Raw genomic sequence first — 57,671 nt, forward strand, 5'->3', positions numbered from 1 at the left:
TGCAGAAAGTACATCTAAAGATGATTTCATTGAATCTGGACTTGCATTATAACAATCATTTATTATAGTAAGCCCTTGTTTTTTTATAACTTGTAATCTCATTGAAGTAGCTTCTAAATTTTCAAGTCCTTTAAGCATTTGTTTAAAAGAAACACCTAAACATTCTGCGACTTCAATTGCAAGCATTGTATTTAATACATTATGCTTACCTGCCATTGGTAGATTAAATACAGCTTCTTCACCAAAAGCATGAGCTAAAAACTCTGTTTCTTCTTCTCTTAATATAATATTAGATGCGTAAACATCATATTCATGATTATAACCAATTTTTTCAACTTTAAATACATTTGATGAAATATTTTGCAATAACTTATCTTCACCATTAACAATTAATACATTTTCTTTATTAAAGAAAGTAGAAATTTCCATTTTAGCCTTTAAAATATTTTCTTGTGTTTTTAAGTTTTCTATATGGGATAATCCAATATTAGTTATAACCCCAAGGTCTGGCCTTGCAACACTTGCAAGCAATTCTATTTCTCCTAAAGAGCTCATTCCCATTTCTAATACAGCCACATCATAATCGGATGTTAACTCTAATATCATAAGTGGTAATCCTATATCATTGTTAAAGTTTCCTTTAGTTTTAAAAACTTTATATTTATCGCTTAAAAGAGCTGCTATTAAATCTTTAGTTGATGTTTTACCTGTTGAACCAGTAACCCCAACAACTTTAAGACCTAATTTTTCTCTATAGAATTTAGCTAATTTTAATAGTGCTTCTCTTGTATTTTTTACCTTAATTACAGTTCCCTTACCTTTTACATCTTGCTCATCGAATTTAACTTCATCTATTATAGCAACAGATGCTCCACTTTCTAAAGCTTTTATTGCAAAATCATTTCCATTAAAATTAGCTCCCTTAATTGCTAAAAACACATTATCTTTTTCTACTTTTCTTGTATCAATACACAGCTTATTAAAATTAGCCACTTCTTTTTGTACTATAACTTCTCCATCTATTGCATTTAGCATTTCCTTAAAAGTCATCTCCATAATAATCACTCTACCTTCATCTTTAAATATTATTTTTTCATTACTAAGTATACTTCTTTTAATTATAGACACAATTCTAGCTCAATATTCTAAAAATAAAAGATTAATACTTTATTTACACATAAATTTAGCATGTGTATTTACCACATGCTAAAAAGTAAAATTCTTAATCTCCATATTCTGAACTTAATGTTAGCTTTACAGTAGTACCCTGTGAAATTAGTTCTCCGCTAGGAATATTTTGACTTATTACTACTCCATCACCTTGAAGTGTATATTTTATTCCTAAACTATCTAATAGTTCTATAGCTGATTCCTTTGAGTAACCTCTTACATCTGGCATAACAACATCCTTATTATATGTTGTATTTTGATCTGTGTAAAGATTTATCGTAGATCCTTCCTTGACAGTGTATCCTGGATAAGGTTGCATATTGGTTATTGTTTCTCCATCACCTTCTACAGTACACTCTAAATTGTATTCTTTTAAAGCTTTTTTAGCATCTGATACTGATAATCCACGTAACTCTGGAATGACTATATCTTTTAAAATTATATTCTCATCTTGTGAAAATTCACTATCTAAATAGTTGAAAATATCTTCTAATAATACCTTTCCTAGTGGAGCAGTAACTACACCTGCATAATAAGCACCATTACTTGGTTCATCTATACTTAAAAAAACAGTTATTTGTGGATTTTCAACAGTTGCAAACCCTGCCATAGATGATATATACTTGCCTGATTCATAAGATCCAGTTAAAGGATTTACCTTTTGTGCAGTACCTGTTTTAGCTCCAATATGATATCCTTCTAAATAAACTTTATTAGACCCACCTTGATTTACTGTTCTTTCTAAATAATCTCTTAAAGTAGCAGCTGTTTCTTTTGATATTACATTTTCTGTAGTTTTTGGTTCAAAATCTTCATCAACTATCATATTACCCTTGCTATCTACATGACTAATAGATTTCATAACATGAGGTTGAATTAATGTTCCACCATTAACTATAGCATTATATGCTGCCATATATTGAACAGCATTAACTGTATTTGTTTGACCAAAAGATATTGTTGCAAGGTCTGCATCATTCATATTTTCAGCAGATTTTATTATACCTCTTGCTTCTCCCGGCAAATCAACTCCAGAAACTTGCCCAAATCCAAACTTCTTAATATATTCAACAAGCTTTTCAGCCCCTATTTTTTCTCCTAATTTCATAAAACCAACGTTACATGAGTTTTGAAGAATTTCAGGTAATATTTGACTTCCATGACCTGATCTTTTCCAACAATGGATAGTGTGGGGTCCAACTTGTAAACTCCCCCCACAATTAAAAGTATCAGCTTCAGAAACTAAGCCTTCTTCAATAGCTGTTGACATAGTAACTACCTTAAAAATTGATCCTGGCTCAAATGTATCATTAACCAAGCTATTTCTCCACATTTTTTGAAGCTTTTCAGCATCTGTTCCACCTATAAAATCTTCATATCCTGAAAATGGATTATTAGGATCAAAATCCGGTTCATTAACCATAGCTAATATTTCTCCATTTTGCGGATTCATTATAAGTATAGAAACTCTCTTTGCTTTATTATCAACAAGTCCCTTTTCAGCTACCTTTTCAGCTATAGCTTGTAAATTTTTATCTATAGTTAATGTTACATCTTTACCATCAATAGGTGCAGTAAAATTTGATATTGTATAATCTAACGCTTCACTATTTCTATCTAGTTCAGTTATTCTTAAACCTGGAACTCCTGAAAGATATTCATTATACTGAAGTTCTACTCCTGTTAACCCTTGTCCATCACTATTGGTACTTCCAAGAACATGAGATAAAAATTGTCCTTCTGGGTAATATCTTTGAGTATCCGGTGATACTATAACCCCCTGAATACTTAATTCCTTAACTTTATCTGCTAAGCCCTTTTCTATTCTTCTTACTAAAGTCGCTGAACCAGCATCATTACCATTTGCAAGCTTAGTTTCTAGTTTATCCTTAACGGTAGCTGTATCCATATCTACAGCTTCTGCAATTAATGGTGCAATATCATCAGTAGTCTTTTCATTTTTCTTCAAATATTGCCTAATAGAATTTAAATCAAAGTCTATTCTGTAAACATTAGCTGAAACAGCTAACTCATTACCATTTCTATCTAAAATTCTACCTCTTCTTGCATCTATCCTAACTTCGCTTGTCCATTGATCTTCAGCTCTACTAGAATAGTCATCTCTTTTAACAATCATAATATAGGATAACCTAATAATTAACAAGGCAAACACAGCAGTAATAAACCATAGAGCTAATACCATTCTTTTACGCATGACCGCCCTATCTTTAAACCCTTTCTTATTCATATTAAATTCCTCCAAGGAACATTTAATTAATGAATAACAAAAGTTTAAAATACTACTGCTACGATATACCTTGTGTCTACACTTCTATAAATTATCCATTAATTAAATGCCGCTATAATTTTTTGTAGTAAACCACTTTTCTTGCTTTCCTCATTATTTAAATGTGAAAAGTATTCTTTTGACATATCAATACTTATAGTACTTTCAGAACTTGGATAAACCATTCCTAATTCATTTTCTGCAGTGCTTTTTATTTTATCAAAAGATGCAAATTTTAACATATCTACATTAATTGCTGCATTCACATCTTCCTCTTCCTTCATATTACCTTCTAAAATTAATAATTGTTTTTGAAGATCGTGTATTTTTCCATCTAAATATAAAGTTGTCGCTCCTAATGCAAACATAATGGCACCAATTGTTAAGCCACTAACTAAAAAACTTTTTCTTTTTTGATAAGCCTTTTTTTCTCGCTCTTTTCTTTGTATCTCTCTTTTTTTATCTAGTTCCTTAACTTTTCTCTCTGGTGCTAAAGCTGTATTTCCTCTTATATAATCATATTCCCTAACTCCCATTTTATTCACATCCCTGCCAATTTTCATAATATTTATATGTTTATATCTTTTCTACTACTCTTAATTTTGCACTTCTACTTCTTGGATTTATTTCAACCTCTTCCTTTGAAGGGTCTATTGCTTTTCTTGTTATAACTTTTACTTTTGCTTTTTCTCCACAAACACAAATTGGAAATTCTTTTGGACATCTACAAGATACAGCTAAATCTCTAAATTTATTTTTTACTATTCTATCTTCTAGAGAGTGAAAAGTTATTATAGCCATTCTTCCACCTTTATTTAGCTTGTTAACACCGTCTTCTATAGCCTTATTTAAAATTGAAAGCTCACTATTTACTTCAATTCTAATAGCTTGGAAAGTTCTTTTCGCTGGATGAGGTCCTTCTCTTCTCGCCTTTGCTGGAATTGCATCTTTTATTATTTCAACTAGCTCTAATGTAGTTTCTATATTTTTTTCACTTCTTCTAGTTACAATAAAATTAGCTATTCTTTTAGCAAATTTCTCTTCACCATAATCTCTTATGATCCTATATAATTCTTCTTCACTATATTCGTTAACAACTTCATATGCAGAAAAATTATTTTCTCTATTCATTCTCATATCTAAAGGTGCATCCTTCATGTAACTAAAGCCTCTTTCTCCTTCATCTAATTGATAGGAAGAAACCCCCAAATCCATTAGAATCCCATCTACCTTTTCAATTTCAAGCGCTTCTAAGATTGCCCCTATATTATGAAAATTGTTATGTACAAAAGTAACATTTGAATAATTCTGTAACCTTTTGCCCGCTGCTCTTAATGCATCTTTATCTTGATCTATACCTATAAGCCTTCCTTCAGTTGATAATCTTTTGAGAATCTCAGAAGAATGACCTGCTCCTCCTAATGTACCATCAACATAAATACCATTTTCTTTAATATTAAGTGCTTCTAAACATTCATTCAGTAAAACTGATACGTGATTAAACTCCATTTTTTTAACTCCTTATATTCCTAAATCGCCCATTTTTTCAGCAATTGAATTAAAATCTACATTTAATTCATTATACTCTTGCCATTTTTCCTTACTCCATATCTCTACTCTGGTTAAGGCGCCTATACTTACTATATCCTTTTCTATGCCTGCATATTCTTTTAGGTTTAATGGAATTAATCCTCTTCCTTGTTTATCCATTTCCACTTCACAAGCACCTGAAAAGAAAAATCTTACAAATGCCCTTGCATCTTTATTAGTGAGTGGTAACTTCTTAAGTTTTTCCTCAAGTATTTTCCATTCATTTTCCGGGTAAGCGTAAAGACATCCATCAAGTCCCTTAGTAATAAAAAACTTATTTCCTAGTTCATCTCTTAATTTTGCTGGTACAATAATTCTATTTTTACTATCCAAACTATGTGAATACTCTCCAATAAACATTTTGCACCTCCCATTAAGTCATACTAACCCACTTTTAACCACTTTACACCACTATATATATATTCTATAAAAATATTCGCTTTCCTTCAAGATATATTTACTTAAAATAGTATTTTTTTCTTTTTATAAATACTGATAAACCAACCTTTTAATTATTCTTTAATTAAAGTAATTCTACCTCATTTTTATTTCCTTTTTCTGGAATAGTGTGGCGATATTAGTCTTTTTTTCCTTTTATTTGTTGTATATTTTTTTATAAAAATAGGAACTGTTTTTACAGTTCCTTTTCTCTATTTATTATACGTTAAATCTGAAGTTTACTACATCTCCATCTTTCATTACGTATTCTTTTCCTTCAAGTCTATATAACCCTTTTTCTTTAGCAGCTGCTTCTGAACCACATTCAACCAAAGCATCATAAGAAACAACTTCTGCTCTAATGAATCCTCTTTCAATATCAGAGTGAATTTTACCTGCTGCAGCTGGAGCTTTTGTTCCTTCTTTAATTGTCCAAGCTCTAACTTCTTGAACACCTGCTGTTAAATAACTTATTAATCCTAATAATTTATAAGATTCTCTTATTAACTTATCTAATCCTGATTCTTCTATTCCGTATTCTTCTAGCATTTCAGCCTTTTCTTCTTCATCTAATCCAGATAATTCTTCTTCAAGCTTAGCACATACAACAACTACTCCTGAATTTTCATTTTCTGCATATTCCTTAACCATTTTTACATATTTATTATCTAAGTTTCCAGCCATCATATCATCTTCTGATATATTACAAGAATATAATACTGGTTTAGAAGTAATCATGAATAATGACTTAACGAAAACTTCTTCGTCTTCATTTAATTCTAAAGTTCTTATTGGCTTATTAGCTTCTAAATGAGCTTTAACTTTTTCCATTATTTCATATTCTGCTTTAGCTTTTTTATCGCCTGATCTAGCAAGTTTTACTCCCTTTTCCATTCTTCTTTCTAAAACTTCTAAATCTGCAAATATAAGTTCTAAGTTTATAGTTTCTATATCTCTAATTGGATCTACTGAACCTTCAACGTGAACTACATTTTCATCTTCGAAACATCTAACAGCATGTACTATAGCTTCTACCTCTCTTATGTGTGATAAGAATTTATTTCCTAAACCTTCACCTTTTGAAGCTCCTTTAACTAATCCAGCTATATCATAGAATTCTACAGCAGTATATATTTTTCTCTTTGTACCATACATTTTTTCTAATACGTCTAATCTCTTATCTGGTACACTAACAACACCTACGTTTGGTTCTATTGTACAGAATGGGTAGTTTGCTGATTCTGCTCCAGCCTTTGTTATAGCATTAAATAATGTACTTTTCCCTACGTTTGGTAGTCCTACAATCCCTAATCTCATCTATATAACATTCCTTTCATCCGTTACTAATACTTATAAGATTATACTCTAGAACTAATTTAATTTCAACGATAAAATATTCTTTTATTCTCCATACTTTTCAAATTTGCTTGGAAATATTTAAAGATAATTCTTTATAATCCTTGTATATTATTTTATTCATACTAAACTTTACATTCTAATTGACAATCACAAGGTTCTCTCTCTATATGTTTGTTGCTATATTCCTCTGCTTCAACGCACCCCATTGCCTTATAAAAGGCTTGACTCTCTACTGATGAATGTGCCGATATATATAATTTCTTTGGCCCATTTTTTTGCTAATCTAAAAAGTTCTTTCCCAACACCATTTCCTCTCATATCTACTGAAACATGTATACTAGACAAATCTAAGTACTCTTTATTCCCTCCAAACACACCTGCTTCAACAGATACAAACCCCTTTAAAATTCCATCTAAAAAAGCCCCCATTACCATTCCACCTGTTTCCACTGTATTTTTTAAGCATGATGATAATATCTTATACTCATCAATTCCCCACTCTTCTGTAAACTCAATATCTTTTATAACCCATTGCCCTTCAATCTTTCTCCAACATTTTGTTACCTTTTGATATCTTTTAAAGTTTGAAAACAATTCTGCTTTTATTTTATCAGCCTCAATATTTATAAACTCCATATCTATCACCTTAATTTATAAACTTTTTAAATTTACCACTTTTCCTTAATCATTCTAAATTCTCTATATACTTTTTCTTCTATTTTGTATTCAAATGAATTAACTTTTACAAATCCAAAACCTTCATATAGTTTAATAGCTATTTCATTATCTGTTTCTACACTTGTATATATTTTTTCATTAGGAAACTTATTGTGAAAAAACTCCAAAAACTTTCTTAGCGCTATAGTTCCATAGCCCTTATTTTGATGATTAATATCTATCATAAATCTTGAAAATGACCATCCCTCTAATTCTTCATCATAATCATATAGTAAAAATCCCACCATTTCATCACCATCATATATCCCTAATGGATATAAACCTTCTTCATAGGCAGACTGTACCAACGAAAAAGCATTACTAGCTACATAATCTTTCTGATGTTCCCCCACCGCCAGCCTGCAACATGTATTATAATTTGTTTTATCTATTTCTCTAAAGTTTATATTCATTTTTATTCTAACCCCCTATTTTATTAATTCCACTGCCCTGGAAATCTTAATTTATACATAAAAGGAAACTTCTTATTATACTCTTCTACCTCTTCTTGTGGTAAATTTTCAAAAACCTTTGATTCATAAAACTTTCCTTTTATATCTTTCATACTACCTTTATATAGTTCATAGCCCATAAACGCATCAAAGTTTTTACCATCTGCAGTTGTAATATTAAAATTATCACAAGTTTTAAATCCCATCCTCGGGTAATAATCTGGCTCACCAAATATTACAACCCCTTTATACCCTTGATTTTTAGCAATTTCTATAGTTTCATTTAAAAGAATTTCGCCTACTCCACATCTTTGCCATTCCGGCTTAACACAAAGTGGTCCAAAAGTAATAATATCCTGTATATTTTCTCCATCTTTTATCTGAGATTTTGAATACATTATACATCCTATTATCTCTCCATCTTTTACTGCTATCCTACTTAGCTCTGGAAGATAATCTTTATCTTCACGTAGTTTATGGACAAGATAATGCTCACAACATCCTACACCATGTCTATTCCAAAAAGCCCTTTGAGTTGTTAATTCAACATCATAATAATCTCCTGCTTTTTCTTTTCTTATAACTAAATCTTCTCTTTTTAACTTTTTATGTTTCTTTGGAAACCAACCAAACTCAAGTCTAACTTCTTTTCTTTCTAAATCATTATTTTTATAACAACATGAATCAAATCCTATTAAAGTAAAACCTTCATGCTGATAAAAGTCTATTGCGTTAACATTAGAAGATTGTGTTTCCAATATAATAGCACGACGACCTTCTAATAATGTTTGTTCCTTTGCTACTTCTATTAATTCATGACCTATACCTTTTTTCTGATAATCTTCAGCTACCCAAAGTTCAGTAATTCTTAAACGATTAGACCATACTTCCACGTTAGTTTCAATGGCTGCAACTAGATTGTCATTATCTAAAACACCCCAAACATAAGCATTTTCCCAATGTTCCTCATATAATTTATCTTGAAAATCCCATTCTTCTGGCGTATGAGTTACAGCTTCTACAAAATCTTTCTTTTCTACATTAACACTAAACCCATTTTCTTTTTTATCCACAACAACATCATAGTATTGTTTTGTTGTATATTTTATTGGAATAATATGCCCCTTCCATTTTTCTTTAGCTAAATGTACTATTTCATATTCCATCCTTAATCTTCTCCTTTATAATCTACGTTCGCAAACATCGCAACATTAGTTTCTGAAATTCTAAACCCATTATTTTTATAAAAACTAACACAAGGATAATCGCTTTCTGTATTTAAAGCTAAATAAGAAATTTTAATTTTTTCCTTTTTTAACTCACTTCTTATAAATTCCATCATTTTACTACCAATACCTTTTCTATGGTATAAAGGATTTACACTAAATTCATCAATCCATAATTCCTTAAAATCTATATAAGTCATAATTCTTCCACAAGCCATTGCTGCTACCACATCTCCATCATAAATAACATATCCTCTTGATACTCTTGAAGACATAATTTCATCAATCCTTGTAAAAGCTTGTTCAAAAGTCCACTCTTCATTCCAAGGTTCTTCTTTAAATGCCTCTATAAGCTCATATGCACAACTTTCAAAATCTTTTTCTTCCATTAATTTATATTCTAACTTCATTTTCTCTACACGCTCCAAATAATTATATTATCTTATATATCCAACCATATTCTTAGCTTCTAATTTCTTAAGCTTGAATGATTGATAAAATTTATTATCTACAACATCTTCTATATCAGTAATTACCATAAACATTCTTACATTTAAATATTTCTCCATAATACTTTTAAACAAAATTGTTCCTATACCACACTTTTGATACTCTAGGGCTACTATTAAATCTTGAACCATTAAAATATGTTCTCCATCACCAACACATCTTATAAATCCAACTAGTTTTTCTTCATCAAAAGCCCCTAATATATACAGCGAATTATCAAATGCCCTTATTAATTTAGCATCATCTTTTAAATAAGCATTCCATGATTCATTTTTATAAATAATTTTTACCTCTTCTATTTTCGCTGAATCAAACTCTCTATAATTAATCAACTCCCTTTCCCCCCGTACCTAAACTTATAATCTACAATTATTATTAAAATTCATTTCTTAATGATATAATTTCTGTGCAAATTTCATCAATACTTTTTTCTCCACTTACAATATGAAGATTACTTTTTTCATTGTCAAAGATTCCATATTTACGTTCTAACATTGTAGCTACAGGTTGTGGGATCTTTCCACCCATTCTTTTACTAAAACACACCTTTGATAATCCCAATATCATCTGTTACTAGAATACGAATACAATTTTCTGGTAACTTTGCCTCTTGTTTATCAAATCTTAAATAATCCTTCCCATTATATACTGTAGCAATTTATCTCCTACTCCACATCTTCCTAAATCAATAAATCCGCTTATCCTATTCTTATCAATAAAGATATTAGGCAAACAGTAATCACCATGAGATAAAACATAACTTTCACTTAGCTTATTATCTTTTAGCCAGTTTAAGAGTTCCCGAGGAGATTTAAATCCATTTTCAATATAAGACTCCTCTTCTACATTCTCCATAGAACAAAGATTATTTGAAATACGTTCTTGTGCAAGTTTTAATTTATTATCTATTGAACTATCACAAGGACAATTATATATGTCTACTTTCCAAAGCATTTTTAAGCCCTCAACTAATACATCTACTAATAACTCTGTTTTTTTAATAATGGTTCACAAGACATACTTCCAGCTATTTTACTCATGATCAAATAACTCTTATTATCTATTTTCTCTGCATTTATTACCTTCGGAACAGGAATTTTATCTGCAAGCCAGTACATCATTTTAACTTCAGTATGTGATTCTTTACACTCTTTTTCTATTTTAAGGACCATATCCTCAAAACAAATCACCTCTGAATCTGACATACCAACAGTATCAACACTAAAAGATTTATTTACAATTATCTTCTTAATTTCTACTGGCATTTTCATAAACCTTTCCCCTCACATTTGTTTTTTATATTTCTCTTCTAAATTTCATACTATTCTTTTTATAACTTAATCAAATGTCTATTTACCTTAGTCAATAAACTCGGATAGTTTTTCTAGCCATCCTTAATTGAATACAATTTAACTTAACCATTTTCTACTTAACTAACTATTAACTAAAGTTCAAACTTATCATTAATAATTTTTGCTACCTCATTAGGTTCAAGATTAGTATTATCAATTTTTATATACTTTTCTTTTTTTATTTCATCATCATAAGAATTCAATCTATATTTTTCTTATAATGCTTTAAATAACTGCTCAGAATGATTTAAATCCTTTTACTTGGTTTATTCAAAAGTCTATTTCTTTCCTCTGGCATATTACTAAGCAAATCTGAAACTATATCTATTGTCATATGATTATGAAATAGTTTTAGACCTGTTAATTTACTTAATTCTTGTCCTACCGTCATTTTCCCAACGGCATGTGGACCAAATATTATAACTAGTTTCATATTCTCACCCTCTTTCCTAACTTCTATAACGCTATAACTTTATTGTCCTAACATCAATAAATAACCATTATAATTCCTTCATAATTTAAATTATTTATTTTAGATAAAAAGATAAGAATATCATTTTCTAGTAATAATTCTTATCTTTTCACCATAAACCTATAAATTCTTAATCAGTTTACTCCCTTAAGTTCTATCTGATTAAATTTCCAAATAATTAAATTATTCCAGCTAAATTCAACTTTTTTACCTCCTAAGCTCCCTCACTCAAGAAATTATATTGTGCCATATAAAGCTCATAATAGCTTCCCTTATTCTTTAGAAGCTCTTCATGATTTCCTGCCTCTTCAATTTCACCATCATTTATAACCATAATCTTGTCACAATCTCTAATAGTAGAAAGTCTATGAGCAACTACAAATGAAGTTCTTCCATGAAGAATTTTCTCTATTCCTTCTTGAACTAACTTTTCTGTTTGAGTATCAATATTAGAAGTTGCTTCATCTAGAATTAGTATTCTTGGATTTGCAAGAAGTGCTCTTGCAAAAGATATAAGTTGCCTTTGCCCTAAAGAAAGTCTCGATCCTCTTTCATTAACTTCAGTATCATATCCCTTTTCTAATTCCATTATAAAATTATGAGCATTTACAGCTTTAGCTGCATTAATAACCTCTTCATCAGTAGCATCAAGTCTTCCATATCTGATATTTTCCATAATTGAATCTGAAAATAAAAATGTATCCTGAAGCATAATTCCCATTTGACTTCTTAAACTCTCTAAATCAACATTTTTAATATCTTTACCATCAACTAAAATCTTACCTTCAGTTGGATCGTAAAATCTACTTAATAATGAAACTATTGTGCTCTTACCAGCACCTGTAGCACCTACTAAAGCAATCTTCTCTCCCTTTGAAACCTTAAAACTTACATTTTTCAATACTTCATTTTCATCATCATAAGAAAAAGTAACATTTTTAAATTCCACACTTCCTTGAATTTTTCCAATTGGTTTTGCATTTAAAGAGTTTTTTATAATAGGCTCTATATCTAATATATCAAAAATTCTATCTGCAGCAGAAAAATTTGTAATTAGATTATTATAAAAGCTTGAAAGGTTCATAATAGGCCTCCAGAACATACCAACATACATTGAAAATGCTATTAAAGTTCCTATTTCTATTTCTCCATTTTTTATTAACAAATATCCTACTGCAAAAACTACAAGTGTTCCTACACCCCAAGATAATTCTACCAATGGCCAAAAGCAATCATTTAATCTTACAGCTTTTACAAAAGAATCACTTAACTCTCCTACCATATTTTTAAAATTCTTTTCTGTTCCTTTTTCTTTAGCAAACCCTTGTACAACTTTTATCCCTGAAAAATCTTCATGAGTAAATCCATTTAAATTTGAACGCTTATTTCTATAAGTTTCCCATCTTCTTCTTGAATAAATCTCTATCCAAAACATTGCAAAGCCTAATAAAGGTAACAATATTATTGATGCTAAAGCTAATTTAACATTAAGCATAAACATTATTATTGCAACACAAATTAAATTAATTATTTGTGGAATAAATGACTGTATCGCTTGAGAAAACAAATTTTTTAATGCATTAACATCACCAACAACCCTTGCAAGTATTTTCCCTACTGGTCTGCTATCAAAAAAATCAAAGGATAAATACTGAATATGACTATATAGCTCATGTCTTATATTTACTAAGATATTATTAGTTATGCTAGTTATTACTTTCCATCTTATTTTTGACAATCCCCAAGCTATTAAATTTAATGATACTAATGAAACTCCTATTAGTATTAATCCATTAACATTTTTATTACCTATATAATCATCTATAGCCATTTTTAATAATAATGGATTTACTATTTCACATACCATTACAAATATCATCAATAAAACTACTAAAAATGATTTAACTTTATATGGCTTAAGGTACGTTAATAACTTCAGTGTTATCTCGCTTTTGCTACGTCTCACAATTTCTTCATCTTTATTTATATTGTTTTGCATATTATATAACCTCCTCTTCTAAAAGATTAAAATCCTTAAACTGTTCACAATAAATATCATAGTAAGAACCTTTTAATTTTAATAGTTCTTCATGAGTTCCCTTTTCTTTTATTTCACCATTTTCTAAATAAACTATTAAGTCTGCATTTTTAACTGCTGAAATCCTATGTGCAACTATAAAGGTTGTACTTTGCTTTTCCATCTGTGATAAATTTCTTAATAGCGCTTGCTCTGTTTCCATATCTAAAGCCGAAGTTGAATCATCTAAAATCAAAATTGAAGAATTTCTTATTAATGCTCTAGAAATAGATATTCTTTGTTTTTGACCTCCTGAAAGCCCTATTCCTCTTTCTCCTATTTCAGTATCAAATCCTTCATCTAAAGCTTCTATAAAGTCTAAAGAACATGCTAATTTAGAATATTTTTTTGCTTCATCTATATCTGAATTTTCATTACTAAACTTTATATTGTTTAATATAGAATCAGAAAATAAGAAAGTATCTTGTGGCACAATTGCCATACTGCTTCTTAAAACTTCTAAATCATAGTTTTTAACTTCAATATTATCAACTTTTATACAACCTTCTTTTACATCGTAATATCTCCCTATAAGGTTTAATAAAGTTGATTTCCCTGAACCTGTAGTCCCCATAATAGCTACAGTACTTCCTGCTTTAATATCTAAATTAATATTTTTCAATACTAATTCATCATTATAACTAAAGCTAACATTTTCAAATTTAATATCACCTTTAATATTTGTATCATTTAGAGAACCACTTTCTATCTCAGGTTCCCTTTCAATAATTGCAAATATTTTTTTAGCAGAAGCTAAATTTCTTGAAATTAAATCTGTAAGTTCTCCTAGCATTCTCATTGGCCATATAAGATTCCATATATACCCACTAAAAGCTACTAAAACTCCAATTGACATTTCTTCATTCATAACTAAATATCCACCTAAAACTATCATTATAACTAATGAAATATTCGTTAAGAACTCTATTTTTGGAAAATAATTACCTATTACTTTTGCCTGATTCATATTTAAATCATAATAAGATCTATTTAATTTAAAAAATCTGCTTATTTCATATTTTTCTCTTGAAAAAGCTTTAACTAGTCTAATTCCCGCTATATCCTCTTGAGCTGTAGTATTTATTTCTGCTGTCTTATCACTTATTTCTCCATAACATTTACCAAACTTCTTTTCAAGCTGTACTGCAATAAATCCTATTGGAATCATAACAATAAAACATGCTAAAGCCAATTTCCAATTTAAGTAAAATAAAATTATTGTTGATATAACAAAATAAATTATATTTTCAACGAAAAGCCTTAGTCCAAAACCTATAGTCTGCCATATATTTTCTGCATCCTCTCCAATCCTTGACATTAACTCTCCAGTATTCATTTCATCAAAATACTTAAATTCTAATTTTTGAATATGAGTAAAAAGATCATTTTTAATATCTTGGTGAACCCATGTACTCAATAAATCATATTTAAATTCTTTATTATAACCAAATATTGCTTTAATTACCGAAATTACTAATATAGCCCCTAGAACCAAAAGTATGCTTTTTTCATTCCCTGCAATAATTCCATCATCTATAAATATTTGTTGCATATATGGAATTAATAAATCAACCCCAATAACGATTAGCATAGATATAGTTCCAAAAATCAATGTTCCCTTATACTTTAATACGTACTTAAATACTTTAGTCATTATTGACTCCCCCTTTAGTTTTAAATTTAATGGTCATCCATCTTTGAAATCTCCATTTTCCATAACCTCTCCTCCTTTATAACAAAAAAAGCCATGGCTATACCACGGCTTTTTATTATCATAATATGATAGAATATACTTTTTATAAAAATATACAAAAAGGCCATGGTTAATAACCACGACCTCTATTTACTAAATAGATTTTTTATTAATTTTTATACTAACCATTTTTAGTTATATAAAAACATAGAGATAGGGTTATTTTGAGTTATTTTATTTTCTTTATAATTTCTAAATTTAATATTTAACATATTCCTACCTCCTAAATAATTTATTCTTTTACAAGTATATTCCTATTTTTACCACATGTCAATATTTTCTTTTTTATTTTTTCCATTATTTTTATAACTATACCTCTTTTTCCCACGTGTATTATCTCGTCATATACAAAACATACTAATATAACTTATGAAAGGGAGGATTTAGAATGAGAAAAAATAAGTTATTTATTTTCATGCTAGCTTTAATTTTATCAATAAGCTGCTTATCTACAATTGCTTTTAGCCATTCTAATTCACTGTCATCAGACGACACTGAACTAAATTGGTATTTTGTAAATAGAGGTAAAGATACATTGCCGGAATGTCCTAAAGAGGCTACAGAGCTTTTATCTAAATATGATGCTTACTATTTAGGTGATACTAACGAAAAGGTTATTTATTTAACTTTTGATGAAGGATATGAAAATGGTTATACACCTAAGATATTGGATGTTTTGAAAGAAGAAAATGTTCCTGCAGCCTTCTTTGTTGTTAAGCCATATATAACTCAAAACCCTGAAATTATTAAAAGAATGGCTGATGAAGGTCACTTAGTATGCAATCACTCTAATCATCATCCATCAATGGCAAGTATTACAGACCCTGAAAAATTCAAAGCAGAATTTACTGATGTAGAAACTGCTTATAAAGAAATCGTTGGTAGTGACATGCCAAAATTCTTTAGACCTCCTATGGGAAAATATTCAGTTAATTCTTTAAAGAAAACTAAGGATCTTGGTTATAAAACTATCTTTTGGAGTTTTGCTTATAAAGATTGGATTATTGACAATCAACCTAGTGAAGAAGAAGCAATTAAAAAAATTACTAACGGTGTGCATCCTGGATGTATAATGCTTATACATGCTGTTTCTAAAACAAATACTGCTGTTCTAAAAACAGTAATTGAGCAAATTAAAGCTGATGGTTATGAGTTTAAATCACTTAATGAACTTCCTGACTATCAATAATATATTTAATGTATAATTAACCTAAGTATTTCAACAAAAAAGTCATAATAAATAAGAATTAAACTTATTTATTATGACTTTTAATTTTATATTCCAAAAGCTTTTACTATTTCTGTTTTTTTACTTAGGGATTCTGCTATTATTTTTCTGCATTCATTAGGTATATTTTCATATCCTTCTTTATTTCCTAAAGAATTATAATTTACAAATACATTTACTACTGCACTTTCTATTGCACTATGTAAAAGTATTGCAGATACAATTGCATCTGAAGTTAAGTTTTTATTTCCATACTCAACTGCAAACTCTATATTTTCATAAAATCCTAAAGCAGTTTTTGCTAAGTTTAATGGTGCTTCCATAGCTTCTATTGTTTTTTCTCTTATTGTTTTACTTCTATAAGACTTTTCTTCTTCTGTTTCCTTAGGTAACTTAAAACAATCCATTAAAGCCGTAAATGTATTTCTATCCTTTTCCATAAAAAACATACTTTTATTTATGAAGTTTTCACATTCATTCTTTAAATTTCTCATCTTTTCTTTTTTGTAACCATCTAATTTCTCAAAAACTTTTTTATCAACTGTAAATGAATATACCATCGAATTTAAAGCACCTGCAAGAGCTGAAACTAAAGCTGCCGTACTACCACCACCTGGAGATGGCAAGTCTGTTTTTAACTCATATAAAAATTTATCAATTGAATATTCTTTAAAATTCATAATTATCCCCCTTATTTAAGTACTTCTTCATAAGTACTAATTATCTTATTTATTATTACTTTTGCACTAAACTTATCAGTACAATACCTTCTTATTTCACTTGGATTATACTTATTAATATTTGTTTTAATACAATTCATAGCTTCACTTAATTGTTCTATATTATCTTTTTCAACAAGTATTCCAACATTTTCATTTACTATATCTTCAGCTCCACCATTAAAAGCTCCAATAACAGGCTTTCCACTTGCTAAAGCTTCTATATAAACTACCCCAAACGTCTCATATCTAGATGGTAATACAAATGTATCACACTTATTCATCCATTCAGCAACTTCTTCTCTAGCTAATGCACCTATAAACATTACTTGATTTTCTACACCCTCATTTTTACTTGTTTCCTTTAGCCATTCCTTCTGACTTCCATCTCCACCAATGACTAATCTTACTTTTTTATCTCTAAACTCTTTTGCAAAAGCTTTAATTAAAGTATCAAAGCCTTTTTCACCCTCTAAAAAGGCAATGCTAAAGAATGTAAATTCATTGGTTTCCTTATTAATATTTCTTATATCAAACAAAGATAAATCAACTAAATTTCCTATAACCTTTATATCTTTTCTTCCACTTAACTCTTCTATTTCTTTTTTCAATCCATTTCCAACTGCTATTATCTTATCTGCACTTTTGTATGAGTCAACTATTCTTTTATAATAACTCTCTCTAACATATGCACCTCTTTTTACAGAAGAATGTTCAGTAATAACTAACGGAATATTATACTTTTTAGCAACATAAGCTGCACTAATTCCACCCCACAATGATGACTGTGCATGTATAATATCTACCTTTCCTTCTTTCTCAACAACTTCCTTATATAGTTTTTCCATTCTTTTATCAAAAATATTAAACATTAAAGGATGCTTAGGTATAAAGTTATAATTCTTATATCTATAAGTTCTTAATCCTTTTTCAACTTTGAAAGATAATCCGCTTTTTTCTTTAACTTTTCCCATTAATGTCAATGGCCAAATCTCATTATATGCAACAGTAACCTTTACTCCACTTTCTTGAAGCTTAGTTGCTTGTTCTCTAAAGAAACTACCATGTACCTTATTTCTATCATTATCATACCAAGAAGGTATAAACATTATATGCATAATAATTACCCCTTTAAAATATCATTAAGCTTTTTAGAAATATATTGCCACTTATATTCTTCAATAGGACCATAGTTCTCATTGCTATTTAAAATATTAACCATTTTTTCAATTCCATCTTCTATTTCTTTATAATTATTATTTACTACTATACATTTTTTCTTATCTAAAACAACATCTTTTATAGGATCATTTTCATCTCCAAGGATTACAAATATAAGTCCATTAGCTCCAAAATAATCATAAATTTTAGCTGGTATTTGTTTTGAGTTTTTATTACCAAACAGAAGTAAAACTTCACTACTCAACATATAACCTAAAGCTTCATCGTATGGAATTCTAGATGATACAGTTATATTATCAACATTCATCAGTTGATTTTTTATTTCTTCATCATCTATATTTCCAAAGAATAAAACATTTAACTTATTGAATAATTCTATATCTCTGCCTTTTATATTATTTAACGCTTCCATAAAAGGTCTTACATCTCTAAGCTTTGCAAAAATTTCTCCTGCGTAAACAAAATTAATTTTATTCTTTAAAATTTTAGTTGGATTAGCCTTAAGCTTTATTTCTTCATATTGTTTTTCATCATATCCTCTTGTTACTACAAAAGTTTTTTCCACAGGAATTTTATAACTATTTATATAATCATCTCTGTTAGCTTTCGTTACAAAAATAAATCTATCACTAAGCTCTACAATTTTCTTTTCATAATTACCTTCAAATCTCCTTCTAGCTGCACTAATATGCTCTCTAGTAGAATCTTTAAGCCATGGATCACTCCAATATGTTACCCATGGAATATCCTTAAATTCTTCTTTAATTTTTAATGCACAAATATGGCTTGATGGTGGTTCATGCATTGAAAATATAACATCAAATTTTTCCTTCTTAGTTAGTTCTATTCCATATTTTGCTGCTCTCCTTGCCCAATTAAAGTACATATCAGGAATAGCAACTAAAGATTTTCCTTTTTTTAAAATAGTTTTAACTACACTCTTTTTATTTGAACTACTACTATTGTTTTCAACATTATTAGATTTCTTTGGCATTATTTTTTCAAATATCTTTCCACCTGAAACAACGTGCATCTTAACTCTTTTATCTAACATACTTAAAATATATTTATCATAATAAATTGAATTTTCCGGGAAATTTACAGTTAAAAGATGAACTTCATTTCCTTCAATTTTAGCTAAATTATTTAAGTATTGTAAAGTTTCAATAGATGCTGAATTATTTATTAATGGTGAATAACAAGCTATAAACAGTATCTTCATATTATCCTCCTATGCATCCCTTTTTTATTATCTATTTACTTCTATTAGTATTTTATCTTCTTTTAAATATTGATAAGTAATATTTAAATTCTTCACTTTTAAAGAATACCACTAAATAAAATAAATTAATTATTATTACATTAATTATACAATTTATAATAAAGCTTATTATACTATAATCATTTTTAAATGGCGCTGTAGCAAATCCAGTAATTATCAATGGAATTAATGCTATAACTAAATATTTAAAATACATCTTAAAGTAATCTATAAGTTTCTTGTTAAAAACATATTTATAAACAACATAAGGTTTTGTCCAAAAAACTACTGTAAAATTAGATATTAATGTTCCAATAAATACACCTGCAATACCTATATATCTTACTAAAACAATTGATGCTACTATATTTATTATTGATTCCACTATCGGCGCATATCTATCTTGATAGAAGTTACCACTTCCACTTTGGAACTGCTCAACAGATCCTCTCATTGATGCAAAGTAAACATTCATTAATATTATTGCAAATGTTAATACATCTAATAAATACTTCTCACCAAAAACCATTCCTATAAATTGATTTAATGTATTATATAAAGATATTACAATAAAAGATACAGCCCAAAAGTTTAAGAAAAACACTTTTTTATGTACATTATAAGCTTTTTCTTTATCTTCTGTAGATAACATATTCCCAATGCTTGCAGTAAGTCCAATTAATCCTCTACTTACCACAGTTTGAAATGCTACAATTACCATTTGATAATTTGCATAATTAGCTAAAGCTCCAAGTCCAACGAACTTTGAAATTACTATATTATCAGTGCTATTAACAACCAAATCCCCTATTTTATGCATAAACATAGCTCTAACATTTTTTAATAGGCTCTTGCTTGTTTTTTCATCTAAGTTTTCTTTTTTCTCATTTAACCAAGGATATTTCTTAGTTATATACATATTTATAATTATGAAGTATACAAGATTTACTACTATCTGTACTACTATAAATATCAAGAAATTTGGATATAACTTAAGCATAAGATATTGAATTAATGTTATTATAAGCTTTGAAATTGTAGTTCCAATTGTAACCTTATATTCTTCTTGTGCAACATTTAATATACATAACCTATGTGAAAACATATATGATATAAAGCTATTAATTAAGAATAATATAAAACTTACACTTACTAAAGTTAAATCAATATCACCCTTTATAAAATACTTTAAAAAAGGTGTAATTATTAATCCTATTATTAATATAACAAAACCTATACTTCTATAGAACTTTCCATAGAACCTTATATACGCTCTTATCTGACTTCTATCATTATCTGCAAAAGGCTTATAAAGCGAATAGACAATTGCAGTTCCAACGCCTAACTCTACTATAGAAAGCCACCCTATTATATTAGTAAATAAAGAGTTTAATCCCAAAATATCATTCCCTAATGTATCTAAAAAAATCTTTCTAATAACTAAGCTAGGTATAAACGCAATAATAAAACATAATATATTTGTGCTTGAATTAATTAACGCCTTTTTAGTTCTCATTTTTTCTCCTTTTATATTTAACTTAAAAATACTTACAAATGATTTTTTATTTTATTAAGCTCTTTTTTATCTTATTCAAATTAATAATGGCTATTGGTATAATTGGAATATTACTAGTTAAAAGCTTATATTTTTTATTTTTAATATTATAGTTTTTCTTAACATCTACCAGTTTTTTATCATTTAGTATATCTTTCACCTTTTTATACTTAATATTTAACGATTCTTTATTATCTTCATGAAATATATTAACTAATGATCCAACACATACAGAAATTAATCTACTATTAATTCTTTCTTTTAAATCATTATTAATTTTAATATCATTATTAGCTCTATCTTCATTTTTATTGAAAATATCATCAATAACTTCATTTACTTTTAAATTCTTCTTCCAAAGTTCATTATCATATTTAGTTACTGCAGAATTTGTGTTAAATCTATAATGATATAAAGCTTCATTGTATATATATATTTTTTTTGAGTTAATGAAATACTTTAAATTGAATACTAAATCTTCAGCATAAGATAATTCTTTATCAAATAAAATATTATACCTATCAATTATATCCTTTCTATAAATACATCTCCAAATACTAGCCATTATATAGCTTTCTCTCTCATCTTCGCCTGATATTAAATTTAGAATCCAATTACTATATATTTCTTCATCTACTAAAATTACATTCTTATCAAAAGGAATTACCTCTGCTTCACTTCTATCCTTATATTCTCTTGTGAAACTATAAATTATAGAATCAATTTCATTGCTACTATAATCACATTCATCTTTCCCCTCTAACATAATATCAGGTTTTAAATACTTATATGGATTTTCAATTCTCTCCATTAACTTTTCATACATATCTAGCTCTAACCAATCATCACTATCAACAAAAGTTATGTATTTTCCTGTAGCAGTTTTTATTCCTACATTTCTAGCTTCACTTACACCAGAGTTCTTTTGTGTTAATAATTTTATCCTACTATCATTTTTTTCAAACCCTTTTGCGATTTCTAAACTATTATCTGTAGATCCATCATCTATTATTATTATTTCTAAGTTTTTATAACTTTGATTTATTATTGAGTCTAAACATTTTTTCAAATATTTTTCTACATTATATACAGGTATGATTATACTTACTTTTTCCACTCTCATCATCCCTTCTATACTCTTATATTAAAATATACAATGTATACATTTATATAAGCTCTATTGTTTATAACTAAACTTTTATCAATATACTTTAAATTATTAAATTAATATAATTATTGCCTAAAACAACAATTAAATCTTTACTTCTTTTTATTCTTTCCCCTACTTTTTATAACAATCCATATAAACTTAGGAATACTTCCAAGTCTTTTAATTCTCCATGGTTCTTTAGCCACTCTATAAGCCCATTCCATACCTATATTTATCATCCATCTAGGAGCTCTATTTACTTTTTCAGCAATTACGTCAAAACTCCCACCAACTCCCATAAATATTTTGCATGGAAGCTCATTCATATATTTTGCTATAAATCTTTCTTGCCTTGGACATCCCATTGCAACAAATAAAACAAGTGGTTTTTTACTTTTTATTTCTTCTAATATTTCTTTTGGATTTTCTAAATCAAAAAAACCATTATGGTATCCAGCAATATTAATCTTAGGATAATCTCTTAATATATTAGCTGCACAACCTTTTAAATTTTCTTCACTTGCTCCTAATAAATAAATTCCTTCAGCATTTTTCTCACATTCATTTATTATTCTTTTCATAAGTTCAATTCCAGCAATCTTTTCCTCAACAGGTGTTTTTAAAATTTTACCACTAATTTGTATTCCAACACCATCTGGTATTATTAAAGATGACTTTTCTGTAAAGTTATCATATAATTCCTTATTGTTTAATCCTGTATATAAAACCTCAGGATTTCCAGATACAACATGCACCTTATTATAAGAAAATATAGTTTTTACACATTTTTCTATATCCTCTGAAAATATATTATACCCTAATACATTTATAGTTTTGAACTTTTCTTTTTTCCCCATATAAACTCATCCTTTATTATCCTTTATTTATCATAGCTTCTAGCTGTTTAACTACTTCATCTTCAGGATCTAAATTTTTTGCTATATCCAAGTGTAACTTAGCATTTTCTATATCATTAAGATTTAAGTAGCACATAATAATATTAGTACATATCTCAACATCTCTTGAAGCTTCAAATGCCTTTTTAAAATATTTAATAGCCTCTTCAAATTCACCAATACATGCATAATTTAACCCTAATTCAACTATAACTTCAAGAATTCCACTTTCTCTTTTTACACTTTCCTTTAAGTAATAAATAGCTTTATGATAATTTTCTAATTTTCTAAATGCTATTCCTAAATAATAGAAAATAAGTGGATTTTCCTCAAACTCTTCACCTAATCTAAGTAATATTTCTATACTTTTAGCAGGCTCTTCTGCTAATAGTTCTATTGCCTTTTCATAATCTGATATATTATTTATATCATTATTTATTATTTCAACCTCCGGTGTTAACTTTCCACCATTATTGAAGTACTCATTTATAGCAACCTTCGCACCTTTAAAATCACCATCATCTTTTAAAAGTATAGCCTTATATAAATATGGATCAGCAATTTTTAACTTATTCGATATACAATACTCTATATCTTCAAGTAATATATCTTTAAAACTTGCTTCTTCCTCCTTAATAGTCTCCCCTACAAGTAATATTTTTTTCATTACTTCTAAGTCTTTAGAATATGTATAATATCCTTTTAATAAAAGATATGCGTCTAAATATCTCTTTTCTTCTATTCTTTTGCTTATTAAAGATTTTATACAAGTTTCAGTATCCTTAATATAATCTAATATAAGTTCATAGTCATCATTAAACCTTAAATTTTCATCACTTCCAATTGCAATGAACATACCTTCTATAAAATAATATATTGGAAGATTCTTTATTTTTATTTCATCATTTATATTAGAACTAATATATTCAGAACTTATTGGTAAATATAGATCTTTATTTTTAAAAGCTACATATGATGGTATTCCTATATTTTCTTTAAACCCATCCTTATTCATTTCTAAAAATAATAACTTACCTAATCTTTCTTTAATTTTTACCTTATAATCCATAAGTTACACTCCTTTAGTAAATTATTTCATTATTCATAATACAGTATTAACATAAAACTTTCAATTTAAATACTAAAATAATAAAAGCTATCGGCATACCGATAGCTTTTTCTTATATTATGCTAACTTTTCGTTTATTATTTCCATAACTTTTTCATTAAATCTTGCTAGCTTTTCTTCAGCATTTACTAAGCTTTCACCTTTAACAGCTGAGTAAATTTTCATTTTTGGTTCAGTACCAGAAGGTCTAACAACAAATGAAGAACCATCTTCTAATATATATTTTAATACATTAGATGTAGGTAAGTTAATAACACTTTCAGTATTATTAACTAAGTTTTCTTCTTTACTTAACTTATAGTCAAGCTTAGTAGCAACTTTAACTCCATCAACTTCTGTTAATACTGTACTTCTTAATGATTCTAAGCACTTACCAATCTTTTCTTGTCCTTCTTTACCTTGTAACTCAATTGAAATTAAGTCTTCTTTAAAGAATCCAATTCTATTGTAAAGCTCTATTAACGCTTCATATAAGCTCTTTCCTTGTTCTTTGTAGTAAAGAGTCATTTCAGCTATTAACATTGATGCTATTACAGCATCTTTATCTCTTACAAACTCTCCAGCTAAGTATCCATAACTTTCTTCGAAACCGAATAAATATTTTTTATCTCCAGCTTCTTGGAATTGTCTTATCTTTTCTCCAATGTACTTGAAGCCAGTTAAAACATCCATTATTTCAACACCATAATAGTTAGCTATAGCTCTTGCACCTTCAGTTGTAACTATAGTTTTGATTACAACTCCATTTGAAGGTAATTTACCTTCTTCTTTAAGTGCTGATAATATATAATCTGTTAGTAAAAGTCCTGTTTGGTTACCAGTTAAAACTTTATATTCTCCACTATTTTCTTTTACTACAACACCAATTCTGTCACAGTCTGGGTCTGTTCCAAAAATTATATCTGGATTGCTTGTTTTAGCCATTTCTAAAGCTAACTCAAAAACTTGTGGGTTTTCTGGATTTGGATAAGATGCTGTTGGGAAGTTACCATCTGGCATTTCTTGTTCTTTAACAACGTCTACATTTTTGTATCCTAATTCAGCTAACACTCTTCTTACTGGCATATTACCACTACCATGTATTGGAGTATATATAACCTTTAAATCTTCTGCTTTTTCTTTTACTAACTCAGTTCTTATTGTAAGACCTTTAACTTCTTCAATATATGCTTTGTCTACTTCTTCTCCGATATACTCTAAAAGGTTATCCTTTAAAGCATCTTCAACAGAAATAGATTTTATATCTTCATAATTTACTATGCTATTAACTTCTCCAATTATTATCCCTGCTTTTTCATCTGTAACTTGACCACCGAATTCATCATAAACCTTATATCCATTGTATATCTTTGGATTATGTGAAGCAGTTATTACTATTCCACCTTGACAGTTTAGATGTCTTGCTGCAAATGAAAGTACTGGAGTTGGTCTTAAACTTTCATATAAAAATACCTTTATATTATTTGCACAAAGAGTTAATGCAGCTGCTTCTGCAAATTCCTTTGACATATTTCTTGAATCATATGCAATCGCTACCTTTGGTGATTCAAAAGACTTATTTAAGTAGTTTGCAAATCCTTGTGTCGCCTTTGAAACTGTATATACATTCATTCTATTAGTTCCAGCTCCAATTACACCTCTTAATCCACCAGTACCAAAATCTAATTCTTTATAGAATCTATCCTCAATTTCCTTTTCATCACTAATGTTTCTTAACTCATCTTTTATTGTTTCTGATATTACCTTTGAGTTTAACCACTCATTATATCTCTCTTTGTAATCCATATTATCCCTCCTAAACATTTTCAGTAGTCCATACTTTAGTTATTATATACCAAACTTTAAAAAAATTAAATAAAAAAATAATAGATACAGAGAAAATTATCTATATCTATTATTTTTAGTTTATTTTTTTCTATTCTGCTATATCTTTTACATCCTGTTCTTGTGCTAATTCCATATCTTCTTGAACAGTTTTACGTTCATAACTTACTGAAGCAATAACTGAATTTAAATCATCTAATACAGATATTTCTGATGCAACTTCTAAATCTCCAAATTTATAAACGGATCCAACATTTCCAGTTCCAATATTAAAATCAATATATTTAGGCAATGATTCTACTGAACATTCTACCTTTACACTATCTTTTTCTTTTTGTAGTACAATTCCCTTCTTATTAAGAAATTCTTCACCAATATAATGAATAGGCACTGAAGAAATAACTTTTTCCTTACCATTTACTTCTTCTAAATCTAAATGAATAATCTTATTTGTTACAGGGTCTTTTTGAATTTCCTTAATTAATCCCATATTTTTTTCTCCATCTAAAGAAAAATTAAGAACTCCATGTTGCCCGTTAACTCCTATTTCATGAGCTAATTCAAGTTCTCCAACTTCAAATGATAAATTTTTTATTGCTTTACCATATAAAACTCCAGGAACCTTTCCTTGCTTTCTTGCCTTTTTTGCACTATTTGGAATATCTATAGATCTTTTATTCATTTCTAAATTTGACACTTCACATTACCTCCAATGTTTTTAAAATTCTCTTATGTATTGTTGACAGATATTATTGAATTTATACATTACATTTACTCTTTATCCATAAAAATATTATTCTTTCAAAAACTTCTTATATAATTAAATATTAATAAAATTATTATTTTAACTTTACTTCATATATATTATAGAAAAAACTAACTAAAAAACTTTTTTCATTTTTCCTGTTTTTATTATTTTTATCTACTTTATTTTCCTTTTTGCATATATTAATATTGCATATTATTACAATTTAAGGTTTATATCCCATTTATTAGTTTGACTGTAGACAAATTTTATTTTTATGGTAAAATGATGTGGTGGTATACTAAATAATTGATAAAGGAAGTGATTATTATAGTAAAATGCCAGAAAATAATTTCATAAAAGCGCCAGAACTTAAGTGAATTTATAATCCTTAATTGGGCAAAATATAATTATACTCTTATTAAATTAAAAATAAATTTGCCTAATACTAAGAAAACTCAGCTTACGCTGAGTAAGTTCGCCTAACCAAATCGAAGATTTGGAGGCTCACTTAAGTTGACGAGGATGGGGAGAATCGAATTCTTCGGCGGGTGCCCCACGGTATCGCACTACCGTTAGCGACTAGTAAAACTATGAAGTGATTTGTAGGACAATCCTAGTCTGGTGTTAAAACCTTCATTGTGTTTTTTGATGTCCTAGTATTAGTATACCCCTTTTTAAATACTAGAATATCTTCTCACAATAAAATCATAAAAAAATAATTTAAAAATTTGGAAGGAAGATTTATTTATGTGCGGAATAGTTGGTTATGTTGGAAAGAGACAAGCTTCTATTTTATTAGTAGAAGGTTTATCAAAATTAGAATATAGAGGTTATGACTCTGCTGGAGTTGCAATTCTTAATAACGGAATTAATGTTAGAAAATTTAAAGGTCGTTTAAATAATTTAGCTACTAGCTTAATTGAAAATCCTATTGAAGGTCATATAGGAATTGGACACACAAGATGGGCTACTCACGGTGAACCATCGGATGTTAACTCTCATCCTCATACTACAGAGAAGGCTACAATTAGTGTTGTTCACAATGGTATAATAGAAAACTATATGAAATTAAGAGACTGGTTAACTTCAAAAGGTTATACTTTCTTCTCTGAAACAGATACGGAAGTTATACCAAATCTAGTTGATTACTATTATGAAGGTGATTTATTTGAAGCTGTAGTTAAAGCAACTTCTAAACTTGAAGGAAGTTTTGCCATCGGGGTTATTGCTAAAAATGAACCTGATAAAATAGTTGCTGTTAGGAAAGATAGTCCTCTTATAGTTGGACTTGGTAATGCTGAAAGCTTTATCGCTTCAGATATTCCAGCAGTTTTAAATCATACTAGAGAAGTTTACCTTTTAGAAGATAAAGAATTTGCAATTCTTACAGAAAAAGGTGTTGAACTTAGAAATGAAGAAGGCGAAAAAATAGACAAAGAAATTTATCATGTTACTTGGAATATAGACGCTGCTGAAAAAGGTGGTTTTGAAGATTTCATGCTAAAAGAAATTCATGAACAACCAAAGGCTGTTAAAGATACTCTAGCTGGTAAAATAGCTCTAGGTAAGGAAATAACCCTTGATAATATTACATTTACTAAAGAACAGTTAGAAAACTTTGATAAAATCTACGTAGTAGCTTGTGGTACTGCTTATCATGCTGGAGTTGTTGGTAAAACAGTAATAGAAAAATTTGCTAAAATTCCAGTTGAAATTGATATTGCATCTGAATTTAGATATAGAGATCCTATGATAACAAATAAAACATTATTAATAGTTGTATCTCAATCTGGTGAAACTGCTGATACTTTAGCTGTTCTTAGAGATGCAAAAAAACAAGGTGCTAGAGTTTTAGCTATTACTAACGTTGTTGGTTCTTCTGTTTCAAGAGAAGCTGATGATGTATTTTATACTTTAGCAGGTCCTGAAATAGCAGTTGCTTCAACAAAAGCATATGTTACTCAATTAGCAGCATTTTATATTTTAGGATTATATTTTGCTTCATTAAAAGGTACTATGTCAAAAGATAAAATCGAAGAAATCAAATGTGAATTACTAGAAATACCAAATAAAATTGAAAAAGCTTTAGGTATGAAAGATGAACTTCAAAAATTTGCTTCTTCTCACTATAATCATAAAGATATGTACTTCTTAGGAAGAGGTCTTGATTATGCTGTAGCTATGGAAGGTTCTTTAAAACTTAAAGAAATATCTTATATCCATTGTGATGCTTATGCTGGTGGAGAATTAAAACATGGTCCTATTGCTTTAATAGAAAAAAACACTTCTGTCATTACACTTTTAACTCAAGAGGCTTTAAAAGATAAGATGATAAGTAATGTAAGAGAAGTTTCTACAAGAGGTGGAAATATCTTTGCTGTTGTAAATGAAGGCGATACTACTTCTAAAGAAGTTGTTGATTCAATAGTTTATATTCCAAAAACTATTGATATACTAACTCCACTTATAAGTGTTGTTCCTCTTCAATTAATTTCTTACTATATTGCAAAACAAAAAGGTTGCGATGTTGATAAGCCAAGAAACTTAGCAAAATCAGTAACTGTTGAGTAATTAAATTTTATAGTATGAATAGGAGCTAAAGTTATATATGAGTAGTGATAGAATATTAAAATTATTAAATGAATATAAAGAAACGGAAAAATGTTTATCAATGGGTATAGATTGGTTAAATGATTCTGATTATGCAAAAGGAAAGTTAGATTTAGTTAAAGTAATTATTTCTGACCTTGAAAAACTATTAAAAGAATCTAATTAATTTAATATAATATGAAAAGAGCACTGAAAATATCAATTCAGTGCTTTTTTATATTAATTAAAAAGCTCTTTTATTTCATCAGAACTTAAGCTACTAAGGAATCCTCCATTAGTATAATTTCCACTCATTATCTCATTTATTATTTCTTTTTTACTTTCTTGAAGCCTTATTATTTTTTCTTCTATACTCCCCTTTGATATAAGCTTAATTACTTCTACAACATTCTTTTGACCAAATCTATGAGCTCTATCTGTTGCTTGATCTTCAATTGCTGGATTCCACCATGGGTCAAAATGAATTACTACATCTGCTGATGTTAAATTAAGCCCTGTTCCTCCAGCCTTTAATGAAATTAAGAATATCTTCACCTTATCCGAATCATTAAACTCATTAACTAATTGTACTCTTTCTGAAGCCTTTGTTGATCCATCTAAATAGAAATACTCTATTCCCTCTGCTTCCAATATATTTTTTATACTATCAAGTACAGATGTAAATTGTGAAAATAAAAGTATTTTATGATTTTCTTTTATAAAGTTTTCTACAAGTTCTACAGTAACATCTATCTTACCACTACCACCAGTATATCCATCTATTAATATTGAAGGATCTAATGTAAGTTGTCTTAGCTTAGTTAAATAAGAGAAAATTGTTATTTTATCTTTAGTAAAATCTTTCTCTTTCATTTTTATCTTAATATCCTCTACATAGGCCTTATATACCTTCTTTTGTTCTTCTGTCATTTCTATTAAAAATCTCTTTTCAATTTTATCTGGTAATTCACTCATTACATCACTTTTTAATCGTCTTAATATAAATGGCTTAATAAGTTTTTTAAGTTCTTCTGAACCATTCTCCGCTTTAATAAACTTATCTTGGAACTTTCTTTTTGAATAAAGATATCCTGGTAAAATATAATCAAATAATGACCATAACTCAATTAAATTATTTTCTATAGGGGTACCTGTTAATGCAAATTTCACTTTTGCATTTAACTCCTTTACTACCTCACTACTTTGTGATAAAGGATTTTTAATATTTTGCCCTTCATCTATTATACAGAAATCAAATTTTATATTTTCATATAAATCATAATCATTTCGTAAGGTTCCATAGGTAGTTAATAATACATCAAACTCTTCTATTTCTTCTTTTGTAAATATCCTATCTTCTTTATTTCCATGAATAACTTTTATCTTCATTGTAGGTGCAAATTTTTCGAATTCACTTCTCCAATTATATATTAATGATGTTGGTGTAATTATAATACTTTTTTTATTTTTTTCTGATAATAAAAATGCAATAGTTTGTATTGTTTTTCCTAGTCCCATTTCATCAGCTAGTATTCCACCAAACTCATAATAACTTAATGTTTTAAACCATTTAAATCCAGTTAATTGATAATCTCTTAAAGTTGCTTTTAACTCTTGTGGAATCTTATAATCTATTTCCTCTAATTTTTCAATTTTACTTGCAATATGCTTTACAATATCCTTACCTTCCACAAATAATAAATTATTATCCTTTATACACTCATTTAAAAATATTGATTTACTTTTATGAATCTTTATCTCGTTAGACTTTATATTTACATCATCACTTAAACTATCAACAAGATTAAATAATTGTCTAACTTCTGTATCCCTAAAATCAATAAAACTTTCATCTTTTAACTTGAAGAATTTTCTATTTTCTTTAAATGCTTGAAGTATTTTCTTATATTCATCTTCATTTACATTTTCAATATTAAATGTAAAATCTAAATAGTTCCCGCCTTCTTCTGAAATTCTTGCATTAATTGATGTAGCTCCATAAATTTTTCTTTCTTTAAATCTATCAGAATAAAAAATTGTAGCTTTTTCTTTAAGACTTCTTAAATCTCCTGAAAGTAAATCAAAAAGTTTTTCATCACTTCCATTAAACAGGAATTTTTCATTATTTCTATAGAATGATAAATCATTTAATTCCTTTTCTAATTTTTCTTCTTCATTTATATTTCTAATTACATACTCATCATCCTTAGGCCCATTTAAAATATTAAAGTTAACATCACCATAAATAGCTTTAACTTCAGCCCAAGTTTTGTTTCTTTCTCTATCAAAATAAACTTCAACCTTTAAATCTTCCTTAATTATATTTTTACTTAAACTGTCCTCGATATATATGTCATTGCTTATAATTTCTAACAATGGTATTACCTTATTAATTACTTCTTGCTTATTTTTATTTTTAAAGGAAATAACACTTTCTTTATTTAAAATATTATTTATAGATTTATAATATTTTATTTGCTTTAAGGATGGTAAATATATTTTATTATTATATAAGTAAACATCTCCCTTATAAGTCATAGACTTTGGTAACTCCGAAGTAGATGATAATTTTATTTCACTTTCCTCTTCTTTTATATTAAACTTTATAGGTAAATCATTCTTAACAACCTCAATATCTTCAATAATCTCATTTTCATTGGTAATTGAAATACTTTCACTTTTAATATTATTTAAAAATCTTCTTAAAGCACTTTGTGGAATAAATAAAGTTTTATTACTTCCAAAAACATTATTAGTTATTCTTTGCACAGAGTACTCTTTTTCAAAAGGCTGCCTTAATGATACATATTCTTCAATAAAATTTAAAACTCTCTCATCATCATCTGAAAAATAATGAATTATAGGATCATATTTAAATTCTTTTCCATATGCTATTTTAATATTATTTTTTCTAGCATTAATTAAATCTGCGATATTTTTAACTACATAATATTTTTTAGTTCCTATCTTTAAATCTAGCTCATAATAAAATTCATATTTATTTAAGCTTTTTTTACTAATATTTATTTTTAAGTTTACCTTTTCTTTTTTATGTCTAATAATTCTATCAATTTCCTTTAAAATAACTTCAGAATAATCTAATTTTTCTATCTCATTTGTAACTGTATCTGATTTATTTTTCAACTTTTTCTTTTCTTCTACCGCTTCAATAAACTTATAAAATGTAGCTCCAATATGTTTGCATATATAAGTAGAATTAAAGTCACAGTTACTTTCAAAGTCAATACAATTGCATTCTGTATAAATTAAATCGTTCTTCTTTATATCAAAAGATAAGTTAGTATTATAAACATTAATATCACTACTTGACATTACTTTTCCATAAATATCTAAAGATCCATAATCTTTATCTGCCATAGACTTAACATCTAATACTAATCCTTCCTTATAACATCTCATTCCTTTATGTAGACGATTGTTCGTATCCTTTTTTAATATTAAAGTATTTAATTGTGTTATGTCCAACTTCTTCCACCTCATTAAATAAACTTTGTATTTATTATATAAATACTTATTAATGCTTTTTTATAAATATAAAAGTATCAATAAAAAACCACTAATAAATATTTTACCACAATAACATAGTCTTCTTAAAATAAAAAATAATCTATTGAATTAATATTACCCAATAGATTATTTATATATATTTTTTCTTTAACTTTATAATATTTCTTTATATTGTTCTTCCTTAAAACCAACTAATACTTTGTCTTCACATATTAAAAGTGGTCTTTTAACAAGCTTTCCGTCAGTTGCAAGAAGCTTTATCATTTCATCTTTTGACATTTCTTTTATTTTGTCTTTTAAATTCATCTCTCTATATAATACACCTGAAGTATTAAAGAATTTCTTAACTTCTAATCCACTTAGCTCTATCCAGCTTTCTAACTCTTCTACTGTTGGATTATCTATAGTAATATCTCTATCGTTAAAAATTACATTGTTTTCTTGTAAAAACTTTTTAGCTTTTCTACAAGTAGTACATTTTGGATATTGTAAAAATAACTTTTCCATAATTATCTCCTTTTAAATTATTTTTTTATAATTCTAACATAATTATTATATAATAGTAAATATTATCTTTAAATTTTTCTTTTGTTTTTTTAATAATGATTTATTTTTAAATATTGTATATAATAAATACAATATTACTTTTATACTAATTAATACTTACATACTATATCTTAAGGAGTGATTATTATGAATAGTTCATATTCTATTAACAATAATTCATTTATTAAAATTATTAATCTAATTAATAAAAGAGATTTTTTATCAGCAGAAAGCTTATTAAGTTCATATTCTAATGAAAACGCTGATTATCATTATCTTTATAGCTTATTATTAGAAAAAAAAGCTTGGTTTGATGAATCTTTACATCATATAAAAACAGCCGTTTCTATTTCTCCTAATAATACACTATATAAAAATCATCTTATTAGCTTAATGAGTAGACATAGACATTACTCTGATGATTATTATAACAATGGCTATAGACGCCGTAATCGAGGTTGTTCTTGTTGCTGTTGCGATGATTGTTGTGACTGTGGTAATTTTAGTTGCTGTGATTTAATATGTTTAGATCAATGTTGTGAATGTATGGGTGGAGATTTAATTGATTGTATTTAATCTTTAATTCTAATAATTTATATGAATCACTTATTTAGATTACTCTGAATATATTATAATAATTCAGTAATCTTTTCTAAGGAGATTTATATATGAACCCTTATAAAGTGCTTGGCATAAGACCAAATGCTTCATTAGACGAAATTAAAGATGCTTACGAATCATTAGCTAATACCTATAGTGTAAATAATTTTAATGATTCCATTGAAGAACCCCTTGCAGAGGATAAACTTGAGGAAATAAATGAGGCTTATACTTTATTAACTAATAACCTAAAATATAAAGATATAAGAAGCTTAATCGAAAAGCAACAATTTTTATCAGCTGAAACAGAGCTTAATCTAATATCTGATAAGACTTCTCCTGAATGGAATTATCTACAAGGATTTGTTTTATTAAAGAAAGGCTGGTTCCAAGCTGGTGTAAATCATTTAAAAACAGCAGCTGAGTTAAATCCTAATAATGAAGAATATCAACAAGCTTTAATGATTCTTGTAAAAAAAGTTAGACAAATGAAAGCAAATTATGCTAGGGCAATGCAATATAACAGTTCTAATAATAACAATAATATGTGTGGTGGCGGTGGTCAAACAAATAATATGTGCGGTGGCTCCGGTGGTGGAGGCGGAATAGATCCTAATATTTTAAATATGTTTATGAATAATTCTTCTGGTAACCCAATGGGCGGAGCTAATCCTGCTAGTGGAAGTACTCCTGCTGGTGGCGCTAATCCTATGGATAACTCTAATGCTGCTAACAATCCTAATCCTATGGGTAATATAGCTAATATGATGGGTGGCATGGGCGGAGGTAACAATCCTATGCAAAATATGCTTATGCAAAGTTTAATGGGTGGCGGAAACGGAATGAATATGTGTGGAAATTCAGGTGGCGGTGGAATGTGCTAGTTCTTATTTAAATATCTTTTTGCCTTAATAAAGGAGAAGTTTAATGTTTGGCTATGTTACACCTCTTAAAAGCGAACTAAAGTTTAAAGAATTTGAATACTTTAGAAGCTATTATTGTGGTTTATGTAATGAAATTAAAAGAGAATACGGAAATATTCCAAGATTCTGTTTAAATTACGACTTAACCTTTATAGGATTTTTATTAGATGGACTTTATGGTGCCCCTCTAAATTTTGATTCAATTAAATGTTTAAGGCACCCAGGTAAAAATATTATAATAACAAAAAAAACAAATGCTTTAAATTATTGTGCTAATTTAAGTATACTCCTTTTTGATTACAAACTAAAAGATAACATAAAGGATGATAAAAGTGTAAAAAGTAAACTTTTTAAATTTCTCCTTTCTTCATCGTCAAAAAAAAGCTTACTTGAATTAGACAATATTTCTGATAAAATTTCAAAAAATATAGAGCTATTATCTTATCTTGAAAAAGAAAAAAATTTTTCTTCCTTAGATGAAATAACTCATCCTTTTAGTGATGTAATGGGAAGTATTTTGAGTGATTATCCATATGAATTTGAAGATGACTCAAATACTTTACGAGAAAATCTATATAATCTTGGATATTTTATAGGAAAATGGATTTATTTAATAGATGCTCTTGATGATTTGAAAGATGATCTTAATACTAATAATTTTAATCCATATAATGTATTATTTAATTCAAATTCATTAAACTTTGATGAATTAATTTTATCCTGTATTAATGAAATTGACTTTTATATTTCAAATTGTCTTGTAAATTGTAGTGATTTTCTTAAAGGTATTCCTTTCAAAAAGCATTATAGTATTATTGAAAATGTAGTAAATTTAGGAATGATAAATAAATACTATGAAATTTTAAATAAAATACCTGCTATAGAAAATAATAAAATAAATACCAGTAGCTAAAAGGCTACTGGTATTTATTTTATTTACTATATGCTGTTATGTCTTGTTTAGTATCTACAATTGCATTTCCATCTTTATCAAGCTCAAATAATGAAGTTACTGTAACTTTTGTTATATCACCTTTTAAATCTTGAATTTTTGCTATAAAATAACTTCTTGCTTTTTTATCTATTTTTTGTGGTTCTTCTACTACACTTTTAAATGTTCCTTCTGTTGTTTCAACTACAATTTCTGTTTTCTGATCTGAAGTTCCAAAAACATAAGAATTACCAGTACCATTATATAAATTAACTCTTATAAGTGCACCATCAAATTGCACAGCTTCTTTAACTAAATTTAAATTAAATTCTTTTTCTTTATCCATTGGAACATCAAAATCTATGCATTTAGTAATACTATCTGGTGAAACTGCCCATCCATTATCTTCTTTTATTATTGCGTATACATAGTCTTCAGTAGTATCATTATTATCTACTACCGCTGAAATAGTTACTACTGCTTTTTTTAAATTTTCATTTATATCTTCTATACTTTTTGTTATTGAAGATTTTATATTAAGCTCTTTTCTATTTTTCTTCATTACCTTTATTATTTGGTTTACATCATATCCAAGATAATCTATATATTCATTTGAATATAATTTAACCATTTCTTCTACATTATTTTCTAAGTTATACTTATTAAATAAATCCATCGCTTCTTCTGCTGTAGCTGGTCTTACCATTTCGACATTTTTACTACATCCAAAACAAATTAAAACAAAAATAGCCAAAATTCCTAATATTCCAGATGTTTTTAATATTTTTTTCATAAAAATTCCTCACAATCTATAATTTCTCTTAATAAGTATATACCATAAGCTCAAAAATTTCATTAATATTTGCATAATTTAGTTTTTAAATTATTTAAAACAACTAAATGGTCATCATAGTCTTTTATTACACCTTTTATATCATTCATTACATTTTGTTCCATGTTTTTATTTTCTTCTATAAACTTATTTGCATTTTTTATTCCCATATTCATAGCCTTTATTGCATGTTCACAAACTTCGGCATCTGTATTAACTGGTATAAGTTTTATCTTTTCAAATGCTTCCGCAATATTTCCTCTTATCCCCAATGAATCACTTGCATTCCCTCCCAATTCTTCTATTCTATGAGTTATAGCTTCTTCATGTACTTTAAATGATTCTATAATTTTTTTTAAAGTTCCTTTAAGTTCTAAATTTTGTGCTTTATCTAAATAATCTTTAAAAGTAGCCCCTCCCATATGAATTCCTGTTAGGAATTTATTTAATTCTTTAATTGTTTTATCGCTCATATTTTTCACCTCTAACCTTTTTACATTATTTTTCCCAATTTTTTTAAATAATATTTATAAAATTAAAAGCTATGCAAAAAATTGCATAGCCTCTATACTAATCTAAATCCTTAATATAAAATCCCTTATTATAAACTTCTTTATCATATCTAATTTCAAGCTTATTACAAGCTCTAACATCTTTTTTATTTACAACAAACTTAATTCCGTCTATTACTTCTTCAACATCATCATCATTTTTAAAATCACAGTATAATTCATAGCCGGGTCTTCCACATCCATAGAAAACTTTTATTCTTACATACTCCTCTGAACTTTCTCTTACTAAATTTTCTAATGCTTCTTTTGCTTTTTCATTAAAATTTATTTCCATAACTCTTACTCCTTCTTACGTAAATAATATATATATTATTATATATAAAATTATTATATATTAAAATACATCAAATAATTATTTATTATATAAAAATAAAAAGGTTCTTTAGTAAAATATATTAAGCTTTACTAAAGAACCTTTTTATTAACTATTTCCCTAAACCAAACTCTTTATGAAGTAATCTTATTGCATCAGGAACTTTTTTAGTATAAATTAAACACCAAATAGTCATATTTGAATCTGTTGTTTGTAATATTTCAATTTCATTACTTGTTAAAGTATTTATTATTCTTGCCATAACTCCTGGTACTCCATTCATTCCTGCTCCTACAACAGCTATAGTACTACATTCTTCAATAGTAGTATACTTAATATCAGCTTTACTCATAATTTCTGAAAGTTTGTCTTTTTCACTTGAATCAATAGTAAACATTTGATGTTCTGGGAAAATGTTTATTAAGTCTAAACTAATATGATTTTTAGCTAATAATTCCAAAAGACTTCTATAAGAGCTTTTACCTTTATTCTCTGATAATCTTACTCTTACTTGTATTCTATTATTTAAATGAGTTATTCCAGAAATTAATCTCTTTTCTTCTTCTGAAACATTACTCTTAATTACAGTACCCTTTGAATCATTCATAGTGTTCTTAATAACTAATGGCACATTACCTTTTTTAGCTAAAGCAACAGCTTTTGGATGAATAACCTTTGCACCTTGATCAGCTAATTGGAACACTTCATTATATGTCATTTCATTTATAAGAGATGCATCTTCTACCATTCTTGGATCTGCTGTCATTATACCATCAACATCAGTATATATATCTATTTCTTTAGCCTTTAATGCAACTCCTAATATACATGCAGAGGTATCACTTCCACCTCTTCCTAAAGTTGTGAAAAATCCATTTCTAGTAACTCCTTGGAATCCTGTTACTACTGGTACCTTTCCAGCTTCTAGAATCTTCATTATATTATGAGTATCTACATCAATAGCTTGTGCATCAGTATGAACTTCATTTGTTATAATTCCTGCTTGCCCTCCAGTTAATGGTACTGCAGTTATTCCATGCTTATATAAATCATTACATAAAACTACTGAACTTATTATTTCTCCACAACACATTAATAAATCTTGAGCACTTTTATTATTATTTTTAAAATTACTATCTACAAGCGATAATAGGGTGTCTGTAGCATATGGTTCTCCCTTTCTTCCCATGGCAGATACTACTACTACTGGCTTAAATCCATTTTCAATTGCCTTCCCTATTTTTTTTATTACTTGTTTTCTTCTTTCCTCTGTAGATACAGATGTTCCTCCGAATTTTTGCACTATGATATTCAAGGAATCTCCCCCTTAAGTTTTCTAAGCTCTCGCTCTTTTTATCTTTCCTTCCTCGGCAGAGATTACTATGACATTAGTTCCAATCTTTGTTACACATTCCCATGGTATTTCAACATATTCCTTACTACCAAAGAAGCTAAACTTACTTGTACTAATACCAACAACCAGGAATTTAAGATATCCTTCTTCGTCAATTATAAAATCAATATTTTGAGCGCTGTCATACTTTTCTGCACTTTCTAAGTTGAAAATTTCATATCTTTCTAACTCACTTAAGTCTCTAAGTTGACTTTCTGGCTTTTTTTCGTAATATTCAAAATCCTTCATAATACTTACCTCCTTGTTATACATAATATTATGCATTCAATAGGTAATATATTACTTTACATATAATCTTAAAACCCAGTTAGCACTTTAATCTCCCTAAATAATATATCAACTATAAGCAAAACTTACAATAGGAATTTTTCATCAGTACAACTCTTATATGCAACTTTAGAATTATTGATAATTGAATTCAATTTATCAGCTTCTACTCCTTGCCCTACAAAAGCACTACTAACTATTCCTGGCTTAAAACATCTCTCCAATACATAGTTTATGTCTTCATTATCTATTTTGTTAATTCTATTAATAACGTCTTCTTGAGTCTTTATTTTATTTTGTAACAAGAAGCACTTTGCATTAGCAAACATTCTAGATGAAGTACTTTCTAGTCCTAAAATATAACTTGCCTTAATCTTTTCTTTATTAATCTCTAATAACTCTTTACTTATACCTTTATCAGCAAAATCATATAAATGCTTATTAATAACACTTATTGCTTTATCACAATATTTATTACTTAATCCTGTATATATATTTAATGTTCCAACCCCTAAATATGGTTGCATATAAGAATAAACACTATAACACAAACCTAATTCTTCTCTAACTTTTTGGAAAAGTATTGATGATGCTCCACCACCAAATATATTATTTAATAGTACTAATGAATATGACTTATCATCGGCATATGGTAATCCATTTAACCCTAAATTTATATGAACTTGTTCTATTTGTTTTTCTGCATACTTGCTTCCATGCTTTAAAGAAATAGGTTCATATGTTGGATTATATACATCATCCTTACTCCATTTTCCGAAGTTCTCTTCTATAAGCTTTTTCAATTCTTTTTCATCAAATTTTCCACAAATACTAAGAACAGAATTATAAGGAGTATAATGTGTTCTAATATAATCCTTAATTTTTTTTCTATTAAAAGATTTTATTCTATCAGGCGTCCCTAAAATAGGATATGCTAAAGAATCATTTCCAAAGATAGCTTCTGAATGTATTTCATCTAATACATCTTCTGGATTATCTTGACTCATATTTATCTCTTCAATAACTACACCCTTTTCTTTTTCAATTTCTTCTTCATCAAACTTTGAGTTTAATAACATATCAGAAATTACATCTAAACATAAATCTACATGAGTATTTAATGCTTTTATATAATAACAAGTAGTTTCTTTACTTGTATAAGCATTTATTTGTCCACCTATATTTTCTATTTCTTGCACTATTTCTTTTGCAGTTCTTTTTTCTGTTCCTTTAAAGAACATATGCTCTATAAAATGTGAAATTCCATTGACATCTTTACTTTCATTTCTTGAGCCATTTTGAACCATAATTCCTACACTTATTGAATTAACATGTTCAATATATTCTGTCACAACTCTTAATCCATTATCTAATGTATATAAATTAAACATATTTGCCTCCATTTTTATCGATTTGCTTTTAGTTTATTTTAATCTTATCATATTTATTCTATATAGTAAAAAAAAGAGAATTATTTTAAATTCTCTTTTAACATTTCTATTATTCAGTTATCTCTTCTTGTGGAAGAGCATCTTTTCTTGAAAGGTTAATTCTTCCTTGAGCATCTATTTCAGTTACCTTAACTAAAATTTCATCTCCAACAGATACAATATCTTCAACCTTTTCTACTCTCTTCTTATCTAATTTAGAAATATGACAAAGTCCTTCTTTATTAGGTAAAATTTCAATAAATGCTCCAAATGCAGCTATTTTAGTTACTTTTCCTAAATAAACTTCACCAGCTTGAACTTCCTTAGTTAATCCTTCTATAATTCTGATAGCTTCATTTACACCATCATGATCAGCAGATGAAACAAATACTGTACCATCTTCTTTTATATCAATCTTAACACCTGTATCAGCTATTATCTTATTAATAACCTTACCACCAGCTCCAATTACATCTCTTATCTTTTCTGGATCTATTGAAATCGTAGATGTTTTTGGTGCAAATTTAGAAACCTCTGTTCTTGGTGTTGGTATACATTCATTAATTTTATCTAAAATGTGTAATCTAGCTTTTCTTGCATTCTTAATTGCAGTTTCAATTACATTAAAGCTTAATCCTTTAATCTTAGTATCAACTTGAATTGAAGTTATCCCTTCAGTTGTACCAGCTACTTTAAAGTCCATATCTCCAAAGAAATCTTCAATTCCTTGGATATCTGTTAAAACTTCTTCTTCAGCTAAATCTTCTGATGTTATAAGTCCCATTGCAATACCTGCTGCTGGTCTCTTTATTGGAACCCCTGCGTCTAATAATGCTAATGTTGATCCACAAACAGAAGCTTGAGAAGTTGATCCATTAGAACTTAATACTTCTGATACTAATCTAATTGTGTATGGGAATTCTTCTTCCGAAGGAATAAGTGGTTCTAAAGCTCTTTCCGCTAAAGCTCCATGACCTATTTCTCTTCTACCTGGACCTCTTAATGGTCTAACTTCTCCTACTGAGTAAGCTGGGAAGTTATAGTGATGCATATATCTCTTAGATTCTGTTTCACCAATACCATCTATTATTTGAATATCTCCAACAGCTCCTAATGTAGCTACTGTCATAACTTGAGTTAATCCTCTTGTAAATAATCCTGTTCCGTGAGTTCTTGGAAGTAAATCAACTTCACAAGTAATCTTTCTTATTTCATCGAAAGCTCTTCCATCAGGTCTTCTAGAGTGATTTAAAAGCATATCTCTAACTACTTCTTTTTGCATGTTATACACTATTTCTTTAGAGTCTGCAAAATTGTCAGGATACTTTTCAGCAAATTCTTCAGTTATTTTATCGTTTACTGCATCCATTGCTGCGTTTCTTTCATCCTTATCAGTAATCCACATAGCTTCTTTAATCATTTCACCTGCGAATTCTTTAATATCTTTTGTAAGGTCTGCATCCGGTTTATAAAGAACAGGTTCATCCTTTTCTTTTCCGAACTTAGCCATAGCTTCTTCTTGGAAAGCAACTATATCTTGACACTTTTCAAAACCATATTCAATTGCTTTAATCATTGTTTCTTCTGGTATTTCGTCTCCACCAGCTTCAATCATCATAACTCTGTCTTTAGTTGCACAAACAGTTAATTGAAGAATACTTTCTTCTCTTTCTTTTGATGTTGGGTTTAAAACAAAATTTCCATCTATAAGACCTACTTGCACTGCTGCAACCGGGTTAGTGAAAGGAATACTTGATATAGATAATGCCATTGATGCAGCATTAATTGCTAGAATTTCTGGTAAGTTATCTTGTTCTACTGATACAACTGTACAAACCACTTGAACATCATTTCTATATCCCTTAGGGAATAATGGTCTTAATGGTCTATCTACAGCTCTTCCGAAAAGAATTGCATTTTCTGAAGGTCTACCTTCTCTTTTTATAAATCCACCTGGTATTTTACCAACTGCATATAATCTTTCTTCATATTCAACACTTAATGGGAAGAAATCTATTCCATCTCTTGGTTTTTCTGAAGCATTAACATTTGTTAATATTACTGTATCTCCATAGCTCATAAAAATAGCTGCATTTGATAACATTCCTACTCTACCAAATTCAACTTTCATATTTCTACCAGCTATATTTTTTTCTAGTATATTAGTCATTTAATAACCTCCCTTCAGGTTTTACGGTTCTACTAATTTAATTTTTTTAAAATAATAGAGCGGATAAAACCCGCTCTATAAAGACTATCTTCTTAAGCCTAATTGTGCTATTATAGCTCTGTATCTTTCGATATCTTGATCAGCTAAGTAATTTAAAAGACCTCTTCTTTGTCCAACCATCATTAAAAGACCTCTTCTTGAGTGGTGGTCTTTTTTGTGAACTTTTAAGTGTCCAGTTAATGAGTTGATTCTTTCAGTTAAAAGAGCGATTTGAACTTCTGGTGAACCAGTGTCTCCTTCGTGTCTTCCGTATTGTTTGATTAATTCTTGCTTTCTTATTGCGTCCATAATGACACCTCCAGTTAATTTATCCCCTATTTCCAGGAAAAGAGAAATCACCCTCAAATCTTAGAAGTAGGTTCTTCATGAAATATTATAGCAAAGTAAGTCTATCTTGTAAACATAATTTATAATTTTAAATTTATTTAGATTTTATTATCTAATAATATAAATTTATAAATTATTTTAGCTAATTACTTTATTACTTTTCTCTGCAAAATTTTTATCTTTTTTTAATTGTTCAATTAATTCATTAATATTATTAAACTTTACTTCATCTCTAATTCTATCGATAAAATAAACATTAATTTCTTTTCCATATATATCATTACTAAAATCTAAAATATAAGTTTCTACTGTTAATTCTTTCCCATTTACAGTAGGATTATTCCCTACTGAAGTAATTCCTTTAAAAAATTTTCCATTAACTTCTACATTTGTATAATAAACACCTTTTTTAGGAATAACTTTTTTTTCATTTATTTCTAAATTAGCAGTTGGAAATCCTATAGTTCTTCCTAACTTTTTCCCATCTATTACTTTTCCTGAAAGTAGATATGGCCTAGATAGCATATTAAATGCTTTTTTTACATTTCCATCTATTAATTCTTTTCTAATAGATGTAGAACTTATTATTTCTGATCCAAGCTTACAAGGCTCCATTACATATAATTCATATTTATATTCTTCCTGGAACTTTTTCAAAAGCTCAACATCCCCTAAATTTTTATAACCAAACTTAAAATTAAAGCCTACAACAATGCCCCTTGCTTTATAAGTTTCACATAACCACTTTATAAACTCATCAGGCATCATTTTCATCATCTTATCATCAAAGTCTTTAAATGCTAGTATATCTATACCTTCTTCTTGCAATACTTTAACCTTTTCTGTATTGGTCATAATAAGTTCTATTTTATTTTTAATATTTATAAATGTTCTAGGATGATTTTTAAAAGTAAAAACTATAGACTTTCCTCCATTTTCATCAGCTAAACTCTTAACTTTTCTAACTAATGATAAATGACCTAAATGTAATCCATCAAAGCTACCAAGAGCTATATAAGTACTTCTATTTTCTTCATCCAAAGCCTTATTATCATATATTAGCATTACTTCTTCTCCTATGTGATCAGTAACTTCTCTATTTTAAAGCCAGCGTTATTTCTTTCACCTAGGCCTATAAAATTATTATTTTCATCATATACTCTATATAATCTATCATTAATAATCTTATCTTTAGTAAATCTATTATCAGCAACTCTTACTCCATTTACAAGAAGTTTTACATACTTTCCATGAACTATAATAGCTTCATATTTACTTAATGCTTCTTCCATAGTTACAATATAGTCATATATATTTTCTTCTGTTAAATCATTAACGTTAATTGATTTACTTTGTTCAAATACAGATGTTTTTGATCTATTTAACTCTGTCATAGTTGCAAAAACACCTAAATTTTCCCCTATATCATAACATAGACTTCTTATATAAGTTCCCTTAGAACATGTAACTTTCATAGAAACATATGGATTATCTATTTTAATATCTTCAATATTATGGATATTTATTAATCTTCCTTCTCTTTCTACTTCTATTCCTTTTCTAGCTAACTCATAAAGTCTAACACCATTTTGCTTTAATGCTGAATACATAGGTGGAACTTGAGAATATTCCCCTATAAATTCTTTTATTACAGTCAATATATCATTATCACTTAAATGAGAAGTATCCTTTTCTTCTAAAACTTCACCTTCTAAATCATAAGTAGTTGTCCTAATTCCCAGCTTAAAAGTAACTTCATATACCTTTTCTGAGTCCATGATATAATCTATTATTTTAGTTGCTCTTCCAATGCATACAGGTAATACCCCTGTTGCTTCTGGATCTAATGTTCCTGTATGTCCAACCTTTCCTGTTTTAGCTACTTTTTTTATAACTCTAACCACATCAAAAGAGGACATTCCTTTTGGTTTAAAGATATTTAAAATACCATTCATATCTTACAACTCTTTCTGTATTTCATTTAATATTTCATATTTAGCTTCTTCCATTGACATATTTTTGATTTTTATTCCTGAAGCTCTTATATGACCACCGCCATCAAAGACTTCTGCTATTTTTCTTACATCAACATAACTCTTTGCTCTAAGGCTAGCTTTAACACCATCTTCAACTTCTTTTAATAATAATGTTACTTCAACACCTTTAATTTGAAGTCCATAAGATATTATATCTGATGTATCACCTATATCAATTCCTAAATCTTCTGTAAAAGCTTTATCTAATTCTAATAATGCAACTTTACCATTTAAAATAAGTTGCATATTGCTTAATGCTTTTCCTATTAGCTTTATTCTACTAAAATCCTTATTATCAAAAAGGCTTTGGTAAATAAAAGTATTATCTACACCTATTTTCTTTAATGCTGCAGATATTTTATGTGTTCTTTCAGTTACATTAGAATGTCTATATCCACCTGTATCCGTTACTATTGAAGTATACATACAAGTTCCTATATCCTTAATAACACTATTTGCTTCATCAAAGTTTATTCCCATTAAATTTAATAACTCAAATACTATTTCAGCTGTTGCCGCTGCATTTGAATCTATATAATTAATATCACCATATTTATCATTTGAAAGATGATGATCTATATTTACTATTGTGCCAGTGAATTGTTTTAAATTTGCACTTACTCTCTCTAAATTTCCACAATCAAGAACTACTACAATATCTGTTTCATCGTCAGGTTCTATAATTTCTCCTGTAACTTCATCAGATCCTTTTAAGAATTTCAAATTATCTGATAATGTATCCTTTGATAATATGTAACAATCCTTGTTTAAACTTTTTAAAGCGTTAAAAAGTGCAAGAACACTACCTACCGCATCACCATCTGGTGATACATGGTAGGTAATGCCTATCTTTTTGCCTTCTAATATAAACTTAGCAATTTGACCTAGTGTCATATTACTTATCTTTTACCTTTTGAATTAATTCTTCAATATGCATTCCATAATTTATTGAATCATCAAGTTCAAATATTATTTGAGGATTGTATCTTAAATTAATTCTTTGACCTATTTCTTTTCTAATATATCCACTAGCATTTTTTAAAGCAACAAATGTATTGTTCTTTTCTTCATCATCTTTTCCAAATATACTTACAAATACCTTTGCGTATCTTAAGTCTTTAGTTACTTTTACATCAGTAACTGATACCATAGCAGTAAGTCTTGGATCTTTTATTTCATTTCTTATTATATTACTAATTTCTCTTTTTACTTCTTCGTTTATTCTTCCGCCTCTATAGTTAGCCATTTAAAACACCTCTTAAAGCTCTTTTCTTTTAATAGCTTCCATTGTAAATGATTCTATAATATCGCCTTCTTTAAGGTCGTTGAATTTCTCAACACTTAAACCACACTCATAACCTTTAGCTACTTCTTTGGCATCATCTTTAAATCTCTTTAAAGAAGCTAATGTTGATTCAAATATTACGATACCATCTCTAATTACTCTTACTTCAGAATTTCTTACAATCTTGCCGTCGATAACATAGCATCCTGCTATAGTTCCTACGTTTGAAATCTTATATGTCATTCTTACTTCAGCTTTACCATTTACAACTTCTTTATATTCTGGATCAAGCATACCAATCATAGCTGTCTTAACATCTTCAATTGCATCATATATAATTCTATATGTCTTAATTTCAATGTTTTCTTTTTCTGATTGAACCATTGCATTTCCATCAGGTCTAACGTTAAATCCAATTACTAAAGCATTTGAAGCTGCAGCAAGTGTAACGTCTGTTTCTGTTATAGCACCAACAGCCCCATGAATTACTCTTACTTTAACATCATCAGTAGATAATTTTTCTAAAGATTGTCTTATTGCTTCTACTGAACCTTGAACGTCAGCTTTAACAACTATAGCTAATTCTTTAACTTTTCCTTCTTGAATTTGACTATATAAGTCTTCTAATGAAACTCTGTTTGAAGCTTGGTGACTATCCGCTTTAATTTTTTGCTTTCTTAAGTCAGCCATATTTCTTGCAGTTTTTTCATCTTTACAAACTATAAACCTATCACCTGCAGATGGAACTTCAGAAAGACCTAATATTTCAACTGGAATAGATGGTCCAGCACTCTTTATTTTCTTACCCATATCATCAAACATAGCTCTTATTCTACCATAAGTAGTACCAACTAAGATTGAATCTCCTACATTTAATGTACCATTTTGGATAAGTAAAGATGCAACTGCTCCTCTACCTTTATCTAATTTAGCTTCAATTACAGTACCTTTTGCTTTTCTATTTGCATCAGCTTTTAACTCTTGCATTTCAGATGTTAATAATACCATTTCTAGTAAGCTTTCTAGGTTTTCACCAGTCTTAGCTGAAACTGGAACACAAATAGTATCTCCACCCCAGTCTTCTGAAACTAAACCATGTTCAGTTAATTCTTGTTTAACTCTATCAATATTAGCTCCCGGTCTATCAATTTTGTTGATAGCAACTATCATAGGTACCTCGGCTGCTTTACAGTGGTTTATAGCTTCTTTAGTTTGTGGCATTATACCATCATCAGCTGCAACAACTAATATAACTATATCAGTAACTTGAGCTCCTCTGGCTCTCATAGCTGTGAAAGCTTCATGTCCTGGAGTATCTAAGAATGTAATTTTTTCTCCATTTAATGATACTGTGTAAGCACCAATATGTTGAGTTATTCCACCGGCTTCACTTGCTGTAACTTTTGCATGTCTTATAGCATCTAAAAGTGAAGTCTTACCATGGTCAACGTGACCCATGATTGTTACTATTGGTGGTCTCTTTTCTAAGTTTTCTTCAACAATATCTGTTTCTTCTTCGAATGCTTCTAACTCAGTTTCTTCTTCTTTTCTTTCAACTAAAACTTCATATTTTTCACAAAGTTTTTCAGCTGTAGCGAAGTCTATTTCTTGGTTAACACCAGCCATTACGCCTATAAATATTAAATTCTTAATAACGTCATTTGTTGGCTTACCTAGCTTTTCGCATAATTCTTTAACTGTTATTGTTTCACCAATTTCAATTACTCCACATGCAGCTTCAGCATTTCTTTCAACTTCTTCTTGCTCTAATTCCTTTTTAGTCTTTTTCTTTTTTCTTACGCCTTTATTAAGTGATTCAGCAAGTTCGTCTTCATATTCATCAACTAAACTTTTCTTACCTTCTTCTGAAGTGTTTGTATCACCTAATAATTCTTTTATTAGTGTTGCGTCTTCATCTTCTATTACACTCATATGATTTTTAACTTCAACACCAAATTCTTCCATTAATAAATTTATTAAATCTTTTGAGCTCACATTAAGCTCTTTTGCCAATTCATATACTCTAATCTTTGACAATAAAATCACCCCCGGTTAATTTCTTCCTTCTTCATTTTGGTACAAGGATATTAACTTTTCAGCCATATTTTTATCTATTATAGCTAAAACTTTTATTTCCTCTCTTCCAATTGGGTTGCCTAGTTCTTCCTTAGAAAAGCCTTCTATAAGAGGAATTTTCTTTTCAGCACAATGATTTCTAAACTTCTTTTTTGTACTATTAGAAGCATCATCACTTAGTATAACAAGATAAAAACTACGTCTATTTCGTTGTTCATCACATTTGCTATACCCCTCTATTAAATTTCCTGATCTTTTCGCAAGACCTAAAAAATTAAAAAACTTATTCATTAACTATCTCTTCCCTTAATCTGTTGTATATTTCTTCATCTATTGCAACATCAAGGTTTCTACTTAATCTCTTTGCCTTAAATGCTTTTTCTAAACATTCAATGCTCTTACAAATATAAGCACCTCTACCTGATTTCTTTCCTGTTAAGTCAACAGAAACTTCACCATCTTGACTTTTTACAACTCTGATAAGCTCTTTTTTAGGCTTCATTTCCATACAGCCAGTGCACATTCTTAAAGGTATTTTCTTTACTTTCATAAAAAAATCCCCCTTATTCCTCTATTGCTTCAGCTTGTGACTTACTCTTTATATCAATCTTCCAGTTAGTTAGCTTAGCAGCTAATCTAACATTTTGACCTTCTTTTCCAATAGCAAGTGATAATTGATTATCATCTACGATAACCTTAGCTGATTTTGCATCTTCATCAACTGTTACACTTACTACTTTTGCTGGGCTTAAAGAACTTGCTATAAATTCTTCTGGGTTTTTACTCCATTTAATTATATCTATTTTTTCGCCCTTAAGTTCATTTACTATGTTTTGAACTCTTGCACCCTTAGGTCCAACACAAGCTCCCATAGGATCAACATTTTCATCATGAGATACTACAGCAATTTTGCTTCTTGATCCTGCTTCTCTTGAGATACTCTTTATTTCAACAACACCCTCATATATTTCTGGAACTTCTAATTCAAATAGTCTCTTCACTAATCCTGGATGAGTTCTAGATACTATTATTTGAGCACCCTTAGAAGTATTTTTAACTTCTACAACATATAATTTAATTTTTTCATTAAATTTATACTTTTCTCTTGGAATTTGCTCATTAGGTCCTATTGCTGTTTCAAGCTTACCAATGTTAACAAAAACATTTCCTTTATCTTCTCTTAAAACTGTTCCAGTAATAATATCATATTCTTTTTCTTTATATTCATTATATATTATACTTCTTTCAGCTTCTCTTATTCTTTGAGTTACTACACCCTTTGCAAGCTGTGCTGCAACTCTTCCAAAATTCTTTGGAGTAACTTCAAAATCAACCACATCATCTAAATCATATGTAGGCTTTATTTCTTGTGCTTCTTCTAATCCAATTTCAGTAACAGTATCAAAAACTTCTTCAACTACAATTTTTTGAGAGTATACATGTATTTCTCCAGTTTCTCTATCAATTGTTACCTTTACATTTTGAGCAGAAGATGTTGGTCCAGCATAATTTTTCTTATACGCTGCAACTAACGCATCCTCAATTGTTGTAAATAATAAATCTTCACTAATACCTTTATCTTTTACTATTTCTTTAAGAGCACCTATAAACTCTTGGTTCATCTTAAATACCCTCCTTACTATATTTCCCCTTCAATATTTGCACTTTTTATTTTATCTTTTGGTATGCTTATTAAAGTGTCCGCTTCAATTATTATATTATTTTCATTAACTTCCTTTAAAATACCCTTAACATTTTTCTTTCCATCGATGGCTTTTGTAAACTTAACCATTACTTCTCTACCTATAAATCTTTTGTAGTGAGCTTCAGTAAATATAGTTCTATTTAAGCCTGGTGATGAAACTTCTAAGAAATAAGCTTCAGGTATAGGATCTTTTTCATCCATAATATCACTTACTCTTCTTGAAAGTGCTTCACAATCATTTAAAGTGATTCCGCCTTCTTTTTCTATATATATTCTTAAATAATATTCTCCATTTTCCTTAACATATTCAATATGGTATATTTCATAGTTAAGTTCATCTGCTATGGGTTTAACCATTTCATAAATTTGAGTAACTAAGGCATCAATTTTCATAATTATCCTCCTTTGCAATATTCAGTTTTTAAGTAATTTAAAAAATAGGTATGCAAAAACGCAACTAAAAAGTAGTTGCGTTCAAATAGAAAGAGCGGGAACAAGCCCCACTCTTCATTTTCTAGCTATTAGTAAATTACTTCTTAATACATTCTAGCATACTTTACTAACAAATACAAGGGGCTATAGCAACATTTAAGTTCCCCCATTTAAAACTTGCCCAAATTTGTATTTTTTTATTCAATTATATAATTTTATAAGTTCATCAAAAGCCTTTAAAGATCTTTCAATTTTATCATATGCTATACAATAAGATAATCGAAAATACCCTGGGCATCCAAAGGTTTTTCCCGGAACAGCTAATATATTAAACTTTTTAGCATCTTCACAAAACTTAACATCATCATCTATTGGAGATTTTGGGAAAAGATAAAAAGCTCCATCCGGCTTTAAGCATTCAAATCCTATAGAAGTTAAATGGCTATATAATAAATCTCTATTTCTCTTATAAATATTAACATCTACTTCTAAATTCAAACTTTCTTTTATTACCCTTTGAAAAAGTGACGGAGCATTAACAAACCCTAAAATTCTATTGGATATATTCAATGCTGATGCTACATCATTAAATGTATTTATTTTAGGGTTAATTACAATATAACCTATTCTTTCGCCTGGAAGAGATAATGATTTACTATATGAATATCCTATAAATGAATTATTATAATAGTTTAATATACATGGAACCGTTGTATTATCATATATTATTTCTCTATATGGCTCATCTGAAATTAAATAAATATCTTTATTAAACTCTAGCTCTTTTTCATTTAATATTTCTGATAATTCTTTTATTGTTTTTTCATTATATATAACTCCACTTGGATTATTAGGAGAGTTTATAATTATAGCTTTAGTATTATTTGATATTTTATTTTTTAGTCCCTCTAAATTTAACTGAAAACTTTCCGTATCTGCTGATATAACAGTTACAACTCCATCAAAGTTTTTTACATAATTAATATACTCTCCAAAGAAAGGTGCAAAAACAATAACTTCGTCTCCTGGATCTAAGATACTTTTTAAAATTATATTTAATCCTCCAGCCGCACCACAAGTCATAACTATATTTTCACATTTTAATTCAAGGCTATGCTTCTTACTTAAATCATTAGCTATTGCTTCTCTTACATCTTCATATCCTGAATTATTCATATATCCATGAAGAAAGTTAGGTTTTTCTTCATTTATAATATTATTAATAATCTCTTTGATTTCGTTAGGTGGTTCTACATTAGGATTACCTATACTAAAATCAAAAACATTCTCTTCTCCATATATCTTCGATAATCTTTTCCCCTCTTCAAACATAGCTCTAATAGTAGAACTGTTTAAAACCATATCTTTCATTTTACTTGAAATCATTTTATAGCCCCCTTGATACTTAATTCAATTTATTCTTTATTACCCCAATAGCTACACCTAATATATTTACTTCTTTTCCTTCTAAATATATTTCACTATATTTAGAGTTTGCTGGAACTAACATAGGCTCTTTACCATTTAGCTTTAAAGTCTTTAAAGTTGCTTCTCCATCTAAGCTAGCTGCAACAATATCATTATTTAGTGCTGTATTTTGTCTTTTTATTACAACTAAATCTCCATCATCAATATTTTTATTAATCATACTATCACCTTTAACATGAAGTATAAAAGTATCCTTACCTCTTTCTAACCAACTTTTAGGCAAATTAAATTTCTCCTCTACCTCATCATTGATTTCAATAGGATTTCCCGCTGCTATATTGTTATAAACATCAACTTCAATTAGTTCGTCTTCATTAAATATAGTATTATCCTCTAAATAAATTTCTTTTTTAGATGAATAACTATCAACGTTAAATTCAACTATATTTTTATATTTTAAATTTACATATTGGAATGTATTCATATAGTTTTTATTAATATTTCTATCTTCCTTAAATTCTTTTTTAAATGCAAAAGTTTTCCCTTTAAAATCTGTCCCAAGGGTTTTAAACTTTCTCCCATTTATAAGCCAGCACATTTTATCATTATAAGCTTCATTATTAACAATAAAAACAAATGATGAATAAGGATTATTAGAGTAAATACTTTTTACAAATTCTATTTCACCTTTAGTCAGTGACTCTACATTATCTAAAACTATATGAGTATATTTCCCTTTAGCATTTTGTCCATATTTTATAGCTAATGATACTTCATCATAACAATCATAATATCCGTTATCTCTTAATATTGACGTATATATTTCCATAAGTGTATATATTGAATTTCTCGTATAAGAATTTCTTATTAATCTATATTTTCTACCTTTTCTTTCAACTTCGTTATATTCTTCCCTTGTAAAATTACATGCTTTTATCCACATAATTTCATCATATAGGTCTTCACTTGTAACTTTATTAATAACCTTAGATTTTTTACTGAAAAATACTAGTTCATCATAAAATTCTTTATGTTTTGTAAAGTTATACCCTTCTTCAAAAGAAATAAATTTTAATTTTAACTTTTTTTCATTTATATATTTTTTTGAAAAATCTTTTATTAACGTCCTTACTAAATTAAACTCAACTCTTTCTTTATCCATACTAAATAGCGAATAAAACTCACTAACTTTACTTTTTTCTTTATATAAACTTTTACTTTTTTCTAATTCTTCATAATTTGAAGATAAATATAAAATATTATCTTCATTATAAATACAATAATTATTTTCTAAATTAATAACTCTATGTAAAGCTGCTAATGTCTTTCCTGTTAATGCTTTTCCTTTCATTAATGAAAAGCCCATATTCTTATTTTTTATAAATCTATTTTGAACCTTTGTTAATTTCATAATCACACCTACTGTTACCCCTCACAATTGAAAGGCTAAATTTAAATTTAGTTAATCAAAGTTAACTGAAACTCCAAATTTAAATTTGGTCATTTGAATCCATTTATAGTGTACTCATTTGACATTTAGGCGAAGGAGTTTCCTTTTTTATAAAGAAAAACCCCAAAGAAAGAAAATAACTTTGGAGTTATAAGATAATTTTATTAATTTATTGTAAAAAAGTCAATTAAATTTCATGTTATTTATTACTTAAATATTCATCAATAGCTGCTGCAGCTTTTTTACCTGCTCCCATTGCTAATATAACAGTGGCAGCTCCTGTAACTGCATCTCCACCAGCATAAACACCTTCTTTAGTTGTAAGTCCACTTTCATCATCAGCAACTATACATTTCCATTTATTAACTTCTAATCCTTTAGTAGTTGAAGAAATTAAAGGATTTGGTGATGTTCCAAGAGACATTATTACTGTATCCACATCCATAACAAACTCTGAATTTTCCTTAACAACTGGTCTTCTTCTTCCTGATGCATCAGGCTCTCCAAGTTCCATTTTAACACACTTCATTCCTGTAACCCATCCATTTTCATCTGTTAAAATTTCTGTAGGATTAGTCAATACATCAAATATTACTCCTTCTTCTTTTGCATGATGAACTTCCTCAAGTCTTGCTGGAAGCTCTGATTCACTTCTTCTATATACAATATGAGTTTCTGCTCCAAGTCTTAATGCTGTTCTTGCAGCATCCATAGCAACATTCCCACCACCAACTACAGCTACTTTTTTACCAACTTTAACTGGTGTATGATATTCTTCTTTAAATGCTTTCATTAAATTAACTCTTGTTAAGAATTCATTAGCTGAAAATACTCCATTTGAATTTTCACCTGGGATTCCCATAAATTTAGGAAGTCCAGCTCCTGATCCAATAAATACAGCATCAAACCCTTCATCTTCAATTAAAGAATCTATTGTAACAGTTCTTCCTACAACTACATTAGTTTCAATTTTTACACCTAATTTTTTAATATTATCAATTTCAGATTTCACTACCTCTTCCTTTGGTAATCTAAACTCTGGTATACCATAAACTAAAACTCCACCAGCCTCATGTAAAGCTTCAAATATAGTAACATCATATCCTTTTTTAGCTAAATCTCCTGCACAAGTAAGACCTGCTGGGCCTGAACCTATTACAGCTACATTTTTACCCTTTGATTCTTCCTTATCCGAAAGATCAATATTATGTTTTCTAGCCCAATCTGCAGTAAATTTTTCTAGTTTACCAATTGCAACCGGATCACCTTTTATTCCTAATACACACTTACCTTCACATTGTGATTCTTGAGGACATACTCTACCACAAACAGCTGGTAATGCACTATACTTTGCAATTTCCTTTGCTGCACCTTCAAAGTCGCCTTCTTTAACATGAGATATAAATCCTGGTATGTCTATTGATACTGGGCATCCGCTTACACACTTTGGATTTTTACATCCTAAACATCTGCTCGCTTCATCTAAAGCTCTTTCCTCATCATATCCTAAACAAACCTCTTCAAAATTCTTTGCTCTTACACTAGCTTCTTGTTCTCTTACCGGTATTCTCTTCATTCTATCTACTATTTTATTCATTACTTATGTCCTCCGCATCCGCAACCTTCTCTATGATGTGTGTCGCCTTCTTCTAATTTAAGTATAGCTCTACCTTCTTCACTTTTATAAAGAGATTGTCTTCTCATACTTTCATCAAAATCTACAAGATGACCATCAAATTCTGGTCCATCAACACATGCAAACTTAACTTCATCACCTACTGTAACTCTACAAGCACCACACATTCCTGTACCATCAACCATAATAGGATTTAAACTTACAGTAGTCTTTATTCCAAGATCCTTAGTAAGCATAGACATAAATTTCATCATTATCATCGGTCCTATAACAACAGCATGATCATACTTCTTAGACTTGTTATTTACTAAATCTAATAAACAATCTGTTACTCTACCATTAAAACCATAAGAGCCATCATCAGTAGATATATATAAATCTTTAGCTACTTTCTTCATTTCTTCTTCTAATATAACTAATTCTTTATTTCTTGCCCCGATTATAACATCAACATCTATATTATTTTCATGGAACCATTTAACTTGAGGATAAACAGGTGCAGCACCTACTCCTCCAGCTACAAATAAAACTTTCTTATTTTTAAGCTCATTTAAATCTTCATGAACAAATTCACTAGGCTGCCCTAATGGTCCAACAAAATCTTGCACATAGTCTCCAACTTCAAAAGTAGCTAACTCTTTAGTTCCGTATCCAACAGTTTGAAACACTATTGTTACAGTTCCCTTTTCCCTGTCATAATCAGCAATAGTTAAAGGAATTCTTTCACCTTTTTCATTATTTTTAACAATAATAAACTGTCCTGGTTGAGCTGACTTAGCTACTCTTGGAGCCTCTATGTCCATTAAATATATGTTTTCTGTTAATAATCTTTTACTTGTTATTTTATACACCTTAATAACCCCCATATTTTCTTATGTTATATATTTTTATAAATTTAAATTTATAATTTTACTTATAAGCTTAAGAATGCACTTTTAAAGATAGCTCTTTGAAAATGCATTCTTAATTTACACAATATATTTCAATTATTTCTTATTAAAAGTTAACTTTATTTCCATAGAATGTACATGAAAGTAATTTTTCCATTGTTTCATCATCAATTGATCTTGGATTAGATCCAGTACACGCATCTAAAACTGCATTATGAGCTATATGTTTAACATTAGCTAAGAAATCTTCTTCAGTTACTCCATACTCTTTCATTGATGCTGGAATATTTAATGCTACATTAAATTCATTTATTTTTGCTATTAATGAATCTGTTAATTCAGCATCTGTATTTCCTTCTAATTTTAACATTCTTGCTATATCAGCATATCTACTTTCACATTCTGTTCTATTATATTGAATTACATATGGTAGGAATATTGCATTTGCACATCCATGCGGAATATGGAATACTGCTCCAACCTTGTGAGCCATTGAATGTACTATTCCTAACAAAGCATTACTAAATGACATACCTGCTAAACATTGAGCTTCATGCATTAAGTTTCTTGCCTCTACATCACCTTCAAAGGACTTAACTAAATGTTCATTAACCATATCAATAGCTTTTAAAGCTAATGGATCTGAAAAATTCGATCTTAATGAAGCCGTATACGCTTCTATAGCATGTGTTAATGCATCCATTCCAGTATGAGCAACAAGTTTAGCTGGCATTGTTTGTGCTAGCTCTGGATCAACTATTGCAATATCTGGAGTTATATTAAAATCTGCTAAAGGATATTTAATCTTAGCTTTATAATCTGTAATTACTGAGAAAGCTGTTACTTCTGTAGCAGTTCCTGAAGTTGATGGTATTGCTACAAACTTAGCTTTTTGTCTTAACTCTGGTAACCCAAAAGGTACCACAGCTTGTTCAAAAGTAAAATCAGGATATTCATAAAAAATCCACATTGCTTTTGCTGCATCTATTGGTGATCCTCCACCCATAGCAACTATCCAATCTGGTTCAAAATCTCTCATTACAGCTGCTCCACTCATAACAGTTTCGACTGATGGATCCGGTTCTACTCCTTCTATTAATTTAACTTCTATTCCAGCTTCTTTTAAATAACTTTCT

At 28.4% G+C, this 57,671-nt stretch carries 55 protein-coding genes and 1 pseudogene (2 of these 56 cut by a window edge); 6 read left to right on the plus strand and 50 right to left on the minus strand.

What is annotated here, in order from left to right; all coding sequences use genetic code 11:
- The 17 genes and pseudogenes from murF to I4V51_RS07730 form a co-directional block, all read right to left on the minus strand.
- On the minus strand, window positions 1–1,056 hold the 5' portion of the coding sequence (gene murF, locus I4V51_RS07645) for a UDP-N-acetylmuramoyl-tripeptide--D-alanyl-D-alanine ligase (protein WP_195987813.1). The gene continues 303 nt to the left of window position 1, outside the view; only the first 1,056 of its 1,359 coding nucleotides appear in the window; its start codon is at window positions 1,054–1,056; its stop codon lies beyond the left edge, outside the window.
- A 166-nt stretch (window positions 1,057–1,222) separates the two neighbouring features.
- Window positions 1,223–3,418 carry a stage V sporulation protein D gene (locus I4V51_RS07650; protein ID WP_195987736.1) on the minus strand — a complete coding sequence of 732 codons (2,196 nt, stop codon included), beginning with the start codon at window positions 3,416–3,418 and terminating at the stop codon, window positions 1,223–1,225.
- Between the two features lie 98 nt (window positions 3,419–3,516).
- Window positions 3,517–3,993, minus strand: coding sequence for a hypothetical protein (locus tag I4V51_RS07655; protein WP_195987737.1), 477 nt, complete (start codon window positions 3,991–3,993; stop codon window positions 3,517–3,519).
- A gap of 40 nt (window positions 3,994–4,033) precedes the next feature.
- Entirely contained in the window at window positions 4,034–4,966 is a 933-nt protein-coding gene (gene rsmH / locus I4V51_RS07660) for a 16S rRNA (cytosine(1402)-N(4))-methyltransferase RsmH (protein ID WP_195987738.1), read from the minus strand.
- A 12-nt stretch (window positions 4,967–4,978) separates the two neighbouring features.
- A complete protein-coding gene (mraZ, locus tag I4V51_RS07665; protein WP_195987739.1) occupies window positions 4,979–5,407 on the minus strand; it encodes a division/cell wall cluster transcriptional repressor MraZ in 429 nt (142 codons plus the stop codon).
- A gap of 297 nt (window positions 5,408–5,704) precedes the next feature.
- Window positions 5,705–6,802 carry a redox-regulated ATPase YchF gene (gene ychF, locus I4V51_RS07670; protein WP_195987740.1) on the minus strand — a complete coding sequence of 366 codons (1,098 nt, stop codon included), beginning with the start codon at window positions 6,800–6,802 and terminating at the stop codon, window positions 5,705–5,707.
- Window positions 6,803–7,054: 252 nt separating this feature from the next.
- On the minus strand, window positions 7,055–7,480 hold the full coding sequence (locus I4V51_RS07675) for a GNAT family N-acetyltransferase (RefSeq protein ID WP_347708649.1): 426 nt from the start codon (window positions 7,478–7,480) through the stop codon (window positions 7,055–7,057).
- A gap of 32 nt (window positions 7,481–7,512) precedes the next feature.
- A complete protein-coding gene (locus tag I4V51_RS07680) occupies window positions 7,513–7,974 on the minus strand; it encodes a GNAT family N-acetyltransferase (protein ID WP_195987741.1) in 462 nt (153 codons plus the stop codon).
- 23 nt (window positions 7,975–7,997) lie between these two features.
- Window positions 7,998–9,179, minus strand: a complete 1,182-nt coding sequence (locus I4V51_RS07685) for a GNAT family N-acetyltransferase (protein ID WP_243281441.1) — start codon at window positions 9,177–9,179, stop codon at window positions 7,998–8,000.
- 2 nt (window positions 9,180–9,181) lie between these two features.
- Window positions 9,182–9,649 (minus strand): GNAT family N-acetyltransferase, encoded by a 468-nt coding sequence (locus tag I4V51_RS07695; RefSeq protein WP_195987742.1) that lies wholly within the window; start codon window positions 9,647–9,649, stop codon window positions 9,182–9,184.
- 27 nt (window positions 9,650–9,676) lie between these two features.
- The gene (locus I4V51_RS07700; protein WP_207745920.1) at window positions 9,677–10,081 is read right to left on the minus strand and encodes a GNAT family N-acetyltransferase; all 405 of its coding nucleotides are present in this window, start codon (window positions 10,079–10,081) and stop codon (window positions 9,677–9,679) included.
- Window positions 10,082–10,124: 43 nt separating this feature from the next.
- Window positions 10,125–10,295 (minus strand): hypothetical protein, encoded by a 171-nt coding sequence (locus I4V51_RS07705; RefSeq protein WP_195987743.1) that lies wholly within the window; start codon window positions 10,293–10,295, stop codon window positions 10,125–10,127.
- Between the two features lie 111 nt (window positions 10,296–10,406).
- Window positions 10,407–10,703: pseudogene (locus tag I4V51_RS21360) on the minus strand (phosphotransferase); the annotation flags it as partial.
- Between the two features lie 26 nt (window positions 10,704–10,729).
- A complete protein-coding gene (locus I4V51_RS07715) occupies window positions 10,730–11,020 on the minus strand; it encodes a hypothetical protein (RefSeq protein ID WP_195987745.1) in 291 nt (96 codons plus the stop codon).
- A gap of 328 nt (window positions 11,021–11,348) precedes the next feature.
- Window positions 11,349–11,534 (minus strand): hypothetical protein, encoded by a 186-nt coding sequence (locus I4V51_RS21155; RefSeq protein WP_195987746.1) that lies wholly within the window; start codon window positions 11,532–11,534, stop codon window positions 11,349–11,351.
- Window positions 11,535–11,787: 253 nt separating this feature from the next.
- A complete protein-coding gene (locus I4V51_RS07725) occupies window positions 11,788–13,572 on the minus strand; it encodes an ABC transporter ATP-binding protein (protein WP_195987747.1) in 1,785 nt (594 codons plus the stop codon).
- A 1-nt stretch (window position 13,573) separates the two neighbouring features.
- Window positions 13,574–15,304: an ABC transporter ATP-binding protein gene (locus I4V51_RS07730; RefSeq protein ID WP_195987748.1), complete on the minus strand. Its 1,731-nt coding sequence runs from the start codon at window positions 15,302–15,304 to the stop codon at window positions 13,574–13,576.
- Between the two features lie 487 nt (window positions 15,305–15,791).
- Here I4V51_RS07730 and pdaA point away from each other — a divergent pair, with 487 nt between their 5' ends.
- Window positions 15,792–16,592 (plus strand): delta-lactam-biosynthetic de-N-acetylase, encoded by an 801-nt coding sequence (gene pdaA / locus I4V51_RS07735; RefSeq protein WP_195987749.1) that lies wholly within the window; start codon window positions 15,792–15,794, stop codon window positions 16,590–16,592.
- 86 nt (window positions 16,593–16,678) lie between these two features.
- Here pdaA and I4V51_RS07740 read toward each other — a convergent pair whose 3' ends face one another.
- From I4V51_RS07740 to I4V51_RS07780, 9 genes are all read right to left on the minus strand, one after another.
- Window positions 16,679–17,311: a cyclodeaminase/cyclohydrolase family protein gene (locus I4V51_RS07740; protein WP_195987750.1), complete on the minus strand. Its 633-nt coding sequence runs from the start codon at window positions 17,309–17,311 to the stop codon at window positions 16,679–16,681.
- An 11-nt stretch (window positions 17,312–17,322) separates the two neighbouring features.
- Entirely contained in the window at window positions 17,323–18,468 is a 1,146-nt protein-coding gene (locus tag I4V51_RS07745; RefSeq protein WP_195987751.1) for a glycosyltransferase, read from the minus strand.
- Between the two features lie 5 nt (window positions 18,469–18,473).
- Window positions 18,474–19,754 carry a glycosyltransferase gene (locus tag I4V51_RS07750; protein ID WP_195987752.1) on the minus strand — a complete coding sequence of 427 codons (1,281 nt, stop codon included), beginning with the start codon at window positions 19,752–19,754 and terminating at the stop codon, window positions 18,474–18,476.
- A 52-nt stretch (window positions 19,755–19,806) separates the two neighbouring features.
- Entirely contained in the window at window positions 19,807–21,309 is a 1,503-nt protein-coding gene (locus I4V51_RS07755) for an oligosaccharide flippase family protein (RefSeq protein WP_195987753.1), read from the minus strand.
- 46 nt (window positions 21,310–21,355) lie between these two features.
- Window positions 21,356–22,465, minus strand: coding sequence for a glycosyltransferase (locus I4V51_RS07760; RefSeq protein ID WP_195987754.1), 1,110 nt, complete (start codon window positions 22,463–22,465; stop codon window positions 21,356–21,358).
- A 143-nt stretch (window positions 22,466–22,608) separates the two neighbouring features.
- Window positions 22,609–23,355: a WecB/TagA/CpsF family glycosyltransferase gene (locus I4V51_RS07765; RefSeq protein WP_195987755.1), complete on the minus strand. Its 747-nt coding sequence runs from the start codon at window positions 23,353–23,355 to the stop codon at window positions 22,609–22,611.
- Between the two features lie 16 nt (window positions 23,356–23,371).
- A complete protein-coding gene (locus I4V51_RS07770) occupies window positions 23,372–24,463 on the minus strand; it encodes a hypothetical protein (protein ID WP_195987756.1) in 1,092 nt (363 codons plus the stop codon).
- A 117-nt stretch (window positions 24,464–24,580) separates the two neighbouring features.
- Window positions 24,581–26,308, minus strand: a complete 1,728-nt coding sequence (locus I4V51_RS07775) for a phospho-sugar mutase (protein WP_195987757.1) — start codon at window positions 26,306–26,308, stop codon at window positions 24,581–24,583.
- Window positions 26,309–26,438: 130 nt separating this feature from the next.
- Window positions 26,439–27,044 (minus strand): 50S ribosomal protein L25, encoded by a 606-nt coding sequence (locus I4V51_RS07780; protein ID WP_195987758.1) that lies wholly within the window; start codon window positions 27,042–27,044, stop codon window positions 26,439–26,441.
- Between the two features lie 798 nt (window positions 27,045–27,842).
- Between I4V51_RS07780 and glmS the strand changes: the two genes are divergently transcribed.
- Window positions 27,843–29,666, plus strand: coding sequence for a glutamine--fructose-6-phosphate transaminase (isomerizing) (glmS, locus tag I4V51_RS07785; RefSeq protein WP_195987759.1), 1,824 nt, complete (start codon window positions 27,843–27,845; stop codon window positions 29,664–29,666).
- 37 nt (window positions 29,667–29,703) lie between these two features.
- Window positions 29,704–29,871: a hypothetical protein gene (locus tag I4V51_RS07790; RefSeq protein WP_195987760.1), complete on the plus strand. Its 168-nt coding sequence runs from the start codon at window positions 29,704–29,706 to the stop codon at window positions 29,869–29,871.
- 53 nt (window positions 29,872–29,924) lie between these two features.
- Here I4V51_RS07790 and I4V51_RS07795 read toward each other — a convergent pair whose 3' ends face one another.
- Together I4V51_RS07795 and I4V51_RS07800 are read right to left on the minus strand one after the other, a co-directional pair.
- Complete coding sequence (locus tag I4V51_RS07795) at window positions 29,925–33,170, minus strand: SNF2 helicase associated domain-containing protein (protein WP_243281443.1); 3,246 nt, start codon at window positions 33,168–33,170, stop codon at window positions 29,925–29,927.
- 195 nt (window positions 33,171–33,365) lie between these two features.
- Window positions 33,366–33,719, minus strand: a complete 354-nt coding sequence (locus I4V51_RS07800; protein ID WP_195987762.1) for an arsenate reductase family protein — start codon at window positions 33,717–33,719, stop codon at window positions 33,366–33,368.
- A gap of 186 nt (window positions 33,720–33,905) precedes the next feature.
- Between I4V51_RS07800 and I4V51_RS07805 the strand changes: the two genes are divergently transcribed.
- From I4V51_RS07805 to I4V51_RS07815, 3 genes are all read left to right on the plus strand, one after another.
- Window positions 33,906–34,334 carry a molecular chaperone DnaJ gene (locus I4V51_RS07805; RefSeq protein WP_195987763.1) on the plus strand — a complete coding sequence of 143 codons (429 nt, stop codon included), beginning with the start codon at window positions 33,906–33,908 and terminating at the stop codon, window positions 34,332–34,334.
- Between the two features lie 92 nt (window positions 34,335–34,426).
- On the plus strand, window positions 34,427–35,242 hold the full coding sequence (locus tag I4V51_RS07810) for a J domain-containing protein (protein WP_195987764.1): 816 nt from the start codon (window positions 34,427–34,429) through the stop codon (window positions 35,240–35,242).
- A gap of 43 nt (window positions 35,243–35,285) precedes the next feature.
- Entirely contained in the window at window positions 35,286–36,194 is a 909-nt protein-coding gene (locus I4V51_RS07815; protein ID WP_195987765.1) for a DUF5685 family protein, read from the plus strand.
- 19 nt (window positions 36,195–36,213) lie between these two features.
- Here the strand turns inward: I4V51_RS07815 and I4V51_RS07820 are convergent, their stop codons facing one another.
- The 22 genes from I4V51_RS07820 to I4V51_RS07925 all read right to left on the minus strand — a co-directional run.
- A complete protein-coding gene (locus I4V51_RS07820; RefSeq protein ID WP_195987766.1) occupies window positions 36,214–37,005 on the minus strand; it encodes a hypothetical protein in 792 nt (263 codons plus the stop codon).
- A 62-nt stretch (window positions 37,006–37,067) separates the two neighbouring features.
- Window positions 37,068–37,517: a DUF2383 domain-containing protein gene (locus I4V51_RS07825; RefSeq protein ID WP_195987767.1), complete on the minus strand. Its 450-nt coding sequence runs from the start codon at window positions 37,515–37,517 to the stop codon at window positions 37,068–37,070.
- Window positions 37,518–37,614: 97 nt separating this feature from the next.
- Window positions 37,615–37,890 carry a hypothetical protein gene (locus I4V51_RS07830; RefSeq protein ID WP_195987768.1) on the minus strand — a complete coding sequence of 92 codons (276 nt, stop codon included), beginning with the start codon at window positions 37,888–37,890 and terminating at the stop codon, window positions 37,615–37,617.
- A 151-nt stretch (window positions 37,891–38,041) separates the two neighbouring features.
- A complete protein-coding gene (gene dapG / locus I4V51_RS07835) occupies window positions 38,042–39,244 on the minus strand; it encodes an aspartate kinase (RefSeq protein ID WP_195987769.1) in 1,203 nt (400 codons plus the stop codon).
- A 21-nt stretch (window positions 39,245–39,265) separates the two neighbouring features.
- The gene (locus I4V51_RS07840) at window positions 39,266–39,571 is read right to left on the minus strand and encodes a YlmC/YmxH family sporulation protein (protein ID WP_195987770.1); all 306 of its coding nucleotides are present in this window, start codon (window positions 39,569–39,571) and stop codon (window positions 39,266–39,268) included.
- Between the two features lie 125 nt (window positions 39,572–39,696).
- On the minus strand, window positions 39,697–41,001 hold the full coding sequence (locus I4V51_RS07845) for a pitrilysin family protein (RefSeq protein WP_195987771.1): 1,305 nt from the start codon (window positions 40,999–41,001) through the stop codon (window positions 39,697–39,699).
- 109 nt (window positions 41,002–41,110) lie between these two features.
- Window positions 41,111–43,210: a polyribonucleotide nucleotidyltransferase gene (locus tag I4V51_RS07850; protein WP_195987772.1), complete on the minus strand. Its 2,100-nt coding sequence runs from the start codon at window positions 43,208–43,210 to the stop codon at window positions 41,111–41,113.
- Window positions 43,211–43,294: 84 nt separating this feature from the next.
- Window positions 43,295–43,558 carry a 30S ribosomal protein S15 gene (gene rpsO, locus I4V51_RS07855; RefSeq protein ID WP_195987773.1) on the minus strand — a complete coding sequence of 88 codons (264 nt, stop codon included), beginning with the start codon at window positions 43,556–43,558 and terminating at the stop codon, window positions 43,295–43,297.
- A gap of 177 nt (window positions 43,559–43,735) precedes the next feature.
- Window positions 43,736–44,662, minus strand: a complete 927-nt coding sequence (locus tag I4V51_RS07860; protein ID WP_195987774.1) for a bifunctional riboflavin kinase/FAD synthetase — start codon at window positions 44,660–44,662, stop codon at window positions 43,736–43,738.
- Window positions 44,663–44,673: 11 nt separating this feature from the next.
- Window positions 44,674–45,552: a tRNA pseudouridine(55) synthase TruB gene (gene truB / locus I4V51_RS07865; protein WP_195987775.1), complete on the minus strand. Its 879-nt coding sequence runs from the start codon at window positions 45,550–45,552 to the stop codon at window positions 44,674–44,676.
- 3 nt (window positions 45,553–45,555) lie between these two features.
- Entirely contained in the window at window positions 45,556–46,527 is a 972-nt protein-coding gene (locus I4V51_RS07870) for a bifunctional oligoribonuclease/PAP phosphatase NrnA (protein WP_195987776.1), read from the minus strand.
- Window position 46,528: 1 nt separating this feature from the next.
- The gene (rbfA, locus tag I4V51_RS07875; protein ID WP_195987777.1) at window positions 46,529–46,879 is read right to left on the minus strand and encodes a 30S ribosome-binding factor RbfA; all 351 of its coding nucleotides are present in this window, start codon (window positions 46,877–46,879) and stop codon (window positions 46,529–46,531) included.
- Between the two features lie 12 nt (window positions 46,880–46,891).
- Window positions 46,892–48,955 carry a translation initiation factor IF-2 gene (infB, locus tag I4V51_RS07880; RefSeq protein WP_195987778.1) on the minus strand — a complete coding sequence of 688 codons (2,064 nt, stop codon included), beginning with the start codon at window positions 48,953–48,955 and terminating at the stop codon, window positions 46,892–46,894.
- A gap of 15 nt (window positions 48,956–48,970) precedes the next feature.
- Window positions 48,971–49,285, minus strand: coding sequence for a ribosomal L7Ae/L30e/S12e/Gadd45 family protein (locus I4V51_RS07885; protein ID WP_195987779.1), 315 nt, complete (start codon window positions 49,283–49,285; stop codon window positions 48,971–48,973).
- A complete protein-coding gene (locus tag I4V51_RS07890; RefSeq protein ID WP_195987780.1) occupies window positions 49,278–49,544 on the minus strand; it encodes a YlxR family protein in 267 nt (88 codons plus the stop codon). The genes I4V51_RS07885 and I4V51_RS07890 overlap by 8 nt, the downstream gene beginning before the upstream one ends.
- Before the next feature lie 13 nt (window positions 49,545–49,557).
- On the minus strand, window positions 49,558–50,616 hold the full coding sequence (gene nusA, locus I4V51_RS07895) for a transcription termination factor NusA (protein ID WP_195987781.1): 1,059 nt from the start codon (window positions 50,614–50,616) through the stop codon (window positions 49,558–49,560).
- Window positions 50,617–50,633: 17 nt separating this feature from the next.
- On the minus strand, window positions 50,634–51,092 hold the full coding sequence (gene rimP / locus I4V51_RS07900; protein WP_195987782.1) for a ribosome maturation factor RimP: 459 nt from the start codon (window positions 51,090–51,092) through the stop codon (window positions 50,634–50,636).
- Window positions 51,093–51,332: 240 nt separating this feature from the next.
- Window positions 51,333–52,517, minus strand: a complete 1,185-nt coding sequence (locus tag I4V51_RS07905) for a pyridoxal phosphate-dependent aminotransferase (protein ID WP_195987783.1) — start codon at window positions 52,515–52,517, stop codon at window positions 51,333–51,335.
- A 19-nt stretch (window positions 52,518–52,536) separates the two neighbouring features.
- Window positions 52,537–53,970, minus strand: a complete 1,434-nt coding sequence (gene lexA, locus I4V51_RS07910) for a transcriptional repressor LexA (RefSeq protein ID WP_195987784.1) — start codon at window positions 53,968–53,970, stop codon at window positions 52,537–52,539.
- Between the two features lie 238 nt (window positions 53,971–54,208).
- Window positions 54,209–55,606, minus strand: coding sequence for an NADPH-dependent glutamate synthase (gltA, locus tag I4V51_RS07915; protein WP_195987785.1), 1,398 nt, complete (start codon window positions 55,604–55,606; stop codon window positions 54,209–54,211).
- Window positions 55,606–56,496, minus strand: a complete 891-nt coding sequence (locus I4V51_RS07920) for a sulfide/dihydroorotate dehydrogenase-like FAD/NAD-binding protein (RefSeq protein ID WP_195987786.1) — start codon at window positions 56,494–56,496, stop codon at window positions 55,606–55,608. The genes gltA and I4V51_RS07920 overlap by 1 nt, the downstream gene beginning before the upstream one ends.
- Before the next feature lie 145 nt (window positions 56,497–56,641).
- A protein-coding gene (locus tag I4V51_RS07925; protein WP_195987787.1) for an iron-containing alcohol dehydrogenase crosses the window boundary here: on the minus strand, window positions 56,642–57,671 show its 3' portion. Its footprint extends 137 nt past the window's final position; the window shows 1,030 of its 1,167 coding nt (coding positions 138–1,167); the start codon falls outside the window, past its right edge; its stop codon occupies window positions 56,642–56,644.

The organism is Clostridium sp. D53t1_180928_C8, from assembly GCF_015667795.1.
Lineage (GTDB): Bacteria > Bacillota > Clostridia > Clostridiales > Clostridiaceae > Clostridium.

Coding starts and splice junctions, on each gene's coding strand:
- I4V51_RS07825 (WP_195987767.1), bottom strand. CDS start 37,517: ATGAGCGATAAAACAATTAAAGAATTAAATAAATTCCTAACAGGAATT.
- I4V51_RS07715 (WP_195987745.1), bottom strand. CDS start 11,020: ATGAAAATGCCAGTAGAAATTAAGAAGATAATTGTAAATAAATCTTTT.
- I4V51_RS07840 (WP_195987770.1), bottom strand. CDS start 39,571: ATGAAGGATTTTGAATATTACGAAAAAAAGCCAGAAAGTCAACTTAGA.
- I4V51_RS07850 (WP_195987772.1), bottom strand. CDS start 43,210: ATGACTAATATACTAGAAAAAAATATAGCTGGTAGAAATATGAAAGTT.
- I4V51_RS07730 (WP_195987748.1), bottom strand. CDS start 15,304: ATGACTAAAGTATTTAAGTACGTATTAAAGTATAAGGGAACATTGATT.
- I4V51_RS07770 (WP_195987756.1), bottom strand. CDS start 24,463: ATGGATTATAAGGTAAAAATTAAAGAAAGATTAGGTAAGTTATTATTT.
- pdaA (WP_195987749.1), top strand. CDS start 15,792: ATGAGAAAAAATAAGTTATTTATTTTCATGCTAGCTTTAATTTTATCA.
- lexA (WP_195987784.1), bottom strand. CDS start 53,970: ATGAAATTAACAAAGGTTCAAAATAGATTTATAAAAAATAAGAATATG.
- I4V51_RS07810 (WP_195987764.1), top strand. CDS start 34,427: ATGAACCCTTATAAAGTGCTTGGCATAAGACCAAATGCTTCATTAGAC.
- I4V51_RS21155 (WP_195987746.1), bottom strand. CDS start 11,534: ATGAAACTAGTTATAATATTTGGTCCACATGCCGTTGGGAAAATGACG.
- I4V51_RS07655 (WP_195987737.1), bottom strand. CDS start 3,993: ATGGGAGTTAGGGAATATGATTATATAAGAGGAAATACAGCTTTAGCA.
- ychF (WP_195987740.1), bottom strand. CDS start 6,802: ATGAGATTAGGGATTGTAGGACTACCAAACGTAGGGAAAAGTACATTA.
- I4V51_RS07775 (WP_195987757.1), bottom strand. CDS start 26,308: ATGGATTACAAAGAGAGATATAATGAGTGGTTAAACTCAAAGGTAATA.
- rpsO (WP_195987773.1), bottom strand. CDS start 43,558: ATGGACGCAATAAGAAAGCAAGAATTAATCAAACAATACGGAAGACAC.
- nusA (WP_195987781.1), bottom strand. CDS start 50,616: ATGAACCAAGAGTTTATAGGTGCTCTTAAAGAAATAGTAAAAGATAAA.
- rsmH (WP_195987738.1), bottom strand. CDS start 4,966: ATGGAGTTTAATCACGTATCAGTTTTACTGAATGAATGTTTAGAAGCA.
- I4V51_RS07815 (WP_195987765.1), top strand. CDS start 35,286: ATGTTTGGCTATGTTACACCTCTTAAAAGCGAACTAAAGTTTAAAGAA.
- I4V51_RS07740 (WP_195987750.1), bottom strand. CDS start 17,311: ATGAATTTTAAAGAATATTCAATTGATAAATTTTTATATGAGTTAAAA.
- truB (WP_195987775.1), bottom strand. CDS start 45,552: ATGAATGGTATTTTAAATATCTTTAAACCAAAAGGAATGTCCTCTTTT.
- I4V51_RS07805 (WP_195987763.1), top strand. CDS start 33,906: ATGAATAGTTCATATTCTATTAACAATAATTCATTTATTAAAATTATT.
- I4V51_RS07860 (WP_195987774.1), bottom strand. CDS start 44,662: ATGCTAATATATGATAATAAGGCTTTGGATGAAGAAAATAGAAGTACT.
- rimP (WP_195987782.1), bottom strand. CDS start 51,092: ATGAAAATTGATGCCTTAGTTACTCAAATTTATGAAATGGTTAAACCC.
- I4V51_RS07890 (WP_195987780.1), bottom strand. CDS start 49,544: ATGAAAGTAAAGAAAATACCTTTAAGAATGTGCACTGGCTGTATGGAA.
- I4V51_RS07695 (WP_195987742.1), bottom strand. CDS start 9,649: ATGAAGTTAGAATATAAATTAATGGAAGAAAAAGATTTTGAAAGTTGT.
- glmS (WP_195987759.1), top strand. CDS start 27,843: ATGTGCGGAATAGTTGGTTATGTTGGAAAGAGACAAGCTTCTATTTTA.
- I4V51_RS07830 (WP_195987768.1), bottom strand. CDS start 37,890: ATGGAAATAAATTTTAATGAAAAAGCAAAAGAAGCATTAGAAAATTTA.
- I4V51_RS07675 (WP_347708649.1), bottom strand. CDS start 7,480: ATGGAGTTTATAAATATTGAGGCTGATAAAATAAAAGCAGAATTGTTT.
- gltA (WP_195987785.1), bottom strand. CDS start 55,606: ATGAATAAAATAGTAGATAGAATGAAGAGAATACCGGTAAGAGAACAA.
- I4V51_RS07820 (WP_195987766.1), bottom strand. CDS start 37,005: ATGAAAAAAATATTAAAAACATCTGGAATATTAGGAATTTTGGCTATT.
- I4V51_RS07755 (WP_195987753.1), bottom strand. CDS start 21,309: ATGAGAACTAAAAAGGCGTTAATTAATTCAAGCACAAATATATTATGT.
- I4V51_RS07765 (WP_195987755.1), bottom strand. CDS start 23,355: ATGGGGAAAAAAGAAAAGTTCAAAACTATAAATGTATTAGGGTATAAT.
- I4V51_RS07745 (WP_195987751.1), bottom strand. CDS start 18,468: ATGCATATAATGTTTATACCTTCTTGGTATGATAATGATAGAAATAAG.
- I4V51_RS07680 (WP_195987741.1), bottom strand. CDS start 7,974: ATGAATATAAACTTTAGAGAAATAGATAAAACAAATTATAATACATGT.
- mraZ (WP_195987739.1), bottom strand. CDS start 5,407: ATGTTTATTGGAGAGTATTCACATAGTTTGGATAGTAAAAATAGAATT.
- I4V51_RS07790 (WP_195987760.1), top strand. CDS start 29,704: ATGAGTAGTGATAGAATATTAAAATTATTAAATGAATATAAAGAAACG.
- I4V51_RS07870 (WP_195987776.1), bottom strand. CDS start 46,527: ATGACACTAGGTCAAATTGCTAAGTTTATATTAGAAGGCAAAAAGATA.
- rbfA (WP_195987777.1), bottom strand. CDS start 46,879: ATGGCTAACTATAGAGGCGGAAGAATAAACGAAGAAGTAAAAAGAGAA.
- I4V51_RS07750 (WP_195987752.1), bottom strand. CDS start 19,754: ATGAAGATACTGTTTATAGCTTGTTATTCACCATTAATAAATAATTCA.
- I4V51_RS07650 (WP_195987736.1), bottom strand. CDS start 3,418: ATGAATAAGAAAGGGTTTAAAGATAGGGCGGTCATGCGTAAAAGAATG.
- I4V51_RS07685 (WP_243281441.1), bottom strand. CDS start 9,179: ATGGAATATGAAATAGTACATTTAGCTAAAGAAAAATGGAAGGGGCAT.
- I4V51_RS07905 (WP_195987783.1), bottom strand. CDS start 52,517: ATGATTTCAAGTAAAATGAAAGATATGGTTTTAAACAGTTCTACTATT.
- I4V51_RS07845 (WP_195987771.1), bottom strand. CDS start 41,001: ATGTTTAATTTATATACATTAGATAATGGATTAAGAGTTGTGACAGAA.
- I4V51_RS07725 (WP_195987747.1), bottom strand. CDS start 13,572: ATGCAAAACAATATAAATAAAGATGAAGAAATTGTGAGACGTAGCAAA.
- I4V51_RS07800 (WP_195987762.1), bottom strand. CDS start 33,719: ATGGAAAAGTTATTTTTACAATATCCAAAATGTACTACTTGTAGAAAA.
- I4V51_RS07885 (WP_195987779.1), bottom strand. CDS start 49,285: ATGAATAAGTTTTTTAATTTTTTAGGTCTTGCGAAAAGATCAGGAAAT.